The organism is Vibrio sp. 10N.261.54.E10 (assembly GCF_002877735.2).
Classification (GTDB): Bacteria; Pseudomonadota; Gammaproteobacteria; order Enterobacterales; family Vibrionaceae; genus Vibrio; species Vibrio crassostreae_C.
Window position 1 is genome coordinate 1,672,018 of sequence record NZ_MCXE02000002.1, and the last position, 56,202, is coordinate 1,728,219.

Consider the following 56,202-nt stretch of genomic DNA (forward strand, 5'->3'; position numbering starts at 1 on the left):
GTGACACGTGCTTTTAAAGTCACTCACGACGATAAACTGGTTGGAAAAACACTCGCGCAATTGAATCAATCATCACTTGCTGCGTGTATCGAACTTATTGAACGCGACGGAAAAGAGCTGAGTGCAGACAAGTTCACAGCACTTAAAGCGGGCGACCTTGTTGTGGTTACCGGCCGTAGAAATGCGGTTCATGAGCTACAGAGCAAGGCGCAAAGTAATGAAGTCGCATTACCGGAAAGCTATGAAGTTATTGAAGAAAATCGTCAACTTATCGCTGACAATCGCAAACTGATTGGTCGTTCGCTAAGAGAGATCAAAGATAGCTCAAATCAACGTTCGTTCCGTGGTGTGTATGTTACAGACTACATGCGTGCTGGTGCTTCAGTCGCCATTACTGATGATCTGATTGTTCAGAAAAACGACGTTATTCAATTAACAGGCACCGCACAAGACATCAACCGAGTTGAAAAACACATCGGTAAGCGTATGGGCTCAGCAACCATGACTGATTTCATCGTACTGGGTTTTGGTATGGTGTTGGGCCTTCTTATCGGCTTAATCAGTTTCAAGATTGCAGGCATTCCCGTAACGATTGGATCTGGTGCAGGTTGTTTGATCTCTGGTTTGCTTGTTGGTTGGTTACGTAGCCGAAACCCACATGTGGCTCAGTTCCCTGCGGGTGCAGCAAACTTTATTCGTGACTTTGGTTTAGCAGCATTTGTTGGCATCGTTGGCCTCCAAGCGGGCCCTCAAGCAGTTGATACCATAAAAGAACATGGTATGTCGCTTCTGTTCTTGGGTATGGCGGTCACCATCATTCCACAGATTATTTCATTCTTTTTCTCGTACTTTGTATTGAAGATAAAGAACCCAGTAGAAGCGTTAGGTTGTGTGACTGGTGGTCGAAGTGCAAACCCAGCGTTCGCTGCATTGATGGAAAAAACAGGCAACGCAACGCCAGTATTCTCTTTCACTGTGACTTACGCCGTAGCCAACGTGTTACTGACTCTATGGGGACCAATTATCGTCGGCATTATTACCGTTAATGCGGGTATGTAATTAAAACCTACAACTCATTATAGATTTAAAAAATCATCAACTTATTAACAGACCTACCCAATCAAAAATAGGGTAGGCCTGAATAATCACGCTTAAGTAAAACACTTTATTTAATTACAAGTGTTTAATATTAAATTATTAGGTAAATATTATGACTACACAAAATACAACTATCGACTTTTCAAAATTCGCTGATTTAAGCCCATTTGAATTAAAAGACAAATTAATTGAAGTTGCTCAAGCAGTGCCAGATCGTGCTTTACTAGACGCAGGTCGTGGTAATCCAAACTTCCTAGCAACATTGCCACGTAAAGCATTTATTCGCTTGGGTGAATTTGCAGTAATGGAAGCGGAACGTAACTACGCTTACCTCGGTGGTGATTTCGGTGGTATCCCTGATGGCGTGGGTATCGTTGAGCGTTTCGATACGTTTACTAAAGAATACTCAAACGACAAAGGTGTTCAGTTCATCGAGCGCGCACTAAGCTACGCAAAAGATCGTCTAGGCATCCAAAAACAAGCGTTCCTAAACGAACTCGTTCTTGCTTACCTAGCGTGTAACTACCCAGTACCACCACGTATGTTGACTAACATTGAGAAAGTGGTGAAGCAGTACATTGCAGAAGAGATGTATGGCCCAGTTCCAATGACCACGGACTTTGACTTGTTCGCAACGGAAGGTGGTACGGCATCAATGACCTACACATTCCAAACGATGTTCAACAATGGTCTATTGAAAAAAGGCGATAAAGTGGCGCTAATTACGCCAATCTTTACCCCTTACCTAGAAATCCCAGAGCTTTCTGAGTACGAACTAGAGATCGTTGAACTGCGTCTTGATGAGACCACTTGGCAGCTTCCAATGTCTGAAATCGAGAAACTGGCAGATACAGACATCAAACTACTTTGCGTCGTTAACCCTGCTAATCCAGCATCAGTGAAATTCTCTGACGAGACTCTAGAGAACCTAACAAACTTTGTGAATGAGCAACGCAGTGACCTATTCATCATCACTGATGACGTATACGGTACATTTGCCGATGACTTCGTTTCTCTATTTGCAAAACTACCATACAACACACTTTGTGTTTACTCGTTCTCTAAGTACTTTGGCGCAACAGGCTGGCGTTTAGGTACCATTGGTATCCAACACAAAAACGTATTTGATGACGCACTAAGTTCTTTCAGCGAAGAAAAACAGTGTCAACTTGATGACCGTTACAAAACACTGACTCCAGAGCCACGTGACATTAAGTTCATCGACCGCATCGTTGCGGATAGCCGTAGCGTAGCCTTGAATCACACTGCCGGTCTATCTCTACCGCAACAAGTGCAAATGGCGATGTTTGCTCTAACTTGCCTAATGGATTCTGAAGGTAGCTACAAAGCAGCATGCAAGCGCATCATTCGTGAGCGCTATACAACTCTATACACCAACATGGGGCTAGAAGTTGAAGAGAACAAAGATCGTGTGGACTACTACACACTACTAGAGTTAGACACTCTAGGTGGCAAACTATACGGTCAAGAGTTCGTTGAATGGTTCAAAGCAAGCGGTAAAGGTAAAGATTTCTTATTCCGTCTAGCTCACGAAACTGGTGTTATTTTACTACCAGGAAATGGCTTCGATACTGTACATGCGTCGGTTCGCGTATCTCTGGCTAACCTGACTCACCATGAGTACGAACTGATTGGCCGCGCAACTCGCAAGGTATTGGACGAGCACTTCGCTGAGTTTCAAGACGCATAAGTTCAAGTCTGGCTTAGAATCAAATACATGATTTAAAGCCGATGACGTCCAACTCATTAAGAATAAGCCTCGGCGATGTCGAGGCTATTCCGACCAAATAAGCACAGTGGTTAGATCGATAAAACTTCCTATCTTGATGTTCCGTTGTGTTTATTTAGTCGTCTTATCCAAGTATTCAAATCCATTTCAAACTGAAAGAGCGACGCATGAAAAGCATTATTTCTATTCAATCTCACGTGGTTTACGGGCATGCAGGAAACAGTTCTGCGGTTTTTCCAATCCAAAGAATGGGACTCGATGTGTGGCCAATCCACACTGTTCAGTTCTCTAATCACACTCAATATCAACAAGGTTGGACCGGGAAAACATTCGGCTCAGATGATATTCGAAACTTGATTCGAGGCTTAGACAACATCAACGTACTGAAAGACTGTGGTGCGATCCTATCGGGTTATCAGGGAAGCGCAGACCAATGTAAAGCGGTTGCCGAGTCGGTTAATTTAGTTAAAGAAAAGAACCACAGTGCACTCTATGTTTGTGACCCTGTAATGGGTGACCCAGATAAAGGTTGTATCGTTGAGGATGGCGTTAGAACCGCCATTACTAAACACTTGCTTCCTATTGCCGATGTTATAGTGCCAAACCAATTTGAACTAAGTGAATTGACCGGCATTAAAATCCTCTCCCTTTATGACGCGGTTACAGCATGTAAGAAAGCATTGGATCTTGGTCCAAAGATGGTGCTCGTGAAGCATCTTCACTCATTACCCGATGACGCGTTCAGTATGATTTTAGCAACGAAAAAGGCATGTTATTTAGCCCAACGACCGAACATTGAATTTGCTCAACAACCGGTTGGTGTCGGTGACCTTATCTCTGGCCTGTTTACCGCAGGGTTAATAAAGAGAATGTCTCCCGTAGCTGCATTCCGACATGCAAATAACGCGGTCTATGGTGTGTTGGAGCTAACTAAAAGCTATGGCACTTGGGAGCTACAAACAATCAATGCACAATATGAATTTGTAGAGCCTACCCACGATTTCAACGTGGTCAAAATCGGGTAGAGCGTTTAACTCCGATAGTGGTGGAGGGTGTACCTATTCGATGGGTCGCATCCTACAAACGAGATTACGAGCTAAGACTAAACCTAGCTATATTACTCCCAGAAAGAGACGGACTTCACTTTATCCCTATTTATTAACTTCTCTGTTTATAGCTGTTCTTTTGATTAAACAGAGTCTCTGAATCATTTTAGAGAACATTAAATGAGCCTAATTATGAACCGTCTAATTTCCTCGGGTTTTACCGTTGCTTTGTCATTACTTGTAGTGGCATGTAGCTCACCCCACACGTTGGATGTACGCGTACACAAAGACAATTACAAAGAAGTGGTTGTAGAAGAAGCGATATCAGTAAAAGAGCCATTGCGTATGTGGGCGAGTGAGAACCCAGACTTCTTATACTCTCCAATCGATCAAACAACGCCAATTAAAGTGTCAGGTGAGCAACTAAATATCTTAGCTTTGTCAGGAGGCGGCGCGAACGGAGCCTTTGGAGCCGGTATTTTGATAGGGCTGGAAGAATCTGGCCAATTGAAAGACTACTCAATAGTTACTGGCATCAGTGCAGGAGCGCTAATGGCACCATTTGTATTCATCGGCGGAGATGCATTTCCGAAGATGAAGGAGGTGATGTTAAACATCAATGACAAATCAGTGCTCGGCAAAAAGAACTTTTTAAACACCGTGTTTAAAGATGCTTTTACTGACGGTAAAAACTTGAATCAATTTATCGCTCAGGCGTTCCCTGAACCGATGATCGAGCAAATTGCTGCGCGACACCGCAACGGTAAGCGTTTGTTTATTGGTAGCACACACTTTGATTCTGGAGAGCTTGTTATTTGGAATGTGGGCGCAATTGCAAATAGTGACATGCCAGATAAGTCTGAACTTATATATAAGGTTTTAGCAGCAAGTGCTTCTATTCCTGGAGTCTTCCCACCGCAGTTTATCAATGTGAAGTACGAAGGTAAAAGTTATGAAGAACTTCACGTCGATGGTGGTTTAGCCGCTCAAGTATTTTTCAATCCATCTAACTTCGACTATCAGCAGATCTCAGATGCTCTTGGGTTAGAAAAACCACCACAGCTCGATGTTATTCGAAATGGAGCACTGAAAGCGCCGTACCACTCGCTGAGAGATAAGGGTCTAGATTTAGTAGCAAAGAGCGTATCAAGCCTGACTCTTGCTCAAACACGTGGTGATTTATATCGAATGAAATACATCTGTGAAATCAACAACATTGATATGCAATTTACTTACATCGAGCACGACTTTGGTTACGCCAAACGAACCAAAGACATGTTTGATGAACACTATTTATTAACCATATACGAATATGGTTATCACAAAGCAACTCAGGGCAAACCTTGGGTAACAGAATTACCTTAATTTAGGGATATCGTAAAATGAATAAAACAGCTTTAGCGCTACTTATCATGGCAACGTCTAGCGCTGCCATGGCACAAAATGTGACCTCAATGGAACAGCAAAAAGTCGATAACGACATGCTACAACTGGCCGACGTTCAACAAGAAGCGGCGTTGTTCATGGTTGAAGAAAATTCAGACTACGTGGAGATTGACTACATTGGTCAGTGGGTTGACGTGAACAATTACGTCACACACAAAGAAGCTAAAGAACGCCAGCTTCAAAAGACCACCAAGAAATACATTTACTCGCAAACAGGTGAAACTCTTGAATCCATCGAGCAGCGAATTGCTGAGCATATTCAAGTGGACCAACCTAGATATTTCAGTGTCGATGTTTACCGTAATTACCACGGTGATTCTGGGGACTTTAACTATCTAGCTCGAGTTATCGAATACATTTAAGTTATTCGTTTGACATCAACGATAAAACCTACTAGCTTGAGTAGGTTTTTTTGTTTCAAATTGACGAATTATTTTCACTAATATTATTCTGACAAAGTAGATATTTCGCCAACCTGTGATAATTTAAATACATAACGATTAAAAGTAAGCACAACAACATGAATTTCAGCATTGAACAACTTCTCGCGTTCGTTACCGTTTATGACCAACTCTCTTTCAGCAAGGCAGCAGTCAAGCTTAACAAGCACAGAACGACAATCGGGCAGGTTATAACTAACCTTGAAGACCAACTCGCGGTAAGCCTATTTGAAAGGGTTGGACGCTCTGTAAAGCCGACAGAAGATGGTCATCATCTTTACCACTACGCTAAGCAAACGATTGAACAGGCAAGAACATTCGACAAGGTGGCTTTGAGCTTGTCTTATGGCGGGTTGGAAAACATCACCTTTGCTTATTCTGGTGTGATACCTCATCAAATGCTTTTGGATATTCGAAAGAAACTGCGTCGTGATTTCCCGATGATGCGAGTGAACTTTTTAATTCGAAACAAAAAGGATATTAAGAAGGGCCTTCAAAGCGGAGAGTATCACTTTGGACTAGTCAATGTGCATGACAGCCGGGGTATACACAGCTTTGATGCGACTTTTCTAGGTCACATTGAGTTTTCCCCATTCGTTCAAAAAAATGGTGAGTTCTCATCTTTGGCGCAAGAGGATGTACTTTTAGCGTTAAGAAATTCAAAGCAGTTTATCTTGAGATCGTTTATTGAAGAGGGAATGTCAGAAAAAGTAACCATCAGCTCCGATAACGAAGAAGTCGATCAATTGGCGTTAGTTATTAAAATGGTTGAAGCCGGTTTAGGGTGGGCACTGTTACCAAAAACGTTTGCTCATTCTGAATTTTCCCATTACGACATTGAACCTATACAGTCGTCTGAAATGCACCAAGGATTCAAATTCGGTTTTGCGCTTTGGTGCCATCATTCTAAGCAAGTGAAGGATGTAAAATTATCGGTTTTATCTGTTATACAAGAACATGTTGATCGAGTATTGAGTCAATATTAGCAAAGGAAGAATGTAGGTAACTTATTAATAGAGGCTCATTTATATGAGCCTTTTGCGTTTCTGTCATCTCGAAAGCTCTTTAATTTTGTAGGGCGACATCCTCTATATAGGAGTAGGGCAACACCATTATTTGGCCTATTCTATGCCCGTCGATTAAGGACCCCCTTTATTGGCAATAAGTGTTTAATTTCTATGTTTATTGCAAGGAAGCAAACTTTCGGCCGGGTTTCGTCACCCGGTCTTTTTTATGAGGCAAATTTTATGACTCGCTGCGGCGGCATTGTTCTTCTTTCCTGCTTTTTATTTACAACATCTTCTTTCGCATCGTTTTATGATCCTGTTGATGGTCAATTTGATATGGGGCATCACCTTGCGGAAAACGCACATGGCTTTTTGCCTATCCCAATTTTGATTACCGAGCCTGCGGTGGGGTACGGCGGCGGTGTGGCTGGTTTGTTTTTACATGAGACGGATGAGGAAAAGCGACAAAGAAAGCAAGCTGCTCTTTCTGCCATAGATGGTGGTGCGCAGTTAGTACCCTCAGCAATGTCAGTGGTGGGCGCAGTAGGGACAGAGAACGAAACTTGGTTTGTATTTGGTGGCCATAGACGATCTTGGATGAATGATTCCATTCGTTACACAGGAGGCGGCGGCTTTGGTGTTGCGAATTTGGATTTGTACACATCAATCAACTGGGGCCCCATAGATCATGACCTTAGAATAGGCACGTCAACTTCGGTAGCCGTACTTTCACAAAAGGTGCAGTTCCGGATTGGGCATACGCCTTGGATGTTGGGAATAAAGCAGTTATTAGCTAAGTCTGAGATTGAATTTGATAACATGGTTTTAGACCGAATTTTGGGTAACGAATCGGTTACTTCTGGTTTAGGGTTGGAGGCTGAATATGACACAAGAGATAATTTATTTTATCCAACCAAAGGTTACAAATTGTCTGCAGATTACATGGTGTACGACGATGCGATTGGCAGTGATTACAATTACCGAAATTTGAACATAGATGGCGAAGCCTATATCCCAATTACCAATAAATGGACGTTAGGCTTGGCTGCAAATTATCAAAGCTTCGAACAGCAAGACCTGTTTGTATCACCCACAGCGAAACCGTACGTGTCGTTACGCGGGGTGTCATCTTATCGGTACCAAGGAGATGAGATTGAAACAATCCAAGGCCAATTGACGTATAGCATCACTCATCGTTGGAAGGTGTCTGGGTTTTACGGTTCAGGGGTTGCAAAGCAAGATAACGGCATAAGCCACGACAGTACCGTCAATGCCGGAGGTGTCGGCTTTCGATACCAAATCGCGAGACGTTACGGTTTGCACCTTGGGATGGATTATGCGCAAAGCCATGAAGAACGCGCTATCTACTTTAACGTAGGCAGTGGTTTCTAGAACAACGGAATAGGTTAAATTTTTCCAAGAAAAAAGGCGCTAATTAGCGCCTTTTCGTTTTCTATCACTTTCTTACAGTAAGATTACTTCTTACGGCAGAACTCAGCGATTACGTACATTGATTGACCGCCGTTTGTTTTACCAGAAACAAGCTTAGGATCGTCACCAACGCTGATACCACGAATAACAGTACCTTGCTTAATCACTTGGTTAGTACCTTTGATTGGCAGGTCTTTGATTACTGTTACGTCGTCACCTTTCTTAAGTTCAACGCCGTTTACATCAAGAGGCTTGTCATCAGCAGACATGCCGATTTGTGCCCAAACTGATGTTTCTTCTTCAAGGTACATCATGTCTAGCGCGTCCTGAGCCCAGCTTTCTGTGTTCAGACGAGTAAGTTGACGCCATGCCGTTACTTGAACTGGCGCTTCCTGGCTCCACATGCTGTCAGTCAGACAACGCCAGTGGTTGATATCTTTAGGATCGTCAATCTCACCAAGACATTTGTCACATACCATGATGCCGTGATCCACTGTTACGTGGCTGTGTGGCGGCACTGCGTATGCAGTAAGAGAAGAATCAGAACCACATAGTTCACATTTAGATTGGCAGCGTTCTAGCATAGTAGCTTCAGAAGACATAATGGACTCACATTTATTAGGTATTAAATTACGGGGCTATTATCCACTTTATTTACAATAAAGAAAGAGGTCGTACGGTATTCTGTCTTGATTAATTTTAGCTGAGATCAACCATTTGTGTTTTAAAGTTTTATGCAAACGGTCAACTAGGGGACTTGTTCGAACGACAGAGACAAAAATGCCAGCGGTTAGGCTGGCATTTGGTTTAGTGAAAAGCTTAAGTCTTAGTTATTCCAATAAAGCATCCGGTGCTGCTGCATCAAGGCTATCCGATTCTAAGAAATCAGCTACTTGAGCCCTCATTGATAGGGTATGAGTGGCATCAGAAAGGTCTGCTTGCGGTCCGATGATCGTTGAGTGTTTAGCTATTTCGTTATATTGAACAAACACACGATTCCCAGTTGAAGGGCTAGCTTTTGTTGAGTCAGTCAATCCTAACGTCGAATCTAACCCTTCAGAGCCAACAAATGAAGCCGTATATGATAACGGTGCACCATTATCATCATTGCCATTGTTTGGTACCGTTTCATCATTTTGCGACTGGATCAACAACGTTGGATAGCTAGAGCTAATTGATGACTGGTCCTCAGTGTTTGCTATTGAATGTGGATCGACCGTGTCAATAAGGGTTTGAGCGGCGACTTTAAATGCAACTAATTCAGTTTCAATTGCTGCGGCGCTGGTTGGGTTTCCAGTAGCAAAAGCGGTATAGCAATCGCCATCTTCAATGTCAGCTGCAGTACAAGCTGAAGCCACTGAATCCCGATACGTTGCATTTAACTGTTTAGCTAGATTGTGTTTAATTTCGGGGCCAAAGGTTTCCGATGCGAAGAGTAATTCAGCAATGTGCCCACCTGAATTAGCATATACCGCCGAGCTAAATTTATGTGTACCAGCAATTTCAGATGTAGCTACTGACGTAAATCCAGTAATACCGCCCAATGAGTGGCCCATAAATTTAACGGTTGTGTCTTTTACATCAACTCCGGCTAATGGTGTACCAGTAAAGTCATTCCCCACTTTTTCAAGTGCCATACGAAGACCTATTACATCAAGTGCACTTTGACGGATGTTGTCACGCGCAACGGGCAAAGCGCTTAGATTCAAGTAGTACAGAGCATTATCGTTAGTTGAAATAGCACCTCCGGCAAGTGAACGAGACCCATGAATAGGGTGGTCAATTGCAATGACAGCAAGACCTTCAGCCGTTAAGTTTGCCGCAAACGCATACGCATTCTCTTTTACAGAGGTAATACCGTGTTGGTAGATTACAACCCCGGTTATTGGGTCAGTCACAGGAGTAAACAAAAGCACATCAACAGCTTCAAGTGATTTAATTTGTGGTATTGGTGAATACTGAGTGACAATGCGATCACTATCTAGAGCTGTTCCACTTGCGTCCTTTGTGAGTGTTTTTCCCATTAAAGTCGTGACATCAGCTGCGCTAAGGTTTGTTGGGTCTAATCCTAATTTAACCAACTCTCCACCAACGAAAGAACTTGTAGAGTTATCCGTTAGTGCGCTTTTTATAACCGCTAAACTGTCCAATGCTGATGCAAATGGCGTTGTAGAGAACTTAGTTGGATCGGTTTCCAAGAAATATGGGAGTTGAACAGTACCTTTAGTCACGTTTACCGACGTAGTGCTGATACCAGCGTTAGAGTAAAGGATATTTATCCCTCCAATCAAAGTGGCATTTTCTGTTGCATCGTCATCGGCAAGATATTTTTTAAAGTCAGCATCTGCAGCGATTGCTGTAGCAAATGGTGTTGTTGATGAGGAATCTAAACTAAGATTGTAAGCGTTTGTCAGATCGATATTATTTGGGTTTGCGCTGCCATTCCAATAAGTCGAAAGTGGGGCCCCAGCATCAATCATTCCGCCAATCAACGATGCTGTAGAGGCAAGAACATCACCAACAGAAGTTGTAGTAAACCAAGCTGAATACACAATCTTTTCCGCATCAATACCAACAGCGGCAGCTATAGCTTCTTGACCTTTAATTAAAGTTTGCGCACTAGCTAAGTCACCGGTTGAATAAGTTTTAGTGGCTGTTTTGAGAGCCGCATAGCTTTGCGATGTACCTACTGGGTTACCATTTACATCTGTAACGTCATCAGTAACAACAAGCAAATATTCAGACTTCTCATCAAAAGGAGTATTAGGTGTAATTGCTAGGTTTGAGCCTACTTTGTAAACTTTGTATTCAGAGCTAGCAACAGGTGTTGGTACTTGAGCCGCTGTGGATGTGTCTGTTAGCTTTTTAGAAAGCTTCAACAATGTCACTCCGGAAGTAACAACTCCAGGAGTATCACCAAAACCGTCGCCTTCAAACTCGATGTAAATTGGCATGCTGGTCGAAAAACCATCGGCATAATTTAATGCTGCTTTTGGGTTAGAAATGCTATCGTCGCCACCTGTTGGGATCGCTAACGTGCCATCTGTAGAGTCAAATAATAGGTTATTGCTTAAAGGAACTGATGCATTACTACCTTGCAAGAGCATTTTTTGAGTTGTCGCTCTTGCCAAAGACGTTTCTAGATAGGCTTCAAGTTGTTGGTTACTTGTTACCGAACTTTCGGTGTTGTCGCCACAACCTGCTAGCAGGATCGCTGAACATAGTAGAGAGATCTTAAAGTTACGTTTCATGATACGATCCTGATTTAGTTAAAAGTGTAGTTAAGCTGAACTGAAGAAAGGTAAGCGGTACCTTCTGCTTCGAAAGTCCTTTCTTGCTGAGCGCCATTTGTCTCAGTGAACTCACCGTCATCACTTACAACAAGTGCGAATCCTGCATCGACAGTCATATTTTCGCTCCAAACATAAGTGAAGCCAGCGCTATACCACATACGATCACTATCAGGAATGCTTAAAGTTGCTTCACCAGCTTGTTCGTCATAAGCGTAACCAGCTCTTAATGTCCACTTACTGTTTAGTTGGTACGTTGCGCCTAGTGAATATCGATTGTTGTCTTCATATTTTTCAGGTTTGTAGAAGCACTGACCTGCTACACCGTTGTCAGTACAATCTGGACTTGTTGCTTTTAACTCCTTAAAAGTACTCCAATCAGTTTGTTGCCAACCGTAGTGAATTGCCCATTGCTCGTTAAGTTGGTGAAATGCTGAAAGCTCCAGAATAGAAGGAAGCTCGATTTGAAGACGACCATCAACCTTGGGAGATGTTGCTCTACCTGAATCGTAGCTGGTAAATTCACCGTTATCGAAATCAAGATCAACAGAAGAGCGGTAAGCGATACTAAAGCGATTGTTTTCGTTCAGCTCATACATCGCGCCAACATTCCAACCATAGGCAAATGTTTCACCGGTCATGCCTATAAGTTTGTCAGATGGATTTCCACCAACAAAGTTAGCGAGCTCGCCTTTATGGCGAGTAAGTTCAGCTTCCGCATACACAAGGTTTAAACCTGCACCAACGCTAAATGATTCATTCACGCGATACGCAATATTTGGATTTAGATTTACAGATAAGAGCGACGTATCACCAGCCATATCACCTGCCGAGATGTCATCAGGGTAATCCGTAGCAACACCATAATTGGTGAACATACCGATACCCCAAGCCCATTTTTCGTTGATTGGGCTGATGTAATATGCGGCTGGCACGACTTGTAATGGAGCAACATCTTTTGAATGCTCGTTAGCGTCAACGTCGTAAACGTTAACCTCTGGATCAACGATAGAAACCGCGCCTGAAAATTGGGCTGTATCAAATAGGGTCATTGCGGCGGGGTTTCTCGCTAGTACACTCGCGTTATCAGCTACTGCACCTTCACCTGAAAAGGCACGACCAAGACCTGAGGCAGAATGCTCAGCAACTTGGAAACCAGCCGCAAGTGAGTTACATGCAAATAGTACTGAAAGTGAAACGAGAGAGCGTTGTATTGTTTTCATCCTTGACCCTCCTAGGGCATCGAATTTCGTTATTATGGTTTGAAAACACACTGAGCATTTTTGGTGTCGAAGCTCTAATGTAAATGGCATGTTAAATTCATGTTTTATATAAAGTCAAAGAAAGAGTTGTTATTTTGTGAGGTTATGTTTTAAAGGGGCGGCACTTTAACATCGATAATATAAGTATAATCAATAATTTATTCGTGGTTGGAGGTGTGACCAGAGTGTTTATGCATCGTTGCGGTATAAATAGTGTTCAATAGCTCAATATGTAACAACTTTGTTTCTGTTTACCACCATTCGCTAAATCGGCATAATATCGACACTCGTTAGAAGTCATTAAATTGGAATTTTAAGTTTGGAATTACTCGCGATAGAGTTTCTTGGTAAACCGCTTCGTTTAGAAGGATCAATGGCAGGGTGGCAACAGTTGTATTGGGATAACACTTTGGTATCTCAATTAGATGCGACCACAGACCAAGAAGACGCCCGAAAACACGAATTTACACTACGCGCTGGCGAAGAAACGTTGCAGTGTCACGTTGAATCGACCGTTCAGTGGCAACCGTTTGAGATGACGTATAAAGCGTCGGTGAATGGGCAAACCATTACCGAAGGCAATCGAAACACCAAAGATATTGAACAACAAACTCCTGTTGTCGCTCCTAAACCAGAGAAGCGTTTTAGCTTAATTGGGTTGGTGTCGCTTGGTATGAAAGCGCTTAAAAGCGCCAAGCTAATCAAGGTCGTACTTGCTTCTGCGAGTTTAGCGGCCTATTCATGGTTGTTTTCAATTCAGTTCGCTTTGGCCTTAATCGCCTGTTTAATGTTCCATGAGTACGGTCATATTAGAGCGATGAAATACTTCGGCATGAAAACCAAAGGGATCTATTTGATACCATTTCTTGGTGGCTTGGCGTTATCCGATGAACAGATTAATACGCGTTGGCAAGATGTGGTTATCTCAATCATGGGGCCATTGTTCGGCCTGATATTGTCGTTAGTATTTATGGTGCTGTATTGGGCGACTGGCGAAATGTTCTTTGCCGGCCTTGCAGTATTTAATGCTCTATTAAACCTGTTCAATCTATTGCCGATTTTGCCTCTCGATGGCGGACATGTTCTTAAAAGTATCAGTTTCTCGATGAACAGTGTGCTGGGCATTGTACTTTGTGTCGCGGCTGCCGTTGCTGGTGTGGTATTGAGTTATCAGTTGAATTTAACCCTGTTTGGTTTCTTATTGATCATGGGCAGTGTTGAAATACTGTTTGAATGGAAAGGACGTCATCACAGTCACTTGTTACCGTTAGACAAATACGGGCAAGTCGTGTCGTTCGTTTGGTATGTAGGTTTAGTGAGCAGTTTGATTGGTGTTATCTGGTATTTTGCATCTACTGGTGATCAGCTATTAAGCCTACCATTACAAATTCTTGGTACTTAACGAGTGAGTTTCTGTTGTTGGAATTATCCAGCTGCTTAGTGCACTTGAACTGTTAGCAAGCAAGAAACTGAAAATGCCCTAACCAATATGGATAGGGCATTTTGTATTTACACCAGCTAGGCGATTCTTACTTAGATTACGCTTTGCAATTTGGTCTTGGTGAACCTGATTGAGGAAGCGTTTTTATCGTTGCTTGTAGATCTTTAATACGCGTACTGTGGGAAGGGTGCGTAGAAAGCAACTCTGGCGGTTGATTACCCCCTGATGCTTTCGCCATGTTTTGCCACAAGTTGACACTTTGGTTTGGATCGAAACCTGCTTGAGCCATATACTCTAAACCAACAACATCGGCTTCAGACTCTTGAGTTCGCCCATACGGTAGAATAACGCCATATTGAACGCCTAACCCTAACGCGGCCATCGTCATACCTTGATACTGTTTGTATTCTGATGCACCTAACGCAACGTTAGTAATAGATAAGCCCGTATTAGCGATTTGAGACTGAGAAAGGCGCTCATTACTGTGGTCCGCTAAAACGTGTGCCACTTCGTGACCGATAACCGTCGCGAGTTGGTCTTGGTTTACTGCAACATTGAGTAACCCTGTGTATACACCGATTTTTCCGCCAGGTAGGGCGAATGCGTTCACTTGATCACTATCAAACACAACAACTTCCCATTCACTAAAACCTTGTTTAGGAATATATTGAGTGATGCTGTTCGCTACGCACTGTACATAAGCGTTAGTTTTGGCATCTTTACTGATGGGTTGTTCTTTCTTCATTTGTTCAAAAGATTGTGCTCCGAGCTGAGACATGTCTTTATCTGAAAAAAGCAGCAATTGGTTTCTGCCTGTCGGAGAAGCGCTACACGCGGTTAGGCCTGCAAGTGTGAGAAGCGAGGCAAACTTCATCCATGACGTCATACAATATCCTCTGTGTATTCGGTTTTTATGCATGTTAACATCAACTTGCGTAATAGCTAAGGGCTGTAAGATAACTAACAGCGGTAATATAGAAAAAAGCTATGCACGCGATAACAAGATCAATAATTAAGGAACCTATATGAGTATTTGGAAAAAGCCCGTTGACCTAGATACCTTCAACGCGACCTCAAAAAATACCTTAATTGAACACCTCAACATTGTTTACACCGAAGTAAATGACAATTCTTTGGTGGCAACCATGCCGGTTTGTCATTTTACGCACCAACCACTGGGTATGCTTCATGGCGGCGCATCGGTTGTGCTAGCAGAAACGCTTGGCTCATTGGCTGCAAACTTCTGCGTACCAGAAGGCTATTATTGCGTTGGGCTCGATATCAATGCGAACCACGTAAGGTCAATGCGTGAAGGGCATGTCATTGGTACTGCTGAGCCTATTCACTTGGGCGTCTCTACTCAAGTATGGCAGATCAATATCACTGATGATCGTCAACGCTTAGTTTGTACCAGCCGTTTAACCATTGCCGTTAAGAAACATAAGCGATAACAGACTAGGCAGTCGTACGCTGGTTTTGTCTTTAGAAGAAGTAATCAGTACTTAGAACAAGCAATCAGTATTTAAAGAAGTAACCCGAGAAGCCCATGGTCATAACGTTTAAAAGTGGAAAAGTCATCGCAACCGCACATGAGCTGGTTGTTCGTTTAGATGGTGAGCATAGAGTCACGCTGCAAGCCCAAGTTGATGCAATTCAACTCATCGGAAAAGGGGCAAATGTCATTTCAGCTAACGGTTCTGAGTGTAAATGGTCGATAAAACTAGACAATGAACAGCAGCTCCGTGAAATCGCCAATGAAATTGGCTGCGATGTGATGTAATCCTATACTGTAAAAGCACTTACCCCTTCAGATTGAATAACATCTTAGGATGTCGTACTCAATAATTCACAATAAAATCGTGTCAGTAATATTGATTTTACGCCATAAAATAGGGAAACTGGATTCAATGTCCTTTGAATAAGTTTTCCTCTTTATGAGCAGCCCAAGACTTCGCGTTCAATTTGAAACCCTGTTTGAATACTTCGATGGTAAAGATTCTGATGTTCAACTCGACGACATCACGGATGTGCTTTGTTGTACCCGTCGTAATGCCCGAATGGTACTCAACAAGCTTGAAGAAGAAGGGTGGGTAGAATGGTTACCTGCAGCAGGTCGAGGAAAGTTATCTCAACTTATCTTTAAACAGAATCGTTGTGATGTCAGCGAGAACTTAGCAAGACGCTACTTGCAGGAAGGAAAAATTGGACAGGCGCTGTCAGTGCTTGATCACAATGCTGCCAAACTCACGCAAGTTATTCAAAACTACTTGGGCGTACAGTATCAAGAAGGCGAACAAGTTATTCGTTTGCCTTATTACCGGCCGCTTTCAATGCTTAACCCAACCAAATCGATGCGTCGTTCAGAGCAACATATCGCTTGTCAGGTATTCAGTGGGTTGACTCGTCTAGATGAGAATGACCAACTTCAACCCGATCTTGCTCATTCATGGCAAAAAATCAGCGATTACCAATGGCGATTCTTCTTGAGACCCGGTGTTCGTTTCCATAACGGGGAACCTCTGTTAACCAATCATGTTGTGGATACACTGCTTGCACTCGAACCTCTCAACATGTTTTCGCATATCAAAGATGTCTCTTCACCTGCAAATTGTGTAGTAGATGTTTTTCTCACACGTCCAGACAAGTATTTTCCCCTCGCACTAACGGAATCGGTCGCTAAAGTCACATTACCGATCACTTTACGTGGTGAAGATTACGATATTCGACCGATTGGAACGGGACCTTATCGCATCGAAAAGAACGACGAGAAACAACTCGTGTTAACCGCTTTTAATGGGTACTTTGGTTTTAGACCGTTAATTGATCGCGTTGAAGTTTGGGTGGTGGATGAGGCTTATTCTTCAATGGTTTACCCAAGCCTATCTAAGCCTGTTATGGCCGACCGTGGCGATAGCGATGAAGTAGAACTCGATCCTGGTTGCACGTATTTACTGCTCAATAGAAAGAAGGGTATTGCACAAGATCCCGCATGGGCACAGTTTTTATCTAACGCGTTGAATGCGGCGGATCTGTTTGTTCATATTCCAAAAGAGACTGTTATCGATTTGGGCGTGTTACACGCTTATGGGATAAAACCCGGTTGGTATGACATAAAGTTAAAAGTGCCCGTTTGTCCACCAGCAGATTCGAAGCCTACCATAAGATTAGCGTATCAATGCCAACACCCAATGTTCCCAACGCTTGCAAAGGCGATTGTCACGGTGCTGAAGCAATACAACGTCGATGTTGATCTTTACGGTTACGAAACCGATCCTCCGCACGCCGATGATGTTGATGTTTGGATTAACCCTATGGGCATCGCCAATAACAGAGACGACGCCTTGGCTGGCTGGTTAATGGACTACAGTTTTCTTGATGAATCTAGCCCGGCAGAGGACTTCGACCAATGGTGTCACATGATTGACCGTTGGCGTTCTGGTGAATTCGAGCAATTCCCAGCACGACAGTTAGGTAAACAACTGGTCCAAAGCAATCAATTGATCCCGATGTTCCATTGCTGGTTAGGCGTTAATAAAGATCAATGTGGTACGTTGCAAAACGCGAAATGTAATGCATTAGGTTGGTTCGACTTTAGCCAAGTTTGGGTGAAGCCTGACATTGATTGAAATCCAAGAAAACTCAGTTAGGACCAAATAACTCATTTAGGAAAAAACGATGCAAACTCTGATGGTTACATTTATTACGCTGGTGGCATTTGCTGCTAATTCAGTTTTGTGTCGCTGGGCCTTAATGGATCAAACGATTGATCCTTTGAGCTTTTCGATCGTTCGCATCTTATCTGGTGCGCTTACGCTTCTGATTTTATTAACGTTATCTTCCCAATCTAAGTCTAAACGTGAGTTAACAAACAACACATCGCTATACACAAGGTTAAAATCACAGTTTCAATTCACGTCAATACTGTCACTGCTCGTGTATATGTTTGGTTTCTCGTTTGCTTACTTAGAGCTCGGCGCAGGTCTTGGTGCTCTGGTGTTGTTTGTCGCAGTGCAATTTACGATGATTGCCGTGCACCTGTTTTCTGGAAACAGAATGTCGCTCATTGAGTGGGGCGGGTGTTTGTTATCTGTGGCAGGGCTTGTTTATTTGTTAATGCCAACGGAATCGACTCAAGCACCCGACTTAGTTTCTATTATCTTGATGTCTCTGGCCGGAATTGGGTGGGGCATTTACACATTGGCAGGAAAGAAATCGTCAAACGCACTGCAATCGACCACCGCTAACTTTGGATTCAGCTCGCTAGTTATCCTTGTGGCATTGAGCTTATTAGTTTTAATACCTAATGCATTAACGCAAGTGTCTATCACTGAGCAAGGTTTGATTTACGCGGTTATATCGGGCTCTGTGGCTTCTGGTATCGGTTATAGTTTGTGGTATTACGTGGTGAAAAAGCTGAATACCGTGGTGGCGTCTATTGCACAGCTTTCTGTTCCAGTTATCGCGACACTTGGTGGCGTATTACTGTTATCTGAACCTGTCACTATGCAATTTATAGTCTCATCAACCGTTATACTTCTTGGGATAAGCTTGGTTCTTGTCGCACCTAAACTTAAGAAATAAAGAGTTCAATCATTAACTTCTATGGCTAAACCAAACAAGAAACAACCGACCAAGACGGTTCAGATTTTTTGTGCCAAATGCAAAACGCAGCTTTTTAAGTATCGGAAAGGTGGCAAAGGTGCACTCGTGAAATGTTTTAAGGAGCGTATCGTTGAAGATTTCACGACAAAACCATGTGTGTGCCCTGAATGCGGGATTGAATTTGCGCGAGACACTTTGGTTCGAGGTACGCCAGCCTACAAGTTTGTTGGTGGCAAGGTAACGATGAAATAACCCGTCACGATGAAACGACCAATCATTATAAACGAGAAAATAATGTTGAAACTAAAAATGCCACAGCACAGTTTGTGTGTGGCATTTCAACGTTGCTTTTGATACTCAGAGTAAAGAATTGAGCTCAGTAAGCTCTGACACGCCATTGAAGCTTAAGAAGTAATAGCGAGACAATTGCGCCCGTGGTGTCACACAGCATATCTTTTTGTGCATCCCAAATATCACCTTGTGAGCCAAGGAACGCGATACCTTCATCACCACCTGCAATCTCCGCGTACCACCACTCGATAATTTCATAACCTGCAGCCACACTCATGATCGCAAATAGCGCAAAGAAACATGCCAGCACCGGTTGAGCCAGTTTTTTACGAATCAAGTACTCAGCGAGTGGGTAAGCATAAAGGCCAATTGAGAAATGCGCGACACGATCAAAGTTATTACGCTCAGAACCTATCATGTTGTTGAACCAATCAAATGGCACTTCTGCGAAGGTATATTTTGCGGCTATCGTATGCAAAATCAGCCAGATAAACATCAAAACGTAAGCTGTCTTAGTGAAGGTGAGCTTTGTTGATAACCACCAAATACCCACCAATATCGCGAGCGCTGGGACAATTTCGGCAATCCACACCGCTCTTGAAGAGGGAGCGAACGCTGAAAATAGAAACACAATCAGATACAGCGTCGTCAATGACAGTAATGGTCTATTTTGAGCAAGTGGCGTAATTGTCATCATCAGATCCTGTATTAGTTTCATGTATAGTTACACAATAATGAACAGTGTTTAATTGTGCTCTAATCACCATATTTGTTGAAAACCGGCGTTATCGCCCAGTATCTAGACAAACGGTTGCGAGAGTTTCACAAAAGTTTGATTTACAACAAAGCGATCCTTAAAATCGCTCTATTACTACATAACAAGAAAGAAAGTCATGAAACTGGAAACTGTCGATTACCTTGCTGACGACGCAGCAGAACAATTTGTTCGCTCTCTACGTGAAACTGGTTTTGGTGTTCTTAAGAACCACCCAATCCCGAAAGAGCTTGTTGAGTCAATTTACGAAAACTGGTACCAATTCTTCATCTCTGAAGAGAAAGAGAACTTCCACTTTAATGTTGAAACACAAGATGGATATTTTCCACCTTCAGTGTCTGAAGTTGCTAAAGGCCACACTGTAAAAGACATCAAAGAGTACTTTCACGTATACCCTTGGGGCCAAATCCCTGAACAGCTGAAAGAACAGATTCTAGATTACTACCAACGTGCGAATGCTTTTGCTCAAGAGCTGCTAGGTTGGGTTGAAGCTCATGCTCCTAAAGAAGTACAAGAGAAATTCTCTATTGCGTTATCAGAAATGATCAACGGCAGTGAACAGACTCTGCTTCGTGTTCTTCACTACCCACCAATGCAAGGTGATGAAGAGCCAGGTGCAATCCGCGCTGCGGCACACGAAGACATCAACTTACTGACGGTTCTTCCTGCTGCAAGCGAGCCGGGCCTTCAAGTTAAAGCTCAAAATGACGAGTGGCTAGATGTTCCATGTGACTTCGGTAACATGATCATCAACATCGGTGACATGCTTCAAGAAGCATCTGGTGGTTACTTCCCATCGACAACTCACCGTGTAATCAACCCATCAGGTGAACGCCAAGAGAAGTCTCGTATCTCTTTGCCTCTATTCCTTCACCCGAAACCAGAAGTAGTGCTATCTGAAAAGTACACAGCAAACGAATACCTAATGGAACGTCTAAGAGAGCTTGGCGTTATCTAGTCAGTTCAATGCTTCGTCCCTAAAATTGGGATAGATGTGAAAGGTCAGCTAAGTCGCTGACCTTTTTTGTATCCGTACCAAAGAATTGCGGCTTTATTACTAACGGTTGTATTCAACGAAATGGTACTCAGTTTTGACGATAAAAGGTGCCTTTAAGCCAAACGTTAGAAAGTTGTTTGTCCTTAAGCTCGACAAATCTTAGAAAATCGCTTTCAATTAAAGAAGATACGCAACGGATGCGAAACAGGTTACTTATAGTATCCACAGTTCTAGAAATCCATTAATTCAGAGAAGCTAACTGAGTCAACTATGTCGAATTATCAAGATGTGAGAGCAAACTTTCATTGCCATATGGAAAACCCATTGCTTTGGCCGATAATGGAAGTGCTTAAGCAAAAGCCAAGCGGATGGAAAGTACACACATTGGCAGCTCATCTGAACGATCTTGGGTTTGTGCCAGTGTTGGATGCTGTGCCTGAGAAAGAGTTGTTTAAAAAGAACTTCCTTATCATGAATGCGCTTTATCAGCTTCAAGAAACCTTACACCCAGATGGTTGGCTCCAAGTCCAAGCGATGGACATCGAATTGATGAATGGTCGTTATCACGGAAGCAGTCACAGCATCGATCATCAAGACCCACTTCGAGAATACTACATTAATTGGGTTAACTATGAAGCGGATGAAGGTGAAGTCAAAAGGCTGTTGAACGAATTTTGGACTCGGTATAGAAAGTATGTGGGTGGTGATGAACTCGATATGGATCGAAGTCGAGCATTGAACCTGTTTGAGTTACCTTTAGGCGCGACACACCATGAAATTAGAAAACGTTGGCGACAACTGGCATTGAGATGGCATCCGGACAGAGACGAAGGCAACACCGCAAAATTTCAGACGCTCTGTGAAGCATGGCATGTATTAAGAAGCTCATAATCGACAGGCATTTTTAGCTGTCTAATTGCTTAGAACCCTAAAACAGAAAGCCCCACATTGTGAGTGACACAAGTGGGGCTTTGTCGTTATTACGCTATGTTTTGGGTAACTACGTTATGTGCTGTAGCGACTTAAGTTATTGGTGTTAGGAGTGATCTTTGCTCTCACCACTTTTATGTTCAAAGGCATAGTCGAGTACTTTACGGATATAAGGCGCACCAACTTTTGAGCCACCGTTACCGTGTTCAATAACCACAGTTGCGACATATTCAGGGTGTTCATACGGTGCGAAAGCCGTGTAAAGCGCATGGTCAAGCAAGTGTCTAGCGAGTTTCTTCGAGTTGTAGACCTGGTCTTTCGCAAGATCAAAGACTTGTGCAGTTCCTGATTTACCGCCGCTCGTGTATTCAGTTCCCTTAAATGCACGTCTGCCGCTGCCTCGATTACCGTGGTTTACGAGTCGCATCGCATTGATTGGCACATCCCAAATTCTATCCGGTACTTCGGTGATTGAGGGCATTGGCTCCGGTTCGACAAGTTGTTGTGTACTGAAATCTTCACCATGATCTAAGGTGGCTCTTAAGATATGAGGTGGCATCACCTTACCATGATTAACCAATACTGACGTTGCTTTAGCAAGTTGCATAGGTGTCGATGTCCAATAACCTTGGCCAATACCAATCGGAACTGTGTCACCCTGATACCAAGGGGTGCGATAACGCATCATCTTCCATTCTCGAGTCGGCATGTTGGCGGTACTTTCTTCATAGATATCAATGCCTGTCGGTTCACCAAATCCAAATCGGTTCATCCAACTTGAAATTCGGTCAATACCCAAATCGAAAGCGGTTTGATAGAAGAATGAATCTACCGACTCTTCAATGGCTTGAGTGACATCGACAGGTCCGTGACCCCAACGTTTCCAGTCACGCCACGATTTAGAGTTTCGTTTAGAGCCAGGAATTCTCCAAACGCCATGGTCGTTACGGATGGTATCTTCAGAGATGACATGTTCTTGCAGTCCTGCCACAGCCATAAATGGTTTAACGGTTGAGGCAGGAGGATAAACGCCTAGAGTGGTGCGGTTAACCAACGGGTGAGCCGGATCATTCAATAAACGTTGGTAGTTCTTACTCGAAATGCCGTCGACAAATAGGTTAGGGTCGTAACTCGGGCTTGATGCCATCGCCAACACGCTGTTGTCTTTCGGATCGAGAATAACCGCGCTTCCAGTTCGGTGATCAAGTTGCTCAAAGACGTATTTTTGCAGCTCAAGGTCAATATTTAACACGATATCTTTACCAGCTACTGGCGGCACGTACTCAATGGTTCGGACTATTCGCCCACGGCTGTTTACTTCGACTTCTTGATAACCTTTGGTGCCGTGCAGAATATCTTCGTAATAACGTTCAACACCCAGTTTTCCTATGATTGTTGTAGCTTGATAATTCGCTTCTATCCCTTGTTCTTCAAGCTTTCTGAGATCGCTATCATTGATGTGCGCTACGTAACCAAGAACATGGGTAAGCACCTCACCATTCGGGTAAAAACGCTTTAAGCTGGTATCGATAGATAAGCCGGGGAACTGGTACTGGTGCACGGAGAACTTGGCGATCTCTTCCTCCGTTAAGTTCTCTAGAATAGTCACAGATTTAAAACGGCGGGTGTTGTGATAGCGTTTTTTGAAACGAGCGATCTGCTCTGCATCACGGGGGACATATTTGTCTAGCTTGGTGAGCATTGCATCGACATCATCGGTTTGCTCAGGAATCATGGTTAGATCAAAGACAAGCTTGTTCTCTGCAAGCAACACGCCGTTACGGTCGTAAATAAGTCCACGAGTAGGGGCGATAGGTAATACTTTGATTCTGTTGCCATCGGCACGAGTTTGATAGCTTTTAAAATTTTCAACTTGAAGTCGGTATAGATTGCCTACTAAGACAAGAGTGAACATCAAGATCCCACAAAACGCGACGATTACGCGGTTTTTGAATAGGTTCACTTCGATTTTATGGTCACGCATCTTAACGCGTTTATGATTCATTGAAGCCTCAAGGGTCTGTTACATTTGGTTACACTTGTCGAATCGGGACTTTATCTGAATATCACTAGGGTTTTGTAAAAGCTGTGTCATGTTTTGAGGGATCGACAGCATTAGATGGCGGTAAACAGTGCCTTTAATTTTCTCATTACAAAAGATGATAAGTAATTGATGTAAAGATTGGTTTTATGAATTTATAAAGTTCAAGAGTTTTGACGACACTAGAGGTTAGGTCAAAAGAGGTTAGATAAATTTACGGCCCTCAGAATGAGAGCCGTAGAAGGTTAATTTGCTTATTTAGTGGCTTAGAAGCTTTAGTAAATTAGAAGATTAAAACTTCAAAAACCTAGAAGCACAATAAATCCGATATTTAACGAAATCAGTTCGAAGGCTTGAACTGAGATTTACGCATACGGTTCAGAGCAGCCATCACATCTAACGTTCTTGGTTTCGCTAGGTCACCGTAGTTAGGCATGTTAGCGTGCCATTCGTTTTCTAAAATAGCGTTAAACTCTTTAGCAGGGTTGTTTGACCAACCTGGAGTTTGTGCGAATTGGAACCAAGCCCAACCGATCGCATTCACTTCAGACGGTGATTCTAATTGCTCAAGCGCAGAAAGGTCTGCAAACTCTTTACCAAAACGCAGTGACTCTTTGCCTTTAGCATTAACACGGAATTTACCGTCAGTCAGAATGTTCATCAGTGAAGCACGGTTCAATGAACGCGGTACAAACGTTTCTAAAGCAGTTTCACATTCGTTAGTACGCTGAGTAGGGTGCTGAGCAATCACGTCTTTTGCTTTTTCAGTCACATCTACCGCTTGGTAGTCGTGCATTTGAATCACAGTGTTCGCGACATCTAGGTAATCACCAGAGCCACCCATTACAACAATGGTAGAGATATCCATCTCTTCACGAAGCTGACCAATGCGGTCGACAAGTGGTGTGATTGGCTCATCGCCTTTTGACACTAGCGCTTGCATACGCTCGTCACGAATCATGAAGTTAGTCGCTGACGTATCTTCATCGATAAGTAGAGTTTGAACGCCGGCTTCAATCGATTCTTGTAACCAAGCCGCTTGAGACGTAGAACCTGACGCATCTTGTGTGCTGAAGTCAGATGTGTCTTTCTGCATTGGTAAATGGTTGATGTAGTTTGACAGGTTCAAGCTGTGCACACATCGACCATCTTCAGCGCGGATCTTCATCGTATCAATCGCAGTTACAATGCCTTCGCGACCGTCACCAGGAATATGGTTGTAGATAGAACGTTCAACGGCGTTCAACAGTGTCGATTTACCATGGAAACCACCACCAACGATCAGCGTAATGCCTTTTGGAATGCCTAGGCCGGTCACGTCACCTTGGTTTGGAGTATTTAACGTAACACTCAATGATTCTGGAGCCGCGAAAGGTACCGCGTCTTTCATTGGAAGGTCGCAGTTACCCGCGATACGAGGTAACACACTGCCGTTTGCAACGAAAGCGGCTAGGTTGTTTTCATCCAATTGAGCACGCAGCGCTTCTTGGTCTTCAATCGTTTCACAATGTTTGATCATTGCATCGATGTTTAACTCACGCTCAAGCGTCGCGCGACGAATAAACTTCGGTAAGTAGAAAGTGATGATGTTGTTCGCTTTCTTAGCAAGAATGCTACGACCATCAGCTGGTAAATTAATACGGAAACGAATTTCGATGCCGTGGTCTGTGAATACAACAGCTGTGTTGTCTAATACGGTTTGACCCGTCAGCGCGATAGAAACGGTCGACTCTTGTTTCGCGAACTCAGAGAAGCTACGTGCGATAAAGTCACGAGCGGCTACTTGGTATTCGTAAGATTTTTCTTTCAGCCAATCTAACCCGGTCAAAGACCACGCGCGCGTTGCACGAAAACGAGAAGCTGACGCGTATGGGTCACCTTGGATGTGGTCGATGTGTAATTCAAAATCAGCAAAGTCGTATTGACCTTTAATTTGTTGATATGCACGGTAGTTTTGTTTTTCGAGCTTTTTAAGCTTTGCAGTCAACTGATCCATAACGAGGAATGCCTATATAAGGGGAAAGATAAAAACAGAAAGGCGGCGATTATAAAAATCACCACCTTTAGAGTAAAGAGAAAGTAGGCCTAAATCCAAAACTAACTGCTCTTTTTCGCTTTAAGCGTAACGAGTTGTCCCCAAATAGTTTTGATTGATTAAGCTGTGTTCGAATTCTTGGCTCGGCATTGGTCTTCCGTAAAGGTAACCTTGGCCCACATCGCAGCCTTCGTTAATAATAAATTGCTCCTGAACCTCCGTTTCTATGCCTTCAATCGTCACTTTTAAGTCGAGCTTTTTGGCAATTTGGACAATAGAACGAACAATTTCCGAGTCTTCGTGTGAGTTGAGCATTTGGTCGATAAAGCTCTTATCAATCTTAATGGTGTCGAATGGGAACTTCTTCAGATAACTGAAGGAGGCGTAGCCCGTACCGAAGTCATCTAGTGACAATGTAACGCCAATATCGTGCAAAGATCCCAAGGTATTCTTGGCAACCACTTCATCTGCTATCAGTCCACTCTCCGTAACTTCAAGTTCTAAGAAACGAGGCTCTAAATGATAGGTTTCGAGTAGGTGAACCACTTGTTCCGCAAAGTGTACGTTCTTGAGTTGAATTGCAGACACATTCACAGCCATCTTGAAATCTTCAACGTATTCGGACCACTCTTTGGCTTTTTCAATCGCATTGCGTAAAACAAAGCTGCCCACTTCGAAAATCAAACCGTTTTGTTCAGCCATGTGGATCAGGGTTTCGTTAGAGATATCACCCAAAACAGGATGTCGCCAACGAAGCAAAGCTTCAGCACCGACCCAGCGATGCGTCAACGGGCTAACTTTGGGTTGAAAGTAGAGCATAAGGTCATCATTACGAACGGCTTGAAGCAAATAGCCTTCGATCTTATTAATGTGAGTTTGTTCTTCGGTATGGGATTGAGAGTAGTAAGCGAACTTTTGTCCTGAATCTTTGCAGGCTAACATCGCTTCAGAAGATTTCTGCAGAATACTTTCCGCGTCATCTTCGTCGTTCGTAATTGCAATCCCAATAAACGCGTGCAAATGCACTTTGTCACTTTCGATGTCGAATTCTGAATGACCAACTTTAACGAGCGTCTGGCAAAGTTCTTCAAGGCGATGGTGTAAATCTTTAACGCTAAACGCCAATACGAGGTCAACCGAAGTAGGGCGTGCAGTTAATACATCGATATCAGAAATACAGTCGATGCGTTTTCGGTATTCAACAAGCACTTGGTCTAACGCGTTATAGCCGTAGCGTGCTTGTATGCGTCTACCGTTGGTAAAACCAATATGAACGACTGCAAATGAGCTGTCTGTCAGCCTTCTCTGTGACAGTAGCTTGTGGTTTAAGCGAGATTCAAATGCGTTTCGGTTTAAAAAGCCGGTGCCGAGGTCGTGATTCTTTTGGAAGTTAATCTTCTGTTCAGCCGCTTTTCGTTTATCAATTTCTTGATTCAACGAGTAATTAAGGCTCGCGAGATCTTTAGTGCGATTGTAAACGCGGTTTTTTAGGTCGCGATTCATTTGGGTAAGCTTGGCGTGTTGGAATAGGGTTTTAAGCTGAGACTCTATCGAGGTGCGAAAGCTCTGTAAAAGCTTGATATAGGTGGGGGTGTAGTGGTTTTCTTTCGAGTCTAAAATGCAGATAGTGCCAAATAATTCACCATTCGGCCAAAGCAGCGGAATGCCACAATAAGAGATTAAGCCAAGCTTCGTGTCGGGGTTGTTTTCCCAATCAACATCGGCAAGCGCATTGGGTACCACAAGTTGCTGCTGGGAATCCATCACCGTCTCACAGTAAAGCCCATTGCCTAGGGTTTCAGAATCACCTTTGTTGTAAGGGTTATTTTCATTTCGGCTGGTCGAGAATACTTCAATATAATTGGCGTGAACACGCATGATCAGTGCGGCGGGCACTTGAGTGATTTGAGCCAAGAGGTCGACAATACTTTGCCAACCAGACACCATATCGTCTGGGATATCTAAGTCTACTGTTTTTATCTTCTTCATATGACTCCGAGTCAATTATGCTAAATGCATCAACACATCCTGTGTTAATTATGATGAACCAAAGAAAACTATGAACCTTACGTTTAATAAGTATAAGAAATGTTGCACGAAAAAACCTCCGCAATTATGCAGAGGTTTTCAAATGTGAATCCGGGTCTCAGTAATGAGATAATTTCAGATTAAGGCTTTAACTTTATAAAATCTTCTGTATTAAGTTTCTGGCTATAATCTACCGATGGTTGAGCAAACCCATTTAATTGCAGAAATTCCTCTTTAAACCCTTGGTAATCACCTAAAGTTTGGAAGTTGTTTTCATCCATCTTTTCTAGTAGTTCAGTTACGTGCGCTTGGGTTTCTGGATCTAATTCCCAATCATCCATACGGATCAATCGCTCACCATCAAGTGGTACTTTTGATTGACCATAGAGTTTACTGCTAAATAGACGCTGCATTTGTTGGATACAACCTTCGTGGGTCTCTTTCTCTTTCATCACTTTATACAAAGCAAGTAAGTAAGGGCTGAGTCCCGGGATGAAAACGCTCGCTTTAGTGACTAGTGCTTTACAGACAGTCGCGTAAGCGTTGCCATCAAAGTTAGCTAATTCTAGATTAAGAGCGTGGCTGGTTTGGTGAAGGTCGATCTTAGCGCGTCCCAATGTACCGTCTAAATAAATAGGGTGTGTGACTTCTGGACCCACATAAGAAAACGCGATCGTCTTACAACCCGGAGCAATAGATTCAGCGTTGATGAGCTCATCTATCCATTGTTCCCAATCTTCGCCGCCCATCACTTTGAGCGTGCTTTCGGCTTCTTCTTCCGTCGCGGCATCAAGTGTGTTGGTCACCCAGTTATCGTGTTCCAGAGAAATGGTTGCGCCAGTTACGCTTTCACCAATAGGTTTGATAGCAGAGCGCCAAAACTCATCGGAATCTGGTTTAGGACGAACGCCTGCAGCTAAGCTATAGATAATCAGATCCACTTCACCTTCGAAGTAGGTTTCGATGGCTTCGACAACTTGTGAACGTGTTTCTTGCGAAAATGCGTCGCCAACGATGTTGATAGCAGTGCGCTGCTCTCGTTCGGCTTCTTTCTTGAAGTAGATGTTGTTGTACCAACCGGCACTACCGAGGGATTTTTCGTTGGGACCGCGTTCGAATGAGACGCCGATGGTGTCAGCTTTTGCACCGCCAAAGGTAAGGGCGATACGAGCGGCAAGGCCGAAGCCAGAGGAAGCGCCGATGATCAGTACTCGTTTAGGGCCATCTTTGATTTGCGGCGCACTCTTAACAAATTTGATTTGTTGCTTTACGGCTTCTTGACAGCCAATAGGGTGAGCGCTTTTAGCTACCACACCCTTGATAACAGGTTCGATCAGCATAAATAACCTTACAGTTCACGGTGATATGCACTCAGGCTAACGTAAAGCTGTGTAAAATTTATTGAGCTAGACCATTAAAACCTAAAGATACTGATATAATTCTTCGGCGACAAATTCAGCGATCCAAGGTTGAGCTTCTGGTTTAGGATGCAAGCCATCGTTCATCATCCACTCAGGTTTAAGGATGATATGTTCTAGAAAGAACGGCAGAAGCGGCACATTTTGTTGATCAGCTAAAGCCGCAAAAACGTACTCAAACTGTTGGTTATAACGCTTACCGTAATTTGGCGGAATTTTAATCTGCATCATGATCGGTTTTGCGCCTGCGGCTTTTATCTGCTCAATGATTTGATCTAGGTTCGCAGACATCAGCTTCGGTGGGAACCCACGAAGTCCATCATTCGCACCAAGTTCGATAAGAACGGTGTCTGGAGCATGTTCTTCAAGTAGTTGAGGCAAACGAGCTAAACCATTGCCCGTTGTGTCACCAGAGATACTCCCGTTAACCACGGTAACCGCTTTATCATGTTTTGCTAGCGCGTCTGGCAACAAACTTGGCCAACTCTGTTTGATGTCCATGTTGTAACCAGCACTCAAACTATCGCCAAGTACCAATAACTTTGAATCTTGAGCTGACGCAGAGCCTTGAGCTAAAGAAGCGGTTGAAAATAAAATAAAAAATAAAAAGGAAATTAGTCGAGTCATGCATACATCCATCATTAAAGCAGAAGCTGTTTCCAAGACAGTGTCTACTAATCAAGAACATTTAACAATCCTAGAGCACGTTGATATCGATATTCGTGAAGGCGAAACGGTCGCGATCGTAGGCACGTCTGGTGCAGGTAAATCGACCCTAATGACGCTGTTAGCTGGTCTTGATGTACCAACGAAAGGCGAAATCAGTTTATTAGGACAGCCACTTTCACAGCTTGATGATGAGGCAAGGGCTAAGATCCGGAGTGAATCGGTAGGGTTTGTATTTCAAAGCTTCTTGTTAATTCCAAGCCTTTCTGCGCTGCAAAATGTCACGTTACCTTGTTTGTTGAAGGGAGCAGACGAAGACATCGAACGCGCGACTGCTCTGCTTGAATCAGTAGGCTTGAGAGACAGGCTTGATCACTTGCCGTCTCAACTATCGGGTGGTGAGCAACAAAGGGTCGCGTTGGCGCGCGCATTTATGATTAAGCCAAAAATTCTTTTTGCCGATGAACCCACAGGCAACCTAGACCAACAAACTGCTGCCAAAATTGTCGAGTTGTTGTTTGAATTGAACTCATCCCATGGCACAACGTTAGTTTTGGTGACACACGATCCTAAGCTTGCACAACGTTGCCAAAGAACACTTAAGATGCATGTCGGTCAGATAGAGGAAGTCTAAATTGAATTCATCAAACGGACTGAATAAACGCCTGTTTTCATGGAGTATCGAAGAGATTCGACACGGTCAGTTGTGGCCAGTTTCAATCGCTTTAACGCTTATTATTGCTTGTGTATTTGCATTGTCGGCGCTGGCCGAACGTATGGAACAGGTAATTGTTAAGCAGGGCAAAGATGCGCTTACTGCCGATAGCGTGTTTATCTCAGCAAACCCTGTTCCACAATCCTTGTTAGACCTCACTCAAGTTGAACAGTTAGAAAGCTCTCAGTTGACTCGTTTTTCAACCATGGCATTCAGTGATAACTCAATGCAGTTAGTGACGGTAAAAGCAGTTGAAAGTAATTACCCATTACGCGGTGAAATGATCTTAGAGGGCGCTGATAAAGCATCAAGTAACCATGTTGAGCCAGGGGAACTTTGGTTAGACGAGCGTATATTTGCACAGTTAGAGGTTGAAATTGATGACGTTGTCACTATTGGCGATGCCGATTTAGCGATAACTGGACGAATCACTCAAGAACCAGGCTTAAGCTTTAACCCATTCCAACAGATGCCAGCCGTTCTGATTCATACAAGCGATATTGATGCCACGGGAGCGATTCAACCGGGCAGTCGTGTTAGTTTTAGGCTGTTTCTCAACGGTGATGATACAAAACTGCAAGCCGCGCAAGACAGCGTAGAATTAACACCAAGCGATCGCTGGCGTACTCAAGATTCTGCGAGCCGTACTAACGACATGTTCGAAAGCACGACTCAATATCTTTCGTTAACCGTTGCTATTGTTGTGATCATGGCTGCGACCACTTTGGTACTCACTTGCCAACATTATGTTGCGAGTCGCCGTAAAACCATCGCGATGCTTAAGAGTTTGGGTGCAAGCAAGCAGTGGATCGTTAAATGGTTGTCTGTACAGGTATCTTTATTAGTGGTTATCGGTGCAGTACTGGGAATAACTATCGGTATCGGCTTAGAGTTTTTGCTTCGTATACCTCTGGGTGACTTATTACCAACGCCACTTCCTAGCTATGGTATTGAACCTGCAATCTTGGCGATTTTATCAAGCATCTTAATTGGTGTTCCTGCTCTTGGTATCCCGTTAATTGGCTTGGTCAATACCTCGGCAATCAGCGTTATCCAATCAAGTCACCAGTCCAATGAAAGCTACAAGAAATATTTGTTGTTACTGGTACCGATTATTCCAATGATGCTGATGTATGGCGACAATCTATTGGTATGGATAGTTCTAGCGGGTATCGCTTGCCTGTTCTTAGTACTTGCGGTCGTTAGTACGCTTGTTCTGCGTTTGGTTGGCAAGTTACCGACATCTACGTCTATGCGTTTAGCATTGAGCAGAATTAATCGCACACCTTTAGCAACGGGGATTCAATTTGGCTCTTTAGCGCTTTCACTGATGTTGCTGTCTATCATCTGGTTGGTAAGAAGTGATTTACTGTCAGATTGGCAGCAAACCTTACCCGAGAACGCACCAAATGCGTTTGCACTTAACATTGCAAGCTATGAAAAAGACAGTTATCTCGAGACGATTGATGCAAACGAAGTAGAGCGTACTCAAGCGTTTCCAATTATCCGAGGACGACTGACGACGATAAACGGTGTCGAAGCATCGGAATACAGTGATACCTCTGGAGAAACAGACGCACTAAGCCGTGAGATCAACTTCACTTGGGGAGATAGCTTACCTAAGTACAATGAAGTATTAGAAGGTAACTGGACGCAAGAGCATGGCGTATCTGTAGAATCGGATGTCGCGGAGCAACTGGATCTAAAGATTGGCGATGAGCTGTCATTCACAATCAACAGCCAGAATGTTTCTGCCAAGGTGAATAGCATCCGCAAAGTCGAGTGGCGAGAAATGAAGCCGAACTTCTACTTCATTTTTACTCCAGATGTCTTGAGTTCAATCCCTTCTACTTGGCTAGTGAGCTTCAGATTAGAAGAACAACACAATCAGATGCTCAACGAACTCTCTCGAAATCATCCAACCGTGAGTTTGATGGATATTCGTAAGATGGGTAGCAAGATCCAAGAGTTGCTTAAGCAGATTGTTTGGTCGATTACCGTACTTGCGGCGTTAGGTGTGGTGGCGGGGCTGTTGCTTATCTTCACTCTATTGCGATTGAGCTTATCTCAAAGACAACAAGAGATACGCTTGTATCGAACATTAGGCGCGAGTAAGAAGCGAATTCTCAATACTATTTGGTGTGAGTACGGTTTAATGGCGTTAGTCGCAGGCTCAATTGCAGCCCTTGGTTCTGAGCTCAGCGTGGCAGGAGTGATGAACTTTGGTTTTGAGTTACAACCTTCACTTCACCCGATGTTGTGGATAGCGCTACCGGTGCTAACGTTCATCACATTAGCCGCGGTAGTGAATAGCTTAATCAAACGTTTGTTGGCACCAGTAAACAAGGATTTTGGCTAGTCGTTAGCGAGATCTAGCCAAGCGCTTAAAACGGTCTAAAAGTGAGATTATTTATACTTAGTCATGCACTATTTATAATACGTCGCTTTAGACCGTTTTTTATTTAACCAACCGGTAGCATAAGTAAAAAATATCGCACCTTAGATTCCACTGTTTTTAGCATTTTTTAAAACTAATTACCCAATAATGCCGATTTAATGAACAACGGTTAGTCCCTGTAAACAAAGGGTTTGCGCAACTTAGCAAGAACGTTATCAACAGTTATCCACAAAAACGGTGGATAACTTTAGGGATAAGTTAACCGCTATGTTTTAAGAGTACTGAGGCAGCCTTTATGTGGCGTCACTTAGGACAAATTTGACTGTTAGAATAACCTTTAAAACCCTATCTGGAGTTATTGAGTCAAGAGATTATTTATGTTTTTTACATAGATATTAAATCCCGCCTATCTAAGACCTTGATAAAAATGTGTTTTAATTCATCGCAGAACAAAAGTAGAATAGAGGCAGTTAATCTTATTCTACAGAACACGATGAACCACAACAAAACGGATACAAATCAACCTTCTATTGCCATTGTTGGTGGTGGTATTGCCGGAACAACGAGCGCGATTCACTTTAGTGAGTTGGGTTTTAAGGTCACTATCTTAGAAAAAGGGCCGAGTTTGGTTAATGGTCCACCAATTTGCCACCTGCACGCTGGCGGCAATTTGTATCGAGATATTTCTGTAGAGCAGTGTCTTCAGTTGCTCACGCAGTCAATTGATACCGTCCGCTTATTTCCTCATACGATCAATATTCGTCCGACAATCATCGCCGTTCCGCACAGTGATGGTGGAGAGCCGTTGGATCTGCTTCCTCGTCTCAAGATAATCAAAAGCGCTTATGCCGATCTTGTTAAACAAGATAAAAGCAACCAAGTGCTCGGTGATCCGGAAGAGTATTATAAGCTGTACAGCAAAGAAGATTTATTAGCACTTTCTGCGAAAACACAGCCTCTGAAACCAACATCGCTTGATGATTGGTGTATTCCTTTCGCCAAGCATACGGATTTAGAGACCCTAAAGTATCCTGTTGCGATGGTCCAAGAGTATGGCTGGAGCGTATTCCGACTTTCTGCGACCGCTCAACTCTCTTTGGGGCAACAAGCTAACTGTACTGTGTTAACCAACAGCCGATTACAATCTGTTGAGTCGACAGGTCAAGGTTGGTCTTTGACTTATACCGATGCCGAAAACCAAAGCTGCCAACTAACGACCGATTACTTGATTAATGCGAGTGGGTTTGAAACGGGTATCGTAGATGACTTTGTTGGCTCTAAGCAGCAAAGACTTGTTGAGTTTAAAGCTGCATACGTTACAGAGTGGCCATATTCGCAAGAATGTAAGGAAGAGTGGCCAGAAGTTATCTTCCATGGCCCGAGAGGCACACCGCAAGGCATGGCGCAATTAACGCCGTATGCTGATGGTGTGTTCCAACTTCACGGCATGACAGAAGGGATTACTCTGTTTGAGGGTGGGCTTGTTTCATCGTCAACAGACTCGTCACAGCCACAGTTGCCTTCGAAGCTGCTTAAGAAAATCGTATCGGGTTGGAGTGAAGATCAGCTTGAATTAAGAACTCGCGCGGCAATAACGCATATGTCTCAGTTCATCCCAAGTTTCAGTTCTGCATTGGTCGGTGGTAAACCTTTGTTTGGTGCACAACAGATTCCGGGAACCGATCCAAGCTTAAGAGCTTCAGACGTTTCATTCTGTGGGGATCGCTATGCTCGACTTGAAGTAGTAAAAGCTTCTTCAACATTAGAAGCGGCACAAAAGGTCGCTGAGCAATGGTTTGATGTATCAGAGGCGGCATCTATTGAAGACACACACTCAGTGACAATGTCACTTAATCTAAATGATATTGAAAACAGAGCGATAGATTTGACACAAGAACGTGGATACCCAGAAGCGCTTGCCAAGGTGTCAGGTCAAGATCACGCTTAATAGCCTATAATTAGTCTATCATCATCGACTGCGTTTAATTTCTTCAATTCGGCTTACTGTAATAGGTAAGCCGAATCTTCATTTCAACATCTGCTTAGATACCGAACCTCATCTAAATGACATCTTCCTAGTTGATTATTCTCAGCTACATAGCATTTAGCACATAACACATCGCAAAAACTAATAGCCGAAAAACTGAGCCCATTGGCACCAAACATCTTGTAAGCCCAAGCGATCGCCCTTGCTGAACGATATCGCATGTCCAGGTTTTGCTTGCGCCAAGCGTGGTAAATCGATTCTGGCGACACATCCTATCTTCGGATAACCACCTATGGTCTGTCTATCATTAAGCAGCACGATAGGCTGTCCATCTTGTGGAATTTGAATCGCACCTAGGGTAATGCCTTCTGACAATAGCGAAATGTCAGGCGAGTCTACGGGCTCGCCACTGAGTCGATAACCCATCCGATTAGAGTTTTGGTCAACGTGATACTGCGCGTTATACAAAATCTCTCTTGCTGACTCGGAGAATAGCTCGCTTTGATAGCCTTCAATCACTCGTAGGTTCACGGGTAGATTGTAATCAGGCGTGTATCGGAAGGTAACACTCAACGCTTTAAATGGATGAGAGAGTTGGTGTTGGGTAAAAGCGATTTGTTGCCCTTGCTGGCATGGCTCGCCATCTTGCGTTAATCCACCAATCTTTTCACGAGTGACTGTAGAGCAGCTATCAAGAGTTGATGGAACATCGAAACCGCCCTTAATGGCTAAATACGCCCTTAGACCATTTTTAGGCAAACCAAATGAGAGAACTTGCCCCTTAAAAGCTTGAAAAGTGCTCCAGTTAGCCTGTGGTTTACCATCGAGTTTCGCTTGTAAATCACCCCCGCATAGTGCCATCTCGCAATCAAAATCGATTCTCAACGCACATTGCCCAAGCGTGATTTCCAACGCCGCTTGGTTGACTGGGTTGCCCAATAGATGGTTAGCCCAGCTATAAGAGTAGTCATCAACCGGTCCACCTTGCGTTAATCCAAGATGAGCAACACCAAATCGCCCAAAGTCTTGAATCAAACTCAACGGGCCGGGCTTAATCACTGTCAGTGTTGGTTTAGTTTTTGTCTTAGCCATTTACGATGCCTCCACCCAACTCTACAAATTCTTTTTTTGAAATCGCTATGAAACGGACGGTATCACCAACATTAAGCAGAGACAGTGGTCTTTGCGTGATATCGGCGTTCTTCAACTGGCTATGATCGAACAACGGAAGTGGGCAATTGCCAATAATATTCCAACCGCCCGGTGAATCCGAAGGGTACACAGCTGTTTTCGTATCCGCGATGGCGATACTGCCTTTGGGCACAATTAAGCGGGGTGTGGAGTGACGGGGCAAGGCAAGCTCATTAACCACATCCGACATAAAGGCAAAGCCAGGCGTAAACCCAATCGCACTGACGCTGTATGTCTGTGAGGTGTGATGTTGAATTATCTGGTCGAGCGACAGGCCTTTGTTTTGATATCGGTCTAAATCGAGCGCCGTTTCTGGTGAGTAATAGGCAGGAAGCTCAATCGTATCGCGAGTTTTACTAACACTAGAAAAGGACGACAGAGCATGACTCAACAAATTATTGAGCTGTTCAATGAGCTGCTGTTCTGATATTCGATAAGGGAGGTAATCGACCAATATTGTTTGGTAAGCCGGTGTCACATTCATCAACACCGATGCTAAGTTTTGGCGAATGGCATCGGAAAAGTGAGCTATGTATTGCGCATATTCGGCGCTAGATTGATTATTTGAAGGCGATAGCGTCAAGGTCACCAAAACGCTGCATTCCGCGACTGGCGCTATATTGAATTCAATCTGATTCGTCGTCATTTCGTTTCCATACGTTTGTTATCTTGCCTTTTTTAGCTTACTTGGCGTGTCTCACTTCCGTGTCCAAGCCAATACAAGTCAATTAGATCTCACGAGCGATTAGACCATGCGTCATACCAATCACACGCTTCATACTAATTAAAAGCGTTGAGGTCTTGTCTGATTTTTCTAATTAATGCGATGGATTGAGGGTTATCACCATGAACACAGATAGTATCGGCTTCAATAGGCAGTATTTCGCCCTCTAAAGTCGTAACCGAGCCATAGTTAATGATTTGCATAACTTGGTTATAGATATCGTCTTGATTGACGTAAACCGAGCCTTTTTGAGTACGTGGCGCTAATTGTCCGTTATTTAAATAAGCACGGTCGGCAAACGCTTCAAACAAGAGAGGCAAGTCATGGTCGTCAGCAATATCCAAATACTGTTGATTGTCTGATGAAGAGAGAATCATCAACGGGATGTTAAACTCAGCGACGGCTTGGGCTACCGCATTGAACACATCAATGTTTGCCATCATATCGTTATAAAGAGCGCCATGAGGTTTCACATAGCCAACAGTGGTATGGTGATAGCGGCAAAGGGCTTGTAATGCACCGACTTGATAACAAACCAGCTCACTGATTTCGTCCATGGTGTGTGGAATAGAACGGCGACCAAAACCAACGAGATCTTGATAACCGGGATGAGCACCAATTTGGGTGTGATAGTGCTGCGCCAGTTTTATCGTCTTGGACATAACGTGCGGATCAGACGCGTGGAAGCCACAAGCGATGTTTGCCATATCGACCCATTCCATGACCGACTCGTCATCGCCCATCTTCCAATTGCCGAAACTTTCTCCCATGTCGCAATTAAGCAAAATCTTCGTTGTCACGTGGTGCTAATCCTTTACGTTGAGGTAAGTAATGACGGTCTTATAAATACCATAAATAAACAGTGACCTAACTCAAACTTTCGACACCGTAGATTTACCAGTATGGCATTTCATATATAGTTGAACTATTGATTAAAGGATTAATATCTATCTGTATATTAGGTGAGCACATGATATCCCGCCAGGTTTGCTTAGGACTAGCATTAATGATACCTGTTTTTGTCTCTGCTCAAGAAAACTCTCTAGACCAGCTCATGTCGATGAGCCTTGAAGAGTTGTCTATGTTAGATGTCGAAATGGAAACGGCTTCGAAAGTAACACAAAAACTTACCGAGATTTGTGTCAATCAAGAATCGGTGTATGTGAGGATCTCTCATGAATTCTAAATGGCTTAAGCACCGCATTAAGCTCGGCTTATCTAAACTAGGCTTAGCGGCTTTAACGATGCTTATTGTGCCGTTGAACACCTCAGCTGCTAGCTTCAAACCTTATGAAGTGAAAGCGGTGTACCTTTTTAGAATTGCGAATTTTATACGTTGGAATGATGAAAGCTCAATGAACGCTGTGAACTTTTGTGTGATTGGCGATGAAAAGGTAAGCCAAGTGCTAACGTCAATTACCGAGGGGAAATCTATTCGTTCGCTCGCTATCCGAGTTCAACAGTCGATTACTTCTAAGTGTGATATTACGTATTTGTCTGACCGTAAAAATGACCAATTTCTTAGTCAAGAGCACTCGCCACATACTGTGACAATCAGTGATATCCCTAACTTTACGGACTTAGGTGGAATCATTGAACTCACGCACATCGATAATAAGCTCAAACCTAAGATCAATCTAGAGAACGCAAGGCGCGGTGACTACGTCATTGGCTCGAACCTGTTACGAATCGCTATAGTGGAGGGCCAATAATGTTGTCTTTCATTAATAACATATCGATTAAAAACAAGCTGATATTACCCATTATCATCTTCATCGCAGTCACTTTTGTAACGATCCAATCGGTAAATTACACTGTCACGTTTGAGAGAGAGAAAGAGAGTCTTATTCAGCGTGTTAAAGTGCTAGCACAAGGTGTTGCTTATAACTTGCAAGCCGCGATTTTATTTGAAGACAAGTCATCGGCTCAGGAAATATTGTCAGCTTTCGTCGCAGATAAAGATATTGTTAGAGTGAAGCTCTATGACATCAACGAACAGCTTTTTGCCAGCTATCAGGTGAGCAACACTCTGGTTCCAAGGCCAAACGCAGAAGAATTAGACGATATCGCCGATCATCAATTTGCCATCTCTGAGCATTTCATCTTCTTGCTCGTTCCAGTGACACTGGATGGCGCAGTGATCGCGAACTTGAGAGTAACAATATCGAAAGAGACGTTTAATTCGATCTTAACGAATATTTTCAAGGTTGCGGTCGTCTACCTGTTGTTTCTGGTGATGTTAGGCGGAGTAGTGGTCAAATTGGTGCAACGCTTGATTATCGAACCGATGTTTGACCTCAATGAGGCGATGCAAGCCTTTGTTGAGCGTCGTTCGAAGCAGCCTAAATTAGTCGTAACGAACCGCGATGAAATCGGCGATCTGGTTCGAGCTTTCAATACCATGTTAAAAAGGCTTCAACATCGCGATAACCAAATCAATTTTACGTTAGACAAGTTACAAGAAGAAAAATCATTCGCAAATGAGGTCATTGAAACCGTTCAGCACTCTTTGTTGGTGGTGGATGAAAAAGGGCTCATTCTTCATGCGAACGCAGCTACTCGGGATATTTTTAAATGCTCGGAAGCCTTTCTTGAGAATTTGTTGATCCAAGAGTTGATCGCGACCAAGCAAACGGGTTACTTACAAGATGTTATTGATGCCAATATTGAACTTAATGACGAATTGCTGGAAACCACCGATCTCTTTCAATCAAAACGCTGGCTTCGTGTGAGCAGTCGTTCTTTGACAAAACATGGTCGTATTCTTTATGCAATCCAAGATGTCACCGACATAGAAACGGCCATGAGTCGCCAACGTATTGCTGCGGGTGTTTTCGAAAACAGTAAAGACGGCTTGATCGTGCTCAACTCATCCAATGTGATAACCATGGTTAACCCGGCGATCACACAACTTCTCGGTTATCACTCTGATCTGCTGGTGGGCAAAACACCATTTGAAGTATTTTCGTGGCAGCAATTTTCATCATTGATGCCGACAATTCGCAGTTCGTTAGACAACTATGGTCAATGGCAAGGCGAAGTGTGGGAGAAAAGCGCGTCCGGCACGTTAGTTCCAATGTTTGTCAAAGTGAATCGAATTGCCTCAGACAACGAGAAAGACGAGTTTGATATGGTATTAACGCTGTCTGATTTATCCAACGTTAAAGAGATGGAAAGACTCGAACACTTGGCTCATCACGATGCATTAACCGGGTTAGCGAATAGAGCGCAGCTGTATAAGGTTATGGATGATGTTGTCACGTCGAGCCACTATTCAAATCAGCATTTTGCGGTTATTTACTTGGATTTGGATGGCTTCAAAGAAGTGAATGACAACTATGGTCACGATGCGGGTGACGAAATCCTTAAAGAAGTGTCAAACCGGTTATTATCTCAGGTAAGAGCGGGGGATTTGGTTGCACGTTTGTCGGGTGATGAATTTGTTCTTATTATTAAACAGACAAACAAAGTCTTATTAGCGAAGTTAGCCGAGCGATTGTTGGATCTGATCGGGCAAGAAGTGAATTATAAACAGCGTTCACTTCATGTTGGGGCGAGCTTAGGTATCAATTTAGTTGATGGCTCAGAGCGTGATATTGACGTGATTCTAAAGGTTGCTGATGAGGCTATGTACCAAGCGAAACGCAAAGGAAAAGGTCAGTTTGTGTTCGCTCGTGAGGGTAAATAGGCACCGGTGTTTGTGAGCTCACCCTAAGTTGTTGTATCATAAGTGATAGGTTGAATATTTTTAATTAAAAGGTCTGCTAAGCATGAATGTTTTAGTTACAGGTGGCATGGGTTACATTGGTAGCCATACAAGTATCCAGATGATCAACGCAGGTATGACACCTGTACTTTTTGATAGCTTGTACAACAGCAAACCAAGCGTTCTAGAGCGCATCGAAAAAGTCTCGGGCGTTCGTCCCAACTTCATTGAAGGTGACGTTCGTGATAAAGCGCTTTTGACTGAAACTATGAAGCAACACAACATCGAAGCGGTTATCCATTTTGCTGGTCTGAAAGCCGTCGGAGAGTCTGTGGAAAAGCCTCTTGAATACTACGACAACAACGTAAACGGCACTTTAGTTCTTGTTGATGCAATGCGTGATGCGGGTGTAAAAACCTTGGTATTTAGCTCTTCAGCAACGGTATACGGTGATCCTGCAAGTGTGCCAATTACTGAAGACTTCCCAACAAGCGCTACCAACCCATATGGTCGTAGTAAACTAATGGTTGAAGAGTGTTTAACCGATTTCCAAAAAGCCAATCCTGATTGGAGCATTACACTGCTGCGTTACTTTAACCCTGTAGGTTCACATCCAAGTGGTGAGCTAGGTGAAGACCCGCAAGGTATCCCAAATAACCTAATGCCATTTGTCTCTCAAGTAGCAGTGGGCCGCCGTGAATTCCTATCTGTATTTGGTAGCGATTATCCAACAAAAGACGGGACTGGCGTTCGCGATTACATCCACGTAATGGATCTGTCTGATGGCCACATCGCAGCGCTTGAGAAAGTAGGGTGCAAAGACGGTCTTCATATCTACAACCTTGGTACGGGTAACGGTTCAAGTGTGTTAGACATGGTTAAAGCATTCGAACAAGCAAGCGGTAAAGAGATCCCTTACAAGCTAGTTGAACGCCGTCCTGGTGACATCGCAGAGTGTTGGGCAGATCCAGCTAAAGCTCAGAAAGAACTGGGCTGGAATGCAAGCCGCACATTGGCTGAAATGACCGAAGATACATGGCGCTGGCAGTCAACAAACCCGAATGGATTCCCTGGTTAACCTAGTGGTTTCGTGAATGATTCAAAAATTAAAAGATGCTTTCGGGCATCTTTTTTGATCTTAATCGAATAAAAAGTAAATTAGTGGTTAAAAAGTATCATTCTGTATCCGCTGTGTTATTATGCTCGCGAATTATATGTTTAATGTTAATTTTCTTTGGAGTTAATCATGGAACTAGGCCTAATCATCACTTTCATCGTTGCTGCTGCAGTAATGGTTAAAAAAGAGATGGCAGAGAAGTAATTTCACTTATTACCTTTTTTATACAATTTTTTAGTGAAATAAATTAAAAGCCAGCAATTAAGCTGGCTTTTTAGTTTCTGCTGTATCAGATTCTGTCGTTAAGTTTTCTAACGAGTTAGAATTCGTATTTAGCTGAAATACCGTAGTTTCTTTCCGCTTGAGTGTTCTCTTTGTAAAGTTCATCATCACCGCGAATATCATTCCAACGGTAGTACTCTTCGTTAGTTAAGTTGAACACACCACCACGAATCGTCAGATCCTTCATTGGTTTGTAGTAAGCTGTTAAATCAACAACTGTTGCGCTTGGAAGCTCAGCCTGGCCTGCGTTACCGCCACTTTCGTCATCGAAGTTGATGTCTGAACCAGATTTGTCAGCTGTGTAGTTTAACTTAACGCTAGTACCCCAATTTTGGTTTGGCGCATCATAGTTAAGACCTAACACCGCATTCCAAGGGTTAACACTATTTAGTGCATTTCCGTTTCCGTCCTCACCCTCTGTGTATGAAGCTACGAAGTGAGTTGAAATACCCTTAGGCGCACCAACCAAGACATCCCAAAGTAACGTGTTCGAGAATTCAATCCCCTTTATCGTTGCCGAATCCAAGTTAACGTTAGAATAGTGCGTTGTTCCACCAACCTTTTTCGTAACCACTGTCTCGATAAAGTCATCGTAGTCACTGTAGTAGGCCGCGATTTCAGATGATGAAGCTTGAGTGTTGTGACGATAGCCTAGCTCGTATGAAATACTGGTTTCTGATTTAAGATCTGGATTTGGATCATTTACGTACCCATGTCCAGGGTTATCATATGTATAGTAAAGTTCATCAAAAGAAGGGGCTCTAAAGCCTTGGCTAATTTGGCCAAAAATAGTGCCTGTATCTGTAAGTTTGTATGTTGAACCTAAACGACCAGTTACCGCAGAATCTGAGAAATCACTCAACGTCTCAGTGGTGTTGTTACCAGGATCAGTTGAGAAATAGTCAAAGCGTACACCAGGGGTAACAATAAGTTTGTCATTCACTAAGCTAATTTCGTCTTGAATAAACAAGCCAAATTTTTGCTCCTTAGCATCTGGAGTATATACATAAAGTTGGTTATCAGTAGCAGGATCAGAGTTATACTCCATATTGGTGTTGCTGATGTCACTATGTGTATAAGTTGCACCATACACTAGGTAATGGTTGTTAATTTCTTTATCTAGCTGAGTCTCGATTTCAAGCTTATCTTCAGTGTACTCGTAGTCTTTTGTTTGTAAGTTGTCGTTGTTAGCTGGTACCCAAGGTGGCATACCTGGGCCTGCAGGTTTAAAGCGCTTAGTTACACCATTCTCTTCTTTAGAAATGTACGATACTTTACTCGTTACAGTATCGGCAATTGTGCCATCAGCGAACCAAATGTGCTTAATAGCGAATCGATTTTGCGTTGTGTCATCAGCACCTGTATAGCTATCGTAGCTTGAGTGGTAGATGTCAGAGTCTGAAGTATCTTTGATTAGCTCAGCTAAAAACTCGATACGATGACTTTCGTTTAACTGATATTGCAACTTAACCAAAAGATTATCTGCTGAAGTATCTTGACCTTCTACAGCGTAGTTCTCTAAGTCGTTAGGGTTACGGAAGTTTTGCAACTCTTCACCATCTCGACGAGTGTAGGCTACCAATGTTTCTAGATCATCGAATCGATTAGCTAATGCAACGTGCTCACTGAAAGAGTTATCTTCTGAAGAGTAAGACAGTTTCGCTTGACCGCCAAAGTCTTCTCCATCTTTTAAGAAATCAGAAGGGTCTTTAGTTTCAAAGGCGACAACACCACCAATAGCGTCGCTTCCGTGTAAACTTGAAGCCGCACCTTTGATAATTTCGACACTTTTCAGCATATCGGGATCGATTGAAATACCGCTAGAGTTAATAAATGCGTAAGGGCCACCATCAAATGAACCTGGTTGCGATGAGCCATCCACTAAAATCTTTACGCGCTTACCTTCCATGCCACGAATGTTGATGGTTTGTGCACCTTGTCGAGAGCTCGAGTTCATCGTTACACCTGGAGTGTATTCGAAGATTTCGTTAACATTTTTTGCCATGTTCTCTTCGATTTGCTCATCGGAGATGACTGCAACAGAAGCCGCTGTATTGATAAGTGTTTGATTCGTGCGCGTCGAGGATACAACAACCTCATCAAATAGGGCATAATCTTCAGCAAAGGCTGACGTTGATGAAAGCGCTAAAACGATTGAAGCAGAGAGTAGGGATTGCTTATACATCTGATAGTTACCTTAGTTACATAGTATTATCTTGATTTGCGAAGATGATATTGGATCTAAATGATAATTACTATTATTTGCATTTAATTAATTTTCAACTTTATCAACTAATTCATAATTAATGCTCTTAATCACTTGTATTAAAAAGACTTATTCAGTTCCATTCATTTTGTGAATGCTTCTGTTTTTGTGATGTAAATCTCAATTTATAGTAGGAAAGCTATGCATAGCCCAATAACACTTGAAGCATTACACATACTAGATGCTATCGATCGTCGTGGAAGTTTCGCCGCAGCAGCGAATGAAATGGACCGAGCGCCATCATCATTGAGTTACCAAATTCAGAAGTTGGAGCAAGATCTAGACATCATGATTTTTGATCGGTCTGGGCATCGTGCAAATTTCACGGAAGCGGGGCAGTTAATACTAGAACAAGGCAGGATAATTCTTGGTGCGACTGAACAACTCGTTAACGATGCGAGTATTCTTGCTAATGGTTGGGAGCTAGATCTAACTATCGCCTTTGATGGCATTATCCCGATTGCTAACTTTTTCCCACTGGTAGATGAACTAGGAAAAATCAGTAAAACACGCGTTCGTTTGCAAGAGGAAATCTTAGCGGGTTGTTGGGAATCTCTCACAGATGGTCGTGCTGACTTATTGATATGCCCTAAGCTCGAGACAATTCCAAACGATATGAAAAGTGACGTAATTGGTAAAATGGAGATGGTGTGGGTCGCGGCATCAAGCCACTATGTTCACAAGCGTTCTGGTGAATTCGATCAGAAGGCGAGAGAAAGTTACAGGGTTATTGCCATTGCAGACACCGCACGCGATCAGCCAGCACTAAGCATCAATATTCTAGAGAAACAGCCACGTTTAACCGTGACGAGCTTTCCTGCGAAAGTAGAGGCTTTGACATCAGGACTAGGGATTGGCACCTTACCGAATAGTGTCGCTAAACCTTTGATTGAATCTGGCGTACTACAGCAGATCTCCGGTACAGAACCACAACCGATCGATATTGTTATGGCTTGGCGACGCAACAAAATGGGCGACGCCAAGTCTTGGTGTATCCAACATCTTAAAAAGACATGGGCGTTAAAGTAACGGTAACACCATATCTGCAGTACCATCTTCAAAACTGATATCTAGCTTAAAACCGAGCTTTTGAGCTAGTGTCAGCATCCCTCTATTGGTTGGCATCGTCATACCCGACATCTGCTTGGTCTGCTTCGCACGGCAGTAATCGATAACCTTGGTCATAAGAATGCGACCTAGACCAACACCTTTAAGGTCAGAACGAATCAATATTGCGAATTCGGCGTCTGTGTTCTCAGGGTTAATCAGCGCACGGGACACGCCGATGATCACTGGAACGCCTTGTTCCTCGCGAACGACCACAAAGGCGATTTCTCTATCGAAATCAATCTGAGTGAAATTCGCCAACGCCTCATGATTGAATTCACCGACATCACTAAAGAAACGCTTATAGAGATCTTCCTTAGACACACGGTTAATGAAGTCAGCATGAAGCGGTTCATCTTCGGGAAGAATAGGGCGTAACAACACTTCGGTTCCATCTTTTAGCTGGATACGTTCTTCAAGCTCGACCGGATAAGGGCGAATCGCAAGACGTTCCTGTGGATCGCCTTCGTACGCTTTCAAGATGATATCGGCATCTAATATCGTGAACTTGTCACCATTGGCCAGTACTGGATGGATATCCAAATCATGTATTTCAGGGCAATCCACTACCATTTGCGATATACGTACCAATAACTCAGACAAACCTTCTATATCGATGGGGTTAGGGAGTTTTTGTAGACGAATCTTGCCGCTTTTTATCGCTCGAATAATCAAGTAACGCGCCAGTGTCATGTTGAGCGGTGGAAAAGCAGCTGCGGCATCAATCGACTCATCCCACTCCGAACCACCTTGTCCAAGTAATATGATTGGGCCGAAGGTTTCGTCTGTTGTAACCTTAATACGCAACTCTTGGCCGCCCGCGAGCTTAGCCATACCTTGAATTAACAAGCCGTGGATGTTTGCTGTAGGGAAGGATAATTGAGAACGATCGAGAATTGCCTGAGCCGCATTGGCAACTTCACTGCTGTTTCGCAAATTGAGCATCACGCCTTGTACGTCTGACTTATGTGCAATATCCGGCGAACGTAATTTTACTGCGACGGGATAACCGATCGTTTCAGCGATGTGTACCGCTTCACTTGGGTCAGAAGCGATCCAAGTTGGTAACACATCGAGGTTGAAGCTCTTGAAAAACTGACTGTTTTGGTGAGTATCAAGGCTAACTGTATCTTTATCCAGTAGTTTTCTTTCTATCCAACCTTTCGCATCTGCTAGATCTTCAATGTGTACTTTTTCTGCAGTGGTCGGCGTTTCCATTAACTGACGTTGGTTACGTCTGTACTCGACTAAGTGCATGAATGCGACCACAGAGCTTTCAGGGGTCCGATAAGTTGGGAAACCCGCTTCGGTAAACAGCTTTCGTGCGGGCCTTGCTGTTAGCTCACCAGACCAATTCGTCAGGATGTTAAAGCGCTTGTGGCGAGGGTGCTTCTTAATCGCTTCAATAATTCGTTCTGCCGTTTTAGCGGAATGTGCGACCGCTGAAGGGCTGTGCATGATAAGAATCGCGTCTGCTTCATCGCCATCGAGTAAGATGTTTATAGTGTCGATATAACGTTGATCACCAGCGTCGCCGACAATATCGATAGGATTGCTATGAGACCAACTCGATGGCAAAACCTTGTTCAACTTATCAAGTGTCTCTTCTGAAAACTCTGCGAGCTTACCACCGCGGTCAAATAGGGTGTCCACAGCCATAATCGCAGGGCCGCCACCATTAGTAACAATAGCCAAGCGCTCGCCTCGCAATGGTACTGAATGAGTCAGTGTTTCTACCGCAGCAAACAGTTCATGTAAGTTCTTAACTCGTAGCATGCCGCTGCGTCGGATTGCGGAATCATAAATAATATCTAATGTGTCGGCACCGCCAGTGTGAGCCATTGCTGCGGCTCTGCCTTTCGCCGTTCGACCGCCTTTCAACACCAAAATTCGTCGGTTACGCGAAGCCGCACGCGCTGCAGAAATAAAGCGCCTCGCATCAGTAATGCTGTCTACATAAAGCAATATCGCTTCGGTGTGAGAGTCGGTACTGAGATAATCCAATAACTCCGAGAATTCGATATCGCTACCATTGCCTATAGAGATAAACGCCGAAAAACCGATCTCTTTGTCATTAGCCCAATCGAGAATAGTGGTACACACAGCTGCCGACTGAGAAACAAAGGCGATCTTACCGGGTAATGCTGTCACTGGAGAGAATGAGGCGTTCAAATTTAACCAAGGAACAATCACCCCCAAACTATTGGAACCCAACACTCGAATGTTGTGCTTTTTGGCAATCGCTAGGCATCGTTCATCATACGTCTCACCATTATCGCTTTCTTGCTGCATGTCTGAAGAAAGCACAATGACAGAGGCTATACCTTTCTCAGCCAGTTCTTCAAAAATAGCGACATTACGGGTCGCATTGGTACACAAGATTGCGAGGTCAGGAACAATCGGTAACGACAAAATGTTCTTGTAAGAAAGCACACCGGCCACTGAATCATATTTCGGCGTAACCGGCATCACCGCACCTTTAAAATCCCCATGCAACAAATTGTTCATAACAATATATCCTGCGCGTGTTTCTCGTTGAGAAGCACCAACAACAGCGATTGAACGGGGTTTAAGTAGGGGATCAAGATGATTCATAGACATATCCTAGCAATGCACGTAAGTTCATCGTAACTTACTTTGCACTCACAGGTTGATGGCAAATTCACCGAATTCAGATGAATAAGCAAACACTGCATAAAGTTTGTGAAATAGGTCACCCACTAATGGTGTATAATCCCAAAGTTAACTTGATTCTAAACCGACGTATCGGCATGATTTATAGTAATTATTATTAAGGATATAGAGCTTTCCATGAAAAAATTTGCAATTGTGACTTTGCCACTGCTCTTGGCTGCGTGTGTATCTGACGACTACGTTACCAATGTCACTTCAGATAGTTATCAAGAAGAGTACAAAACGGCAAAAGTTGAAGCTCCAGTTGTATCTCAATCTGAGCAAACAAGCGTTGTTGAAGAAAATGTTGTCAACGTTATCAGAACCGAACCTGTTGAACAGAAAGTCGCTCAAACGACTCAAGCTAAGCCAGTTGCAGTAGTGACAGGCCCAACCAAGAAACAACAAGACATGAACCAACGTTTTGGTTACACAGTTCAAGTTGTTGCTGTTGGCAGCCAAAGTAAAGTCGATTCTTTCGTGAAAATGCTACCTACGACTTCTCAACCAGTTTGGGAAAACTACAAAATGGTTAACGGCACTAAGTGGTTCACGGTACTTTATGGTGACTACGCAACACGCTTAGAAGCTAAAAAGGCAATCTCAACACTACCGAACACTTTCCAAAACTTGAAGCCGTTCGTTAAGAGCATTGATGACATCAAGAACTCTGAATACCCAACGCTTAACAAGTTGAACTAAGTTTTGATTCATAAAGAAGGGGCAAATGCTCCTTCTTTTGTTTTAAGACTCGCTGTTTTGTTTAATAGTTAATCGCTCGATCTTTCGAACGCAATTTTAACAATCAAAACACTGTACCTATCTCGACTTTTGTTTATCATTGAAGTCAGTACTCCTAGTTTCAAGGACCGAATTTACCCATGAACACCACAAACATCCTTCTACTTTGCGGCGGTGGATCTTCAGAGCATGAAGTATCTTTAGTTTCAGCCAATTACCTTTTTGAACAACTTAATAGCGTTGCAGATTTTAACGTTGTAAGAGTTGAAATTAAGAACGAAGGCTGGTGTCTTGATTCAGGTGAATTGGTTTATCTTGATATTAACGACCAAACCTTACGCGGTGACAATTTAGCATCTAAAGTCGATTTCATTGTGCCTTGCATACACGGTTTCCCAGGTGAAACAGGTGACATTCAATCACTGTTTGAAATGGCTAAAATTCCATACCTAGGTTGTGGTCCAGAAGCAAGCAACAACAGCTTTAACAAAATCACGTCAAAGCTTTGGTACGACGCACTTGGTATTCCAAACACGCCGTACCTGTTCTTATCAGACAACAATGATCAAGCTCACTCACAAGCAACTCAAGCATTTGAAAAGTGGGGTAAAGTGTTTGTGAAAGCGGCTCGTCAAGGTTCTTCTGTAGGTTGTTACCAAGTTAACCAAGTAGAAGATTTAAGCGAGGCTATCAACAAGGCGTTCACTTTCTCGGACCAAGTATTGGTTGAGAAATCAGTGGTGCCTAGAGAGCTAGAAATTGCTGCTTATGAAATCGATGGCGAGCTACACATCAGCAAGCCGGGTGAGGTGATTGCACCGAATGGCGCATTTTACTCTTACGAAGAGAAGTACAGTGCAGACAGCCACTCGATCACTGAAGTTGAAGCAAGTAATTTAACTGACGAACAGCGTGAATTGATTGCAGACAGCGCACGAAAAGTCTTCACCCAGATGAAGCTTCGTCACTTGTCTCGTATCGACTTCTTTTTAACGCAAGACAACGAAATCTACCTGAACGAAGTCAACACCTTCCCAGGTATGACGCCAATCTCCATGTTCCCTAAAATGGTTGAGCATGACGGCCACAAATTCAGCCAGTTCTTAGAAAACTGCGTGAGAACAAGCCTTTCTTAGGTTTCTAACTCGTTTTCGTTCACTTAGAGCTGAACCAACAAGTGCCTTGAGCTTTCGCCAAGGCGCTTTTTGTTTTTAACGCTAACCGTTTTTACAAATATCGTTTTAACCATAACTTATATCAAAATAGTAATATCCAAGTAATCTGCGACCCGTCATTGCCAAGGTATTAACGCCTTAAACTTCATCTTCTCACTATCAGCCGTTCCCGTGAAACCGACATATTGAGCTGGCATTGCCGGGCTAAGCCAACGACCAAAGTCCTGAATCTCTCTCACCTTAAGACCTTGTTTCGACAACTCTTGTGCAGCACCAACACGAATCGAATTTCCAGAGAAATGGTGATTTTCTGGCAGTTGAAGTAAGTCGCTAGCTCTTCTCAATATCCTATAGATGGACGAATCATCTAAAGGCTGCAAACCAATATTCTCATGCTTGTCTATCGCACGAAATACTGGCAAGTCATCTTGTATACCAGTAAACGAAAGCCAACGTTGAAGTGCAACACTGGCTATTTGTGACAACTGATAAGCCGAATCTTTGACTGTTACTTGGTAATGATCTTCAACGTACTTAACATCACTCATCGATAACAACTTAAGCTCTGAGCGCTTTAAAGCACACTCGAACATCACGTTATAAATAGCAATGTCTCTGATCTCTTTCAGGTTTGCTTTCTCATGGGAGAGTAACGTATTCAAATCAGTGAGATGCACAGATGTCATAGCATTGGTTTGTTTAGCGTCACCGGCCATTTGAGATTGTAAGTGGAGTAGGGTAAAGCGAACTTGCCTGTGCTTGATCGGGTTAGCAAAGCTCAACACAGTATGTAACATGCTAAGCGTTGCAGTGTAACGTTTTAGCGATGCGTATTTTCTATCGTTAGACTCCGTTTCAAGAAAACGACGAACAGCGGTTATAGATGCGGGAAGTGTGTTAATACGATGTTTGGTACAGAACGCATGATAGCGATTCCAATCACTGTAAATGCCCAACAGTGAATTGCGAGAGTATTGAAATCCTGTCAACTCATCTATAATTTCTATTGTCGCGTTGCTGTTTAATTTTTCAACAAATGAATTAATTATCACAGAGTCAGTTAAAATAGGGACTTTTTTTCTCAAATTACCATACCTCGACAGGTGTTTTTACCATATTATGCTTGATATCATTATTAGTATACTTATGATTAATGCAGTGAAAACAGAAAGATGATTAATAGATATGGCTAATTCAATTTACCGAAGCGTCCATCTTCAATCGATAGATGCTAACAACACAGTTTGGCGTGCTAAGTTAAAAAACAACGTTATTCAGGGCAACCTAGCTGCCGTGAAAAAGAGTATTGATTGGTGGATTGATACCGCATCTATTATTGATCCAAAAGAATTCATGTCATTAAATAAGTCGAGAGGAACTGGTGGCTCGACTGAAAACTTCAACGGCTACCAAATCAAGAATGACACCGGTGAGCCTAATGCGTGGTATTGCATGTTTAACGGTCGCTTAATCAAAGGCGGCAAGGTTGCAATCCAACGCCATATAGAAGCTTACTTACTCGCAAAACAAAAAGCAGAGCAACAAAAGAAGTAAATTATGAGCCTAGTATATTCAACAGAAACAGGTCGCATTAAGCCTGAAGAAGAGAAAGTCCAACGTCCTAAAGGCGATGGTATCGTTCGAATCCAAAAAGAAACCAAAGGCCGTAAAGGCAAAGGCGTTTCTGTCGTAACTGGCTTAGACCTAGATGACGCACCATTAAAACTAATGGCAGCAGAACTCAAGAAAGTTTGCGGCTGCGGTGGCTCAGTAAAAGATGGCAACATCGAAATTCAAGGTGACGCGCGCGACAAGATCAAAGCGCACCTTGAAAAGAAAGGCTACAAAGTTAAATTTGCTGGCGGTTAATCTCTAACTAATACCAGGGTTAAAATCGAAGATTATTATCACTGGTTATTAGGTATTTTATGGTAAATAGCCAGTATGGTTAAATACACAGTATAAATTAGAGAATATCGGCACAATACAAAGGCAGGGCATCACACAAAGATACCTGCCTTATAAACATCAAAATCAATTTAACATAACGTACATAATACGCACTGAGCTTGTTAGAGCAATTTAGTAATGTCCGGTTTGAGCCATTTTAAAATGTCCTCCTAAGCTTACCTATATTGGTCTGCTTAGGAGTTATCCGGATGCTTATTACTATGAGTGAAAAAGATATTCAGCGATTCAAGGTGCTTACTGACGTACGTGAAAAACGACTACGTCAAGTTGACGCTGCTGTCATTTTGAATCTGTCTGCGCGTCATATCCGACGTTTGGTAAACCAACTTGTCTCTCTTGGCGCTCAAAGTCTTACACACGCAGCGCGTGGACGCCCAAGTAATCGACGCTACTCAGAACATTTCAGAATTGAAATACTGAAACTTATCCGTGAGCATTACTCTGACTTCTCACCAACGTTCGCTCTGGAAAAACTGACTGAACGACACAATCTATCCGTCTCTAAAGAAACACTCCGTCAATGGATGATCGCCGACGGACTGTGGCTTCCACATTCACAACGCAAACCTCGAGTCTATCAGCCTCGTTACCGTCGTGATTGCTTGGGTGAACTTATCCAAATTGACGGCTCCCATCATGACTGGTTTGAAGGCCGCAGCGACAAATGCTGCCTATTGGTGTTCATTGATGATGCGACTGGCCGTTTGATGAACCTAAGATTCAGCGAGACAGAATCCGCATTTGACTACATGTTGACCACGCGTGAATACCTCAATGAGCACGGTAAACCCATCGCATTTTACAGTGACAAGCACTCAATTTTTCGAGTGAATCAGGAGAAACACAAACAAGTTGGCCAAACTCAATACGGGCGCGTGTTGAAAGAACTGGCCATAGAACTCATCTGTGCCAACAGCTCCCAAGCCAAAGGCCGCGTTGAGCGAGCCAACCTCACGCTGCAAGACCGACTGGTTAAAGAGATGCGCTTACAAGGTATCGACACCATCGAACAAGCCAACGCCTGGCTTCCCTACTTCATCGCCGATTTTAACCATCGCTTTGCTAAGCCCGCTCAATACCCAAAAGACATGCATCGTCCGGTTCGAGAGTCCAAGCAAGAACTCGACGATATTTTCAGTTGGCAAGAAACCCGCAAGCTCTCAAAGTCGCTGACATTTCAATACGATAAGGTTATTTATCTCATTGAACCTACTGAAGAAAACAGCCGACTAGCGCACGAACATGTCAAGATACTCGACTACCCAAACGGTGAAATCGCCATCCAATACGGGCATCGAAAACTCGAATTCAAAACCTTCGACAAACTCGAGCACGTTCAACAAACCCAAATCGTCGACAACAAACGCCTCGGCCAAGTTTTAAAATTTGCTCAGCAACAACAAGAAGAATTCGAACAACAACAGCAACGAACCCGCAGTAAGAAAGCCCCCAAGCGCCGTGCACAACAAAGAGCCCTTCAAACAGCCCCTCGAGCCATCAACCCTGTCCTCATCGAACCATTCAAAGCCTCCAGTCGAAAGACCTAACAACGGGACATTTCTATTTGGGGCAAATGAGGACATTTTAAAATGGGATTGACAGACACGGACTGTAGACCCCAAATAGTAATGTCACTATTTCCCAAAGTTATTCTTGTCATCGTTTCCTCTTAAACCCTTAATACAACTGGTGCCTCAAGCATATTGAGTTCACCAGCATTCTCTAAACGCTGTTTTAACCCAATCATTATATGTGTGGCCAACATCTACATGATTCGTTAACACAAAGCCGATCAACGAGAACATTTGTTCCGTCTGTCTGCTTACATCTGTTTTGTACTCATGATTCAGCGCGCTGTGTGTAAACCTTGTGGGCATTGCTGTCGTTTCTTTTTCAGATTTTACACACGCCACTGTGTTTCTTGTTGGCTGCACACGTTGAATTCTGTTTTGTGTTATCCACTAAGCAAGTTAAGTTTTCTCGTACGAGCTCGTCTGTAATTTTTCATGCTGAATTTTTAACTCAACTTACAGCTCGCTCTAAAGTTTGTGTTTGTTGGTTAGATTATTGGATTACTCTGTGTTCCTCAGATCTACGTAATGTCACGAACAGACATGTTCACATGGACTAAGTTACTTTACCGAAACTCACAAACATTCACGCTCGTGGTTACTTGGCCCTTAGATCATCGTTGGAATGGATTTAGGGTTCACTTTGACCGTGCTACCTTGGTCACGTTGAACGACGTGAGTTTAATCCGAAAGAATTGCTCAGTTTTGCGTAATGGCGCGACGAACATCGTCAGCCCGTCGAACGCCACGGTCGAATTGATTCCCCAAAGTTTTACCCACCTAAAGAGCATCCTTTGCCATTTCGTGGCGGCCGTCGTATGCCAGCGAAACCTTGGACGCCGACTAAATTCAAATAAGACCAGGTACAACACCCACACGTAATAACGTATGGAGGGCGACAATATGGCAGCACAACTTCCCTGCTCTACAAAGCGCACGGCGCCTAAAGCGCCTCCAGAGCTTATGAAAGAAATCCTAGAGGCAGTTAAGAAAAATCAGTAAAACAGGCTGAGAAACAAGAAGAAAGCAACTAGATAAGGCGGTTTTTTATCTCCTTGCAAACTATATATACCTACATAGAGAAAGAAGACTATTAGTAAGTAACATTCAAAACTTAAACTATGAGTTTCGAGCGTTGGAAATATCTCTTAAACCCGCAATACTATTCTAACTCTAACCACTCAACGGTTACTTCCATCAACTCCATGATTCGAAACTCTAGGTCAAGATGATACAAGTGCATTGGACTCTCTTTACTTCTCATCCGAACTAGATTCATTTGTTTTTCTGAAGCTTCGGGTTGTTTACCATAATTCTCTGACAACAGACGAACTTTATCAATTAAAACAAGCCATTTTTCAGCATGTTCTGGGGAAATGGATGACGCAATTTGTAAAAGATTTTTGAAGTCACTTTCTCGTGTATGCGCTGTGTCTAAAGTAAACTTGAGTTTCATTGCATTAGTTTGTGCTTTTTTAATTTCTAATACTTGTTGTTTTAGCCAATTGATGTCTAAACATTCTGTATTCACGTAAGGAAGAGCGGTTTCATGCCCCCAAATCCTAGTTCGTTTATAGCTATCAAGAATTGAAGCTACACAAGAGTTTAAAAGCTTTAGGTTATCTTTTTTCTGTCTTTGTTTTGGGAAATAATTATTTAACAAATAGAATACGTAAGCAGTAAGAAAACCAATCAGTATATTTTCAAAAACAGATATGTACGTAGTAGAAGTAAGTGTTTTACCAATGATAGTTCCATCAACATATTCAACCAAAGGAAAGCGGGCACCTGAAATGACCAACAAAAGCATAGAAAAACCGCCTAAAATCAACAGTAGTCTCTCATTTTCGTCTTTCAATATATCCAATTTCTCACCTTGTATTATAAACCAACCCCTTGCCCTTTAAGTTAGTGGGTTAACTGAAAGTCACCCAGAAAATTGGTTGATTAATTATAAATAAAAAAGTTATACATTTTAAATTACTTGTTATAATACTAAAGCAATGTACTCACGACTTCTGAACTTTCTGTAAGCAGTTTTATATTATCAGCAAGTTGCTTTATGTTATTACCATAGCCAATAAACTCCATAAGTTTAAACAAAACGGTTCTAAAAGCTCTACCTTCATCAGTACTCTGTGCTGATTTTAGAATTGATTGTTCTAGACCAAGTACAGAAAAAGCTGAAGTAGTAGCCACCTTTAACTTATTAATATCATTATTCTTAAGATACTCTTCAATACCCGTAATTAATTGAGCAATATAGATATCTAAGAACTCTTTCAGTTCAAAATCAATATCCTCAACATCAGAGATATTTTCAAATAGAGCTTTGAGCTCTTCGCATAACTCACTTAGAGTTGTTATATCCCCTTTGTTGAAATTGGTTAAATTAGGGTTCTCAATAATCCATTTGACTTGTTCAAGCGCTCGAATAACATCATCATTAATATGTTGAGCAAAAATTGCTCCTTGAGAGTTAAAGTCCATGGTGCTGAACACATGGTTTATCTTATGAAATGATGGTTTGATAGTTTCTACAGGGTAATCAATGGAAATAAGTTCATTTTGAATGATATCAATA

General features: G+C 43.0%; 45 protein-coding genes and 2 pseudogenes (1 of these 47 only partly in view). 29 read left to right on the forward strand and 18 right to left on the reverse strand.

The window, feature by feature from the left end; translation table 11 throughout:
• The 7 genes from aspT to BCU07_RS18590 form a co-directional block, all read left to right on the forward strand.
• A protein-coding gene (gene aspT / locus BCU07_RS18560) for an aspartate-alanine antiporter (protein ID WP_102427945.1) crosses the window boundary here: on the forward strand, positions 1-1,059 show its 3' portion. 657 nt of this gene lie to the left of the window's left edge; only the last 1,059 of its 1,716 coding nucleotides appear in the window; the start codon falls outside the window, past its left edge; it ends in the stop codon at positions 1,057-1,059.
• 151 nt (positions 1,060-1,210) lie between these two features.
• Positions 1,211-2,809: a bifunctional aspartate transaminase/aspartate 4-decarboxylase gene (locus tag BCU07_RS18565; RefSeq protein ID WP_102333638.1), complete on the forward strand. Its 1,599-nt coding sequence runs from the start codon at positions 1,211-1,213 to the stop codon at positions 2,807-2,809.
• A gap of 206 nt (positions 2,810-3,015) precedes the next feature.
• A complete protein-coding gene (pdxY, locus tag BCU07_RS18570; protein WP_102427944.1) occupies positions 3,016-3,873 on the forward strand; it encodes a pyridoxal kinase PdxY in 858 nt (285 codons plus the stop codon).
• 213 nt (positions 3,874-4,086) lie between these two features.
• Positions 4,087-5,259 carry a patatin-like phospholipase family protein gene (locus tag BCU07_RS18575; protein ID WP_017060058.1) on the forward strand — a complete coding sequence of 391 codons (1,173 nt, stop codon included), beginning with the start codon at positions 4,087-4,089 and terminating at the stop codon, positions 5,257-5,259.
• A gap of 17 nt (positions 5,260-5,276) precedes the next feature.
• On the forward strand, positions 5,277-5,702 hold the full coding sequence (locus BCU07_RS18580) for a hypothetical protein (RefSeq protein WP_017060059.1): 426 nt from the start codon (positions 5,277-5,279) through the stop codon (positions 5,700-5,702).
• Between the two features lie 158 nt (positions 5,703-5,860).
• The gene (locus BCU07_RS18585; protein ID WP_102427943.1) at positions 5,861-6,766 is read left to right on the forward strand and encodes a LysR family transcriptional regulator; all 906 of its coding nucleotides are present in this window, start codon (positions 5,861-5,863) and stop codon (positions 6,764-6,766) included.
• Positions 6,767-7,027: 261 nt separating this feature from the next.
• Positions 7,028-8,179 carry a BamA/TamA family outer membrane protein gene (locus tag BCU07_RS18590; RefSeq protein ID WP_048608357.1) on the forward strand — a complete coding sequence of 384 codons (1,152 nt, stop codon included), beginning with the start codon at positions 7,028-7,030 and terminating at the stop codon, positions 8,177-8,179.
• A gap of 83 nt (positions 8,180-8,262) precedes the next feature.
• Here BCU07_RS18590 and BCU07_RS18595 read toward each other — a convergent pair whose 3' ends face one another.
• The 3 genes from BCU07_RS18595 to BCU07_RS18605 all read right to left on the reverse strand — a co-directional run bounded on the left by BCU07_RS18595 (position 8,263) and on the right by BCU07_RS18605 (position 12,731).
• Positions 8,263-8,820 (reverse strand): PhnA domain-containing protein, encoded by a 558-nt coding sequence (locus tag BCU07_RS18595; protein ID WP_017060062.1) that lies wholly within the window; start codon positions 8,818-8,820, stop codon positions 8,263-8,265.
• A 228-nt stretch (positions 8,821-9,048) separates the two neighbouring features.
• Complete coding sequence (locus BCU07_RS18600) at positions 9,049-11,469, reverse strand: VolA/Pla-1 family phospholipase (RefSeq protein WP_102427942.1); 2,421 nt, start codon at positions 11,467-11,469, stop codon at positions 9,049-9,051.
• A gap of 14 nt (positions 11,470-11,483) precedes the next feature.
• A complete protein-coding gene (locus BCU07_RS18605; protein WP_102427941.1) occupies positions 11,484-12,731 on the reverse strand; it encodes a porin in 1,248 nt (415 codons plus the stop codon).
• A gap of 358 nt (positions 12,732-13,089) precedes the next feature.
• Here BCU07_RS18605 and BCU07_RS18610 point away from each other — a divergent pair, with 358 nt between their 5' ends.
• Entirely contained in the window at positions 13,090-14,172 is a 1,083-nt protein-coding gene (locus BCU07_RS18610) for a site-2 protease family protein (protein WP_102427940.1), read from the forward strand.
• Positions 14,173-14,308: 136 nt separating this feature from the next.
• On the opposite strand, the gene BCU07_RS18615 is transcribed toward BCU07_RS18610, so the two are convergent.
• Positions 14,309-15,097 carry a M48 family metallopeptidase gene (locus BCU07_RS18615; protein WP_102320824.1) on the reverse strand — a complete coding sequence of 263 codons (789 nt, stop codon included), beginning with the start codon at positions 15,095-15,097 and terminating at the stop codon, positions 14,309-14,311.
• A gap of 139 nt (positions 15,098-15,236) precedes the next feature.
• On the opposite strand from BCU07_RS18615, the gene BCU07_RS18620 reads away from it, so the two are divergent.
• The 5 genes from BCU07_RS18620 to BCU07_RS18640 all read left to right on the forward strand — a co-directional run bounded on the left by BCU07_RS18620 (position 15,237) and on the right by BCU07_RS18640 (position 19,065).
• Positions 15,237-15,662: a hotdog fold thioesterase gene (locus BCU07_RS18620; protein ID WP_017060067.1), complete on the forward strand. Its 426-nt coding sequence runs from the start codon at positions 15,237-15,239 to the stop codon at positions 15,660-15,662.
• A 95-nt stretch (positions 15,663-15,757) separates the two neighbouring features.
• Positions 15,758-15,991 carry a DUF3389 domain-containing protein gene (locus tag BCU07_RS18625; protein ID WP_050620765.1) on the forward strand — a complete coding sequence of 78 codons (234 nt, stop codon included), beginning with the start codon at positions 15,758-15,760 and terminating at the stop codon, positions 15,989-15,991.
• 154 nt (positions 15,992-16,145) lie between these two features.
• The gene (locus BCU07_RS18630; protein WP_102427939.1) at positions 16,146-17,837 is read left to right on the forward strand and encodes an SgrR family transcriptional regulator; all 1,692 of its coding nucleotides are present in this window, start codon (positions 16,146-16,148) and stop codon (positions 17,835-17,837) included.
• Positions 17,838-17,886: 49 nt separating this feature from the next.
• Positions 17,887-18,792 (forward strand): DMT family transporter, encoded by a 906-nt coding sequence (locus BCU07_RS18635; protein ID WP_102427938.1) that lies wholly within the window; start codon positions 17,887-17,889, stop codon positions 18,790-18,792.
• Positions 18,793-18,813: 21 nt separating this feature from the next.
• On the forward strand, positions 18,814-19,065 hold the full coding sequence (locus tag BCU07_RS18640) for a hypothetical protein (RefSeq protein WP_017060071.1): 252 nt from the start codon (positions 18,814-18,816) through the stop codon (positions 19,063-19,065).
• Between the two features lie 124 nt (positions 19,066-19,189).
• On the opposite strand, the gene BCU07_RS18645 is transcribed toward BCU07_RS18640, so the two are convergent.
• Positions 19,190-19,798, reverse strand: coding sequence for a DUF2238 domain-containing protein (locus tag BCU07_RS18645; protein WP_102427937.1), 609 nt, complete (start codon positions 19,796-19,798; stop codon positions 19,190-19,192).
• 199 nt (positions 19,799-19,997) lie between these two features.
• Between BCU07_RS18645 and BCU07_RS18650 the strand changes: the two genes are divergently transcribed.
• Together BCU07_RS18650 and BCU07_RS18655 are read left to right on the forward strand one after the other, a co-directional pair.
• Positions 19,998-20,837 carry an isopenicillin N synthase family dioxygenase gene (locus BCU07_RS18650; protein ID WP_017060073.1) on the forward strand — a complete coding sequence of 280 codons (840 nt, stop codon included), beginning with the start codon at positions 19,998-20,000 and terminating at the stop codon, positions 20,835-20,837.
• Positions 20,838-21,146: 309 nt separating this feature from the next.
• A complete protein-coding gene (locus BCU07_RS18655; protein WP_029235236.1) occupies positions 21,147-21,767 on the forward strand; it encodes a DNA-J related domain-containing protein in 621 nt (206 codons plus the stop codon).
• Between the two features lie 145 nt (positions 21,768-21,912).
• Here BCU07_RS18655 and mrdA read toward each other — a convergent pair whose 3' ends face one another.
• The 5 genes from mrdA to BCU07_RS18680 all read right to left on the reverse strand — a co-directional run bounded on the left by mrdA (position 21,913) and on the right by BCU07_RS18680 (position 29,955).
• Complete coding sequence (mrdA, locus tag BCU07_RS18660) at positions 21,913-23,811, reverse strand: penicillin-binding protein 2 (RefSeq protein ID WP_017060075.1); 1,899 nt, start codon at positions 23,809-23,811, stop codon at positions 21,913-21,915.
• A gap of 376 nt (positions 23,812-24,187) precedes the next feature.
• On the reverse strand, positions 24,188-25,843 hold the full coding sequence (locus BCU07_RS18665) for an ABC-ATPase domain-containing protein (protein WP_017060076.1): 1,656 nt from the start codon (positions 25,841-25,843) through the stop codon (positions 24,188-24,190).
• 120 nt (positions 25,844-25,963) lie between these two features.
• Positions 25,964-27,871, reverse strand: coding sequence for a GGDEF and EAL domain-containing protein (locus tag BCU07_RS18670; protein ID WP_102427936.1), 1,908 nt, complete (start codon positions 27,869-27,871; stop codon positions 25,964-25,966).
• Positions 27,872-28,050: 179 nt separating this feature from the next.
• Entirely contained in the window at positions 28,051-29,250 is a 1,200-nt protein-coding gene (fabV, locus tag BCU07_RS18675; protein WP_102427935.1) for an enoyl-ACP reductase FabV, read from the reverse strand.
• Between the two features lie 81 nt (positions 29,251-29,331).
• Positions 29,332-29,955 carry an arylesterase gene (locus BCU07_RS18680; RefSeq protein WP_102427934.1) on the reverse strand — a complete coding sequence of 208 codons (624 nt, stop codon included), beginning with the start codon at positions 29,953-29,955 and terminating at the stop codon, positions 29,332-29,334.
• Here BCU07_RS18680 and BCU07_RS18685 point away from each other — a divergent pair.
• From BCU07_RS18685 to BCU07_RS18695, 3 genes are all read left to right on the forward strand, one after another.
• Positions 29,954-30,628: an ABC transporter ATP-binding protein gene (locus BCU07_RS18685; protein WP_102427933.1), complete on the forward strand. Its 675-nt coding sequence runs from the start codon at positions 29,954-29,956 to the stop codon at positions 30,626-30,628. The genes BCU07_RS18680 and BCU07_RS18685 overlap by 2 nt on opposite strands.
• 1 nt (position 30,629) lies before the next feature.
• Entirely contained in the window at positions 30,630-33,068 is a 2,439-nt protein-coding gene (locus tag BCU07_RS18690; protein ID WP_102427932.1) for an ABC transporter permease, read from the forward strand.
• 532 nt (positions 33,069-33,600) lie between these two features.
• Complete coding sequence (locus BCU07_RS18695; protein ID WP_017060081.1) at positions 33,601-35,055, forward strand: FAD-dependent oxidoreductase; 1,455 nt, start codon at positions 33,601-33,603, stop codon at positions 35,053-35,055.
• 180 nt (positions 35,056-35,235) lie between these two features.
• Here BCU07_RS18695 and BCU07_RS18700 read toward each other — a convergent pair whose 3' ends face one another.
• The 3 genes from BCU07_RS18700 to BCU07_RS18710 form a co-directional block, all read right to left on the reverse strand.
• Positions 35,236-36,186, reverse strand: coding sequence for a biotin-dependent carboxyltransferase family protein (locus BCU07_RS18700; RefSeq protein WP_102427931.1), 951 nt, complete (start codon positions 36,184-36,186; stop codon positions 35,236-35,238).
• Positions 36,179-36,931, reverse strand: a complete 753-nt coding sequence (locus BCU07_RS18705; RefSeq protein WP_017060083.1) for a 5-oxoprolinase subunit B family protein — start codon at positions 36,929-36,931, stop codon at positions 36,179-36,181. Before BCU07_RS18705 ends, BCU07_RS18700 begins: the two co-directional genes overlap by 8 nt.
• A 134-nt stretch (positions 36,932-37,065) precedes the next feature.
• Entirely contained in the window at positions 37,066-37,809 is a 744-nt protein-coding gene (locus BCU07_RS18710; protein WP_102427930.1) for a 5-oxoprolinase subunit PxpA, read from the reverse strand.
• A gap of 170 nt (positions 37,810-37,979) precedes the next feature.
• Here BCU07_RS18710 and BCU07_RS18715 point away from each other — a divergent pair.
• The 4 genes and pseudogenes from BCU07_RS18715 to galE all read left to right on the forward strand — a co-directional run.
• A pseudogene (locus BCU07_RS18715) lies at positions 37,980-38,174 on the forward strand (hypothetical protein); the annotation flags it as partial.
• Between the two features lie 10 nt (positions 38,175-38,184).
• Positions 38,185-38,721: a YfiR family protein gene (locus BCU07_RS18720; RefSeq protein WP_017060086.1), complete on the forward strand. Its 537-nt coding sequence runs from the start codon at positions 38,185-38,187 to the stop codon at positions 38,719-38,721.
• Positions 38,721-40,697, forward strand: coding sequence for a diguanylate cyclase domain-containing protein (locus tag BCU07_RS18725; protein ID WP_102427928.1), 1,977 nt, complete (start codon positions 38,721-38,723; stop codon positions 40,695-40,697). The genes BCU07_RS18720 and BCU07_RS18725 overlap by 1 nt, the downstream gene beginning before the upstream one ends.
• 82 nt (positions 40,698-40,779) lie before the next feature.
• A complete protein-coding gene (galE, locus tag BCU07_RS18730; RefSeq protein ID WP_017060088.1) occupies positions 40,780-41,793 on the forward strand; it encodes a UDP-glucose 4-epimerase GalE in 1,014 nt (337 codons plus the stop codon).
• A gap of 358 nt (positions 41,794-42,151) precedes the next feature.
• Here galE and BCU07_RS18735 read toward each other — a convergent pair whose 3' ends face one another.
• Positions 42,152-44,299 (reverse strand): TonB-dependent hemoglobin/transferrin/lactoferrin family receptor, encoded by a 2,148-nt coding sequence (locus tag BCU07_RS18735; RefSeq protein WP_010429656.1) that lies wholly within the window; start codon positions 44,297-44,299, stop codon positions 42,152-42,154.
• A 222-nt stretch (positions 44,300-44,521) separates the two neighbouring features.
• Here BCU07_RS18735 and BCU07_RS18740 point away from each other — a divergent pair, with 222 nt between their 5' ends.
• Complete coding sequence (locus tag BCU07_RS18740; RefSeq protein WP_102427927.1) at positions 44,522-45,409, forward strand: LysR family transcriptional regulator; 888 nt, start codon at positions 44,522-44,524, stop codon at positions 45,407-45,409.
• On the opposite strand, the gene BCU07_RS18745 is transcribed toward BCU07_RS18740, so the two are convergent.
• Positions 45,401-48,082, reverse strand: a complete 2,682-nt coding sequence (locus BCU07_RS18745; protein WP_102427926.1) for a bifunctional acetate--CoA ligase family protein/GNAT family N-acetyltransferase — start codon at positions 48,080-48,082, stop codon at positions 45,401-45,403. The two genes, BCU07_RS18740 and BCU07_RS18745, sit on opposite strands and share 9 nt — an antisense overlap.
• Before the next feature lie 216 nt (positions 48,083-48,298).
• Here BCU07_RS18745 and BCU07_RS18750 point away from each other — a divergent pair, with 216 nt between their 5' ends.
• Positions 48,299-48,862, forward strand: coding sequence for an SPOR domain-containing protein (locus BCU07_RS18750; RefSeq protein ID WP_017069919.1), 564 nt, complete (start codon positions 48,299-48,301; stop codon positions 48,860-48,862).
• 179 nt (positions 48,863-49,041) lie between these two features.
• On the forward strand, positions 49,042-50,037 hold the full coding sequence (locus tag BCU07_RS18755; protein WP_017064584.1) for a D-alanine--D-alanine ligase: 996 nt from the start codon (positions 49,042-49,044) through the stop codon (positions 50,035-50,037).
• Positions 50,038-50,192: 155 nt separating this feature from the next.
• Here BCU07_RS18755 and BCU07_RS18760 read toward each other — a convergent pair whose 3' ends face one another.
• Positions 50,193-51,161 carry a tyrosine-type recombinase/integrase gene (locus tag BCU07_RS18760; RefSeq protein WP_102427925.1) on the reverse strand — a complete coding sequence of 323 codons (969 nt, stop codon included), beginning with the start codon at positions 51,159-51,161 and terminating at the stop codon, positions 50,193-50,195.
• A gap of 100 nt (positions 51,162-51,261) precedes the next feature.
• Between BCU07_RS18760 and BCU07_RS18765 the strand changes: the two genes are divergently transcribed.
• From BCU07_RS18765 to BCU07_RS18780, 4 genes and pseudogenes are all read left to right on the forward strand, one after another.
• Entirely contained in the window at positions 51,262-51,630 is a 369-nt protein-coding gene (locus BCU07_RS18765) for a DUF3319 domain-containing protein (protein ID WP_017060095.1), read from the forward strand.
• Between the two features lie 3 nt (positions 51,631-51,633).
• Positions 51,634-51,945, forward strand: a complete 312-nt coding sequence (gene yciH, locus BCU07_RS18770; RefSeq protein ID WP_008221404.1) for a stress response translation initiation inhibitor YciH — start codon at positions 51,634-51,636, stop codon at positions 51,943-51,945.
• Positions 51,946-52,247: 302 nt separating this feature from the next.
• On the forward strand, positions 52,248-53,594 hold the full coding sequence (locus BCU07_RS18775) for an ISNCY family transposase (RefSeq protein WP_102427886.1): 1,347 nt from the start codon (positions 52,248-52,250) through the stop codon (positions 53,592-53,594).
• A 596-nt stretch (positions 53,595-54,190) separates the two neighbouring features.
• Positions 54,191-54,475: pseudogene (locus BCU07_RS18780) on the forward strand (DUF3653 domain-containing protein); the annotation flags it as partial.
• Positions 54,476-54,780: 305 nt separating this feature from the next.
• On the opposite strand, the gene BCU07_RS18785 reads toward BCU07_RS18780, so the two are convergent.
• Positions 54,781-55,485, reverse strand: coding sequence for a hypothetical protein (locus BCU07_RS18785; protein ID WP_102427891.1), 705 nt, complete (start codon positions 55,483-55,485; stop codon positions 54,781-54,783).
• A 128-nt stretch (positions 55,486-55,613) separates the two neighbouring features.
• The coding region (locus BCU07_RS18790; protein WP_413286178.1) for a hypothetical protein at positions 55,614-56,202 on the reverse strand (589 nt) is incomplete at its 5' end.

Bases quoted from the DNA above. Each gene is read 5' to 3' on its own strand.
- BCU07_RS18645 (WP_102427937.1), bottom strand. From the start codon at position 19,798: ATGACAATTACGCCACTTGCTCAAAATAGACCATTACTGTCATTGACG.
- BCU07_RS18630 (WP_102427939.1), top strand. From the start codon at position 16,146: ATGAGCAGCCCAAGACTTCGCGTTCAATTTGAAACCCTGTTTGAATAC.
- BCU07_RS18565 (WP_102333638.1), top strand. From the start codon at position 1,211: ATGACTACACAAAATACAACTATCGACTTTTCAAAATTCGCTGATTTA.
- BCU07_RS18595 (WP_017060062.1), bottom strand. From the start codon at position 8,820: ATGTCTTCTGAAGCTACTATGCTAGAACGCTGCCAATCTAAATGTGAA.
- BCU07_RS18585 (WP_102427943.1), top strand. From the start codon at position 5,861: ATGAATTTCAGCATTGAACAACTTCTCGCGTTCGTTACCGTTTATGAC.
- BCU07_RS18720 (WP_017060086.1), top strand. From the start codon at position 38,185: ATGAATTCTAAATGGCTTAAGCACCGCATTAAGCTCGGCTTATCTAAA.
- galE (WP_017060088.1), top strand. From the start codon at position 40,780: ATGAATGTTTTAGTTACAGGTGGCATGGGTTACATTGGTAGCCATACA.
- BCU07_RS18650 (WP_017060073.1), top strand. From the start codon at position 19,998: ATGAAACTGGAAACTGTCGATTACCTTGCTGACGACGCAGCAGAACAA.
- BCU07_RS18600 (WP_102427942.1), bottom strand. From the start codon at position 11,469: ATGAAACGTAACTTTAAGATCTCTCTACTATGTTCAGCGATCCTGCTA.
- BCU07_RS18765 (WP_017060095.1), top strand. From the start codon at position 51,262: ATGGCTAATTCAATTTACCGAAGCGTCCATCTTCAATCGATAGATGCT.
- BCU07_RS18665 (WP_017060076.1), bottom strand. From the start codon at position 25,843: ATGGATCAGTTGACTGCAAAGCTTAAAAAGCTCGAAAAACAAAACTAC.
- fabV (WP_102427935.1), bottom strand. From the start codon at position 29,250: ATGCTGATCGAACCTGTTATCAAGGGTGTGGTAGCTAAAAGCGCTCAC.
- BCU07_RS18775 (WP_102427886.1), top strand. From the start codon at position 52,248: ATGAGTGAAAAAGATATTCAGCGATTCAAGGTGCTTACTGACGTACGT.
- BCU07_RS18750 (WP_017069919.1), top strand. From the start codon at position 48,299: ATGAAAAAATTTGCAATTGTGACTTTGCCACTGCTCTTGGCTGCGTGT.
- BCU07_RS18695 (WP_017060081.1), top strand. From the start codon at position 33,601: ATGAACCACAACAAAACGGATACAAATCAACCTTCTATTGCCATTGTT.
- BCU07_RS18590 (WP_048608357.1), top strand. From the start codon at position 7,028: ATGACTCGCTGCGGCGGCATTGTTCTTCTTTCCTGCTTTTTATTTACA.
- yciH (WP_008221404.1), top strand. From the start codon at position 51,634: ATGAGCCTAGTATATTCAACAGAAACAGGTCGCATTAAGCCTGAAGAA.
- BCU07_RS18705 (WP_017060083.1), bottom strand. From the start codon at position 36,931: ATGACGACGAATCAGATTGAATTCAATATAGCGCCAGTCGCGGAATGC.
- BCU07_RS18655 (WP_029235236.1), top strand. From the start codon at position 21,147: ATGTCGAATTATCAAGATGTGAGAGCAAACTTTCATTGCCATATGGAA.
- BCU07_RS18700 (WP_102427931.1), bottom strand. From the start codon at position 36,186: ATGGCTAAGACAAAAACTAAACCAACACTGACAGTGATTAAGCCCGGC.
- BCU07_RS18685 (WP_102427933.1), top strand. From the start codon at position 29,954: ATGCATACATCCATCATTAAAGCAGAAGCTGTTTCCAAGACAGTGTCT.
- BCU07_RS18725 (WP_102427928.1), top strand. From the start codon at position 38,721: ATGTTGTCTTTCATTAATAACATATCGATTAAAAACAAGCTGATATTA.
- BCU07_RS18640 (WP_017060071.1), top strand. From the start codon at position 18,814: ATGGCTAAACCAAACAAGAAACAACCGACCAAGACGGTTCAGATTTTT.
- BCU07_RS18580 (WP_017060059.1), top strand. From the start codon at position 5,277: ATGAATAAAACAGCTTTAGCGCTACTTATCATGGCAACGTCTAGCGCT.
- BCU07_RS18625 (WP_050620765.1), top strand. From the start codon at position 15,758: ATGGTCATAACGTTTAAAAGTGGAAAAGTCATCGCAACCGCACATGAG.
- BCU07_RS18735 (WP_010429656.1), bottom strand. From the start codon at position 44,299: ATGTATAAGCAATCCCTACTCTCTGCTTCAATCGTTTTAGCGCTTTCA.
- BCU07_RS18680 (WP_102427934.1), bottom strand. From the start codon at position 29,955: ATGACTCGACTAATTTCCTTTTTATTTTTTATTTTATTTTCAACCGCT.
- BCU07_RS18605 (WP_102427941.1), bottom strand. From the start codon at position 12,731: ATGAAAACAATACAACGCTCTCTCGTTTCACTTTCAGTACTATTTGCA.
- BCU07_RS18745 (WP_102427926.1), bottom strand. From the start codon at position 48,082: ATGAATCATCTTGATCCCCTACTTAAACCCCGTTCAATCGCTGTTGTT.
- BCU07_RS18670 (WP_102427936.1), bottom strand. From the start codon at position 27,871: ATGAAGAAGATAAAAACAGTAGACTTAGATATCCCAGACGATATGGTG.
- BCU07_RS18740 (WP_102427927.1), top strand. From the start codon at position 44,522: ATGCATAGCCCAATAACACTTGAAGCATTACACATACTAGATGCTATC.
- BCU07_RS18635 (WP_102427938.1), top strand. From the start codon at position 17,887: ATGCAAACTCTGATGGTTACATTTATTACGCTGGTGGCATTTGCTGCT.
- BCU07_RS18575 (WP_017060058.1), top strand. From the start codon at position 4,087: ATGAACCGTCTAATTTCCTCGGGTTTTACCGTTGCTTTGTCATTACTT.
- mrdA (WP_017060075.1), bottom strand. From the start codon at position 23,811: ATGAATCATAAACGCGTTAAGATGCGTGACCATAAAATCGAAGTGAAC.
- BCU07_RS18615 (WP_102320824.1), bottom strand. From the start codon at position 15,097: ATGACGTCATGGATGAAGTTTGCCTCGCTTCTCACACTTGCAGGCCTA.
- pdxY (WP_102427944.1), top strand. From the start codon at position 3,016: ATGAAAAGCATTATTTCTATTCAATCTCACGTGGTTTACGGGCATGCA.
- BCU07_RS18755 (WP_017064584.1), top strand. From the start codon at position 49,042: ATGAACACCACAAACATCCTTCTACTTTGCGGCGGTGGATCTTCAGAG.
- BCU07_RS18620 (WP_017060067.1), top strand. From the start codon at position 15,237: ATGAGTATTTGGAAAAAGCCCGTTGACCTAGATACCTTCAACGCGACC.